We start from the raw sequence: 54994 nt of genomic DNA, 5'->3' as shown, positions 1-54994 counted from the left end.
CGGTCAGGATCATCAGGAGCGCCCAGAGCAGGGTGGGTGGCAGCGGCTCGCCCAGCACCAGCGCGCCCAGAAGTACCGACCAGATCGGCACCTGGTAGTTGGTCAGGCTCATGAAGACCGGACCGGCGGTGCGGGCGACGATGATCCGGAGCAGGTTCGCCGCCGCTGTCGGCACCAGGCCAAGGAGCGCGATCAGCATCAGCCCCTTGCCCCCGGGGTTTGGCGGCAGGCCATGGTTCAGCAATGCCAGCGGGATCACCACCGCCGAGCCGATCAGCAGCGTCGCCGCCGAGAGGCCCACCGGGTCGAGCGGCGGCAGCCGCCGCATCAGCACCGAGCTGGTGGCATAGCAACCCGCCGCCGACAGGCAGGCGAGCCGCCCCAGAGGCTCCATCCCCGCGCCGCTGCTGGCGAAGGCGCCGGGGCCGATGAGCAGCACGATCCCGGCAAAGCCGATGCCAAAGCCCAGGGTCTTGCGCCATGTCATCCGCTCGCCCGGCAGCAGGAAATGCGCCAGAGGCAGCACGATCAGCGCCACCGCCGCCATCGACACGCCGGTAAAGGAGGAGGTCACGTATTGCTGACCCCAGGCGATCAGCATGAAGGGCGCGGCGGCGGAGAGGCCCGCCACCAGGGTCAGCGTCGGCCAGTCGGTGTCCTCGGTGGTGAACATCCGCCCGCCGCGCACCCGCCAGACCAGGGCGGTGAGCAGGGCGGCAAAGCCGATGCGCCCGGCGGCAACCCAGAAGGGCGGCGCTGTTTCCAGCGCCATCGCCTGGACCAGAAAGGTGCCGCCCCAGACAAAGCCGAGCGTGGCGATCATGGCCCAGCTCTTGCCGGTAATGTCTGGGGTCTGGGTCACTTGTGCGCTTTCGTTCAGGCCGCGCCAGATGACCCCGGCGCGGTGCCGGGGTCAATGGGCGACGGTTCGGTTTGGGTCGAAGATTAACCCCGCAGCTTGTGGTGCAGCAGGATCGGCACCGCCAGATCCTCTTCGTCGGCCAGATGCCGGTCGAGCAGCTGCTCGATCGCGGTGGCGGCGGCCAGCACTTCGGGGGCCTCGCCATTGGTCTGGGCCGGGTCCAGGTATTGCAGCTGGATCAGCCGGTTGGAGGCTGTTTTTAACCTTTCCAGCTGGGCGTCCAGCAAGACATGGTCGGATTCCAGCACGTCCAGCCCCTCGGCAAAGCGACGGTCTGCGGCCCGAAGTTCAGGAAAGAACTTTCGGTCTTCCCACGTATGATGGCCATGCAGGTTGCCGATCAGCAGATTGCCGAAGCGGCCCAGGCGTTCTGCGTGAACATCTTCGTCCAACTCCTTGTCCAGCAAGCGTTCCATGTCATGGCGGACGAGCCGCGACAGGTCGCGAAACATGATGTGAGCGCCCATCCAGTTTTCGATCGACGCGGCGAAGTTCGGGTGCCCCGGCCATGTGTCGCGCGGGTAATCCCGAAGGAGAGCCTGCATTTCGGTCGGCAGTCTCTCTCTGGTGACAGTGATATTTTGGGTCATGGCGGCAATATGTGTGTGCATATTAGCCACTCAATGGGTCCCGATTGCACAGGCCGGGTGCACAAATGCAAAGAGGCGCACCAGCGGCGCGCCTCTTGTATCTCCGGATCTCCGGTGATCAGTTCTTGGACTTGTCGACCATCTTGCCGGCCGAGATCCAGGGCATCATGGCGCGCAGTTTCTCGCCCACCTGCTCGATCTGGTGTTCGTCGTTCAGGCGGCGGGTGCCCTTGAAGAAGGGCTGGCCGACGGCGTTTTCCTGCATGAAGTCACGCACGAACTTGCCGGTCTGGATGTCCTTCAGGATCGCTTTCATCTCGGCCTTGGTGCGCTCGTAGGGCAGAACCCGCGGACCCGAGACATACTCGCCATATTCGGCGGTGTTCGAGATCGAGTAGTTCATGTTGGCGATGCCGCCCTCGTAGATCAGGTCGACGATCAGCTTCACTTCGTGCAGGCACTCGAAATAGGCCATCTCGGGGGCATAACCGGCCTCGACCAGGGTCTCGAAACCCATGCGGATCAGTTCGACCAGGCCACCGCACAGAACCGCCTGCTCGCCGAACAGGTCGGTTTCGCATTCCTCGCGGAAGTTGGTCTCGATGATGCCCGAGCGGCCGCCGCCGATGGCCGAGCAGTAGCTGAGGCCGATTTCCAGCGCCTTGCCGGTGGCGTCGGTGTGAACCGCCACCAGGCAGGGCACGCCGCCGCCCTTGGTGTATTCGCCGCGCACGGTGTGGCCGGGGCCCTTGGGCGCCATCATGATGACGTCGACGCCTTCTTTCGGCTCGATCAGGCCGAAATGCACGTTCAGGCCGTGGGCAAATGCGATGGCCGCGCCGGGACGGATGTTGTCATGCACGTATTTCTTGTAGGTCTCGGCCTGCAATTCGTCCGGCATGGTGAACATGATCACGTCGCACCAGGCAGCCGCTTCGGCGATGCCCATGACCTTGAGCCCTTCGCCTTCGGCTTTCTTGGCCGAGGCCGAACCTTCGCGCAGGGCGACGACCAGGTTCTTGGCGCCCGAGTCGCGCAGGTTCAGCGCATGGGCATGGCCCTGGGAGCCGTAGCCCAGAATGGCCACTTTCTTGTCCTTGATCAGGTTGATGTCGCAGTCACGATCGTAATAGACGCGCATGATGCCGGTCCTTTCTGTTTCGATTGCCGCGTTTCTAGCGGGTGTCGCGGTGGGTTGCGAGAGGATCGGGGTTGAGATTTTCATAGATTGGTGAAAGATAATTCGTCACATAAGAGAAATCTGAAAAATTCATGCTTGACGATACCGACCGTCGCATCCTGCGCCATTATCAGGCCGACCCCAGCCTCAGCGCCGCCGAACTGGCCGAGCGCTGCCGGATCAGCTCGGGCGTCTGCTGGCGGCGGATCGAGAAGATGCAGGCTGCGGGCATCATCCGGGGCCAAGAGGCGGTGATCGACTGGGCGGCGTTGGGCTTTGCGGTCGAGGTCAGTTTGCGCGTCACGCTCGACAAGACGCAGCCGCGCGCCTTTGACGATTTCATCGCGGCCGCCCGCAAGGTGCCCGAGGTGATCGAGATTCAAACCTTTCTGGGCCGGGTCGATGTGCGCCTGTCGGTGATTGCCCGCGACATGGCCCATTACCAGCAGCTTTATCGCGACCGCATCCTGACCCTGCCGCATATAGCCGATATCGAGGCGCTGATGCATATCGCGCGGGTCAAGCGCGACGAGGTGCTGCCGGTATGACCGAGTTGGACGAGATCGACCGCAAGCTGCTGCGCGCGCTTATCCAGGACGCCAGCCAGAGCGCGGGGGCGCTGGGTCGCCGGTTCGGCCTGTCGCAGCCTGCCACCTGGCGGCGCGTCCGACGGCTGGAGGAGGCGGGGGTGATCAAGGGCCGCCGCCTGCGCCTGAACGCCGAGGCGCTTGGATTTGGCGTGACCGTGTTCCTGGGGGTCAAGCTGGCGCGCAAGGGGCGCGTCAGCCTTGAGGATTTCGAACGCGCCGTCAGCGCCATCCCCGAGGTGCAGACGGTCGAGCATGTGCTGGGCCTCTACGACTATCGCCTGCGCGTGGTGGCGCGGGATCTGAGCGATTTCGAACGGGTGCTGCGGCGGCGCATCATGACCCTGCCCGGCGCGGGCGAGGTCGAGGCCAACGTGCTGCTGAGCGAGGAGCGCCTTCCGGGGCCGATCGGCTGATCCCTAGCTTGCCATCGGGACCGCAACCGCGGACAGCGCGTCGCGAATCCGGTCCCGCAGCAGATGCGCGAAATCGCGGTCCTTGTAGTATTCCGTCTGGACGAACAGCTCGGGGTCGAACTGCGGATCGAGCATCAGAAGATCGTGTGCGGATTTCTTGACCAGGTCGGGCTGGTTCAACTGCGTCGCCGCGGCGGATCGATAGGCAGCTGCGCGCCGGGTCAGGCGCGCGAACTCTCCCACTACGCGGAAACATGTCTCGAAATCGCCGAGAACGTAGTGGGCCACGGCTTCCAGTTCGCGGCAATATTCCGGCAGAAACGGATCGAGCATCTTGGCCCGGTCCAGATAGGTCAACGCCGCCTTCCCGTCGCCCAAGAAGTTGTACAGCTCACCCGTACGCCCGACCACGTAGGCGTGGCTGGGGTTGAGGTCCAGCGCGCGGTCGAAATGGTATCTGGCAAGCTCGAAATCCGATTGGTAGAAGGCGAGCGACCCGGCGATGCGATGGCTTTCGGCATCGGTTTCGTCCAGTTCGATCGCACGCTTGCCGGCGCGCACCAACTCGTCCCAGACGTCTTCGCCGGTCCATTCGGCAACCGTGGCCAGCGCGCAGGCGCGCCAGGCATGCGCCCGACCGAACTCGGGGTCGCGCTTGAGCGCCTCGTCGAACCAGCGCAGCGCCTGTTGCGTGTTTTCCAAGGTGACGCCGCCGAGACGATAATAGGACAATCCACGGATAAGGCATTCATATGCTTCCAGATCCATGGGACGTTTGCGGCGCGCCCGTGCTTCGGCCTGTCGCTCGATCTGACCGGCCACGCGGGAGACGATCTTGGCCACCAGATCGTCCTGAACATCGAACAGCTCTTCCATGCTGCAATCGGCACGTTCCGCCCAGACCTGTTCGTTTGTTACAGTGTCGGTCAGGTGGGCACTGATCCGGATGCGAGATCCCAGCCTGCGAACCCCACCTTCGAGGCAGAATCGTGCGGCAAGGCTGCGCCCGATGTCAGGAGCCCGGGCGTCGATGCCCTTCAGGCCGAAACTGGCGTTTCGCGAGATGACCGTCACATCCGGAAAGCGCGCCAACTCGGTGATCAGGTCGTCCGTCAGACCCTCGGCGAAATATTCCTGATCGGGGTCGCTGCTGAGATTCCTGAAGGGAACGACGGCAATTGAATTGGCCTGACGCTCTCCCCCTGCCGGTTCTGGCAGCCGGGGTTCTTCGATCACCGCCGTGCCCAGGCTCTGCATGCCAAGCTCACCGATCACCGAATAGAGCGTGACCGGGTGTTCGATATTCTTGAGTGTTCTTTCGCCAAGTTTCTCGAACCTGAGTTGCGCGCCCCGCTTTGCGTATTCGAACACCGCGCCGCTGATCACGACGGCGCCGGGCTCGGCCTCGCCTTCGATCCGGCTGGCGATGTTGACACCGTCGCCGAAAAGATCCTCGCCTTGCACGATCACATCCGCCAGATGCATCCCGATCCTCAGGTCAAGCCCGATATCCTGGCGCGACGCGGGTTGTGCCAGATGCAACTGGATGCCGTAGGCGCATCGCACCGCGGCCACGGGACTTGAGAACTCCAGGAAGAAGCCGTCTCCGGCACGGTTGAAGATACGCCCGTTGTGCTTGTCGGCACTATCCCGGAGAAGCGATGTCAGCCGTGCCATCCGCTCGATGGTCTCTGTCTCGTCACGTTGCATCCGGGCCGAGTAGCCGACAACATCGGCGGCCATGATGGTGGAAAGGCGTCTTTTCAAAACTTCTCTCCATTGCGCAGGTGGGCAAATACCTGCGGGTATTCTCGTTCAAAGCTTGGAGAAATTCAAACCTTGTCGGGCCGAGGCCTGACGCGAGAATTGTGCGGGCTCAGTATTCCGAGCGCACCCGGTAGCCCGGATGGTGGGTCATCCGGACAAAGGTCACCGGCTGGCCCTTGAGCCAGGTGGTCCGTTCCAGCAGCATGACCGGGGTGCCCGGCGTTGTGGCCAGGAAATCGGCCAGCCGGTTGTCGGCGGCCACGGCGGAAAAGGCGATCTCGGCGTCCGTAAAGGGAATGGCGTTCAGCAGCCATTCATTGGGGCCGATCTTTGTCAGGTCTGCCTGTTCAATGGCCGGCACCGCGCGCAGGTTGACCCAGCGCTCCTCGAACTGGAAGGGGCGGTTGTTGGCGTAGTGCATGCACATCAGGTGCAGCACCCGCGTGCCGCTTTCCAGGCCCAACTGCGAGGCGAGCCAGGCCGGTGCCTCGGCCAGGTTGCGCTCGACCAGGGCATAGCGGTACTCGGCATTCTGTTCCTCGACGATGCGGCGCACCACGGCGATCTCGAACCGGGCCTGCTTGACCGGCGCTGTCTTGACGCGGGTGCCGCTTTTGCGGCGGCGTTCGACAAAACCCTGATCGGCCAACTCGCGCAGGGCGCGATTGACCGTAGCACGGGCACAGCCGAATTCCTCGGCCAGCTCGGCCTCGGTCGGCAGCAACGCACCCTGAGGCCAGATGCGGGCTTCGATCCGGCGTTTGACTTCGTCCCGGACCGCGTGAAAACTGGTGCGCATCTGTTTTTTCAACAGCAACGGCCTTCCGCTGGTAAAAACGTCGTTGGTTATTGCCCAGATTTTGATCCGAGAGTAAAGCGCATTTGACGCTAATCAGTGTCAAATGCGCGTCAGAAGTGCCCGAAGCCGGGTCTGATAGGTCCGAACGATCAGATCGTGCTCAACATGTCTGCCGGACCTGACCCGGTGCCGTCCGGCCGACCACAGGTCGGTGACGATCCTGTCGGGTGCCGAAAAACAGAGCCCGTCCAGCACCGCGTCGCCGTCAAGCGGGCATAGCGCCGGGCAACTGGTGTCGATGGCGACCAGATCCGCCAGCGCGCCGGGCACGATTCGGCCTGAGTTCCGGCCCAGTGCCCGCGCCCCGCCAGAGGCCGCGCGCAGGTAGAGCGCAGCGCCGACCGAGCCTTCTCCGGCGATCATCACATTGCGTTGCAAGTGATGCAGGCGCTGTGAATATTCGAGCATGCGCAGCTCTTCGCCCAGAGCGATGCGGACGTTGGAATCCGATCCGACCCCAAAGGCGCCGCCGTTTTGCAGGTAGAGCGGCCCGTTGAACGGGCCGTCGCCCAGGTTCGCCTCGGTGATCGGGCAGAGGCCAGCGACCGCGCCGGACCGCGCCATTGCCACGGTTTCGGTCTCGGTCATATGGGTGGCGTGAATCAGGCACCATTGCGCGTCGACCTCGGCATGGGCAAGCAGCCAGTCGACCGGGCGCGCGCTGAGCCAGGCGGTGATCTCTTCGACCTCGCGGGGCTGTTCGGCGATATGGATATGGATCGGATTGCCCTCGGCCAGTGCGACGGCCTCGTCCAGATCAGCCGGGCGGATCGCGCGCAGCGAGTGCGGCGCGACGCCGACGCGGGCATCGGAGGGCAGGGCGCGGGCGGCGTGCGCCCGAGCCTGGGTGACAAGGGTGGCAAACCGTTCGATATCGTTGCCAAAGCGGAGCTGGCCACCGGCCAGCGGCTGTTCGCCCGCGCCGCCGCAGCTGTAGAGCACCGGCAGATGGGTGAGCCCGATGCCGGTTCCGGCGGCGGCGGCAAAGACCCGGTCGCTCAGCTCGGTCAGGCGCCCATATGGGGTGCCGCCCGATGTGTGGTGGACATAGTGGAACTCGCCGACCGAGGCATATCCTGCCTCCATCATCTCCATGAAGGTGAGCGCCGCGATCGCCTCGTAATCCTCGGGCGTCAGTTGATCGACAAAACGGTACATCAGGCTGCGCCAGGTCCAGAAACTGTCCTGTCCGGCGGCGCGATGCTCGGTCATGCCGGCCATCGCCCGTTGGAATGTGTGGGAATGCAGGTTGCCCAGGGCGGGCAACAACGTGTCGACCTGGACGTCGCCGGACAGCGGGCTTTGCCCCTCTGTGACAGCAGTGATCCGGCCGTCTTCGACGGTGACGGCGACATCTGTTTGCCAGCCTTCGGCGGTGCGGGCGCGGCGCGCGAAAATCCTCTGCATGTGCTCCTCTAATGTCTAGACATAATAGTATTACTCACATACGTTACCCGCCAGCAAGAGGAGATGTGACGCGGATGGGCGACAGGATGGATTATCTACTGAGCAACGCCCATTTGGCGACAATGACCGAAGGATCAGCGGGTTACGGTCTGCGGCGCGGGGCGCTGGCGGTGCGCGGAGGACGAATCGCCGAGGTCCTGGAGCAGGGGGCTGCTCTGCCTGCCGATCTGCCTCGGCGTGACCTCGGCGGGCGGCTGGTGACACCGGCGCTGATCGACTGCCACACCCATCTGGTGTTCGGCGGTAACCGTGCCGCCGAGTTCGAGATGCGGCTGAACGGTGCCACTTATGAAGAGGTCGCGCGCGCCGGGGGCGGTATCGTTTCGACCGTGCGCGCCACCCGCGCGGCCAGCGCCGAAGCGCTGATGACCGGGGCGCTGCCGCGTCTGGATACGCTGATTGCCGAAGGGGCAGGGACCGTCGAGATCAAGTCGGGTTACGGGCTGGATCAGGAAACCGAACTGGCCATGCTGCGCGCGGCCCGCGCGTTGGGCCAGCAGCGCCGGGTGACGGTGCGCACCACCTTTCTGGGCGCCCATGCGACACCGCCCGAATACAAGGGCCGCGATGACGCCTATATCGACGAGGTCTGCATTCCCGCCCTCCGCGCGGCTCATGCCGAGGGGCTGGTCGATGCGGTGGACGGGTTCTGTGAGGGCATCGCCTTTTCGCCGGCGCAGATCGAGCGCGTGTTCCGGGTGGCTGCCGAACTGGGCCTGCCGGTCAAGCTGCATGCCGAACAGCTGAGCCATCTGGGCGGCACGCAGCTGGCCGCGCGCTATGGCGCGCTGTCGGTCGATCACGTGGAATACGCCACCGAAGAGGACGCCCAAGCGCTGGCTGCAAGCGGCTCGGTCGCGGTGATCCTGCCCGGTGCCTTTTACACGATCCGGGAAACGCAACAGCCGCCCATCGCGCAGTTCCGTGCCCATGGCCTGCCGATGGCGCTGGCGACCGATTGCAATCCCGGCTCGTCGCCGCTGACCTCGCTGCTCTTGACCATGAACATGGGCTGCACCCTGTTCCGCATGTCCCCGGCCGAGGCGCTGGCGGGCGTGACCTGTCACGCCGCCCAGGCGCTGGGCCTGGACGACCGGGGCAGGATCGCGCCGGGCCTGCGCGCCGATCTTGCCATCTGGGATGTCGAGACCCCGGCCGAACTGGCCTATCGCATCGGCTTCAACCCCCTGAACGAACGACTTATCGGAGAGCTCTGAATGATCTCGCTTAGCCCCGGGTCCACCGACCTGGCCACGCTCCGCACCATCTATCGTACCGGCGCGCCCGTCCGGCTGGATCCGTCTGCGCGCGCGGGCGTCGATGCCGCCGCCGCCATGGTGGCCAAGGCCGCTGCGGGAGAGGCGGCCGTCTATGGCATCAACACCGGTTTCGGAAAGCTCGCCTCGACCAAGATCGCGGCCAAGGATACCGCCACCCTGCAACGCAACCTGATCCTCAGCCATTGCTGCGGCGTCGGCCAGCCGCTTTCCGAAGCGCGCACCCGTCTGATGATGGTGCTGAAGCTGCTGTCGCTGGGCCGGGGCGCCTCGGGCGTGCGCTGGCAGGTGATCGAGCTGATCGAGGCGATGCTGGAGCGCGGCGTGATCCCGGTGGTGCCGGAACAGGGCTCGGTCGGGGCCTCGGGCGATCTGGCGCCGCTGGCGCATATGACGGCGGCGATGATCGGTGCCGGAGAGGCGATGTTCCAGGGCCGCCGCATGCCTGCGGACAAGGCGCTGGCCGAGGCCGGGCTGACCCCGGTCGTGCTGGGCCCGAAAGAGGGATTGGGCCTGATCAACGGCACCCAGTTTTCCACCGCCAACGCGCTGGCGGGCCTGTTCGACGCCTGGCGCATGGCTGAGGCGTCGATGGTCATCGCCGCGCTGTCGACCGATGCAATCATGGGCTCGACCGCGCCTTTGGTGCCTGAGATCCATTCGCTCCGTGGTCATGCGGGCCAGATCGACGTGGCGCGCGGGATGCGCAAGCTGATGAAAGGTTCGGAAATCCGCGAAAGCCATCGCGAGGGCGACACCCGCGTGCAGGATCCCTATTGCATCCGCTGCCAGCCGCAGGTCGTGGGCGCGGCGCTGGACGTGCTGCGCATGGCGGCGCGCACGCTGGAGATCGAGGCCAATGCCGTCACCGATAACCCGCTGGTTCTGGTCGAGCGGGGCGAGATCGTCTCGGGCGGCAATTTCCACGCCGAATACGTGGGCTTTGCCGCCGACCAGATCGCTTTGGCCGTGGCCGAGATCGGCGCCATTGCGCAGCGCCGGGTGGCGCTGATGGTCGACCCGACGCTGAGCCATGACCTGCCGCCATTCCTGACGCCCGATCCGGGCCTGAACTCGGGCTTCATGATCGCCGAGGTGACGACGGCTGCGCTGATGAGCGAGAACAAGCACCTGGCCAATCCTTGCGTGACCGATTCGACCCCGACCTCAGCCAACCAGGAGGATCACGTCAGCATGGCCGCCCATGGTGCGCTGCGGCTGCGGCGGATGACCGACAACCTGTCGGTGATCCTGGGGGTGGAGCTGCTGTGCGCTGCGCAGGGGATCGAAGCGCGCGCGCCGCTGGTCACGTCGGAGCGGTTGCAGGCAGTGATCGCCCATCTGCGCGCCCATGTGCCGACGCTGGCCGAGGACCGCTACCTTGCCCCCGATATCGAGGCCGCCGCCGCCATGGTGCGGGACGGCGATATCGCCCGCGTGGCCGGGATGGAGGTGGCGGCATGATCGAGGTTAGCCGCGCCGACAGCCCGCTGGTGCTGGGCCTGCCGCATACCGGCACCGATCTGCCCGACGGCATTGCCGGACGGCTGAACGAGACCGGCCGCGCGCTGGCCGATACCGATTGGCACATTCACGACCTCTACACGGGGTTGGTCCCGGCAACGATGGTGCGCACCACCGTGCATCGCTATGTGATCGACGTGAACCGCGACCCTGAGGGGGTCAGCCTCTATCCTGGGCAGAACACCACCACGCTTTGCCCGCTGACCGATTTCGATGGACACCCGATCTGGCGCGCGGGACAGGAACCCGACGCCGCCGAGATCGCCCACCGCCGCGACACCTGGCACGCGCCCTACCATGCGGCGCTGGCGACCGAGATGGAGCGGGCGCGCGCGATTCACGGATTTGCGGTGCTCTACGACTGCCACTCGATCCGCAGCCGTATCCCGTTCCTGTTCGAGGACACCTTGCCCGACTTCAACATCGGTACGAATGAGGGCACAACCTGCGCTGCGGAGATCGAAGGCGGCGTTCTGGAAATCTGCTCTAGTGCAGAGGGTTACACCCATATCCTCAACGGCCGCTTCAAGGGCGGCTGGACCACCCGCCACTATGGCCGTCCGGCCGAGGGGCAACACGCCATTCAGATGGAGCTGGCGCAATCCACCTATATGACCGAGGCCGCGCCCTGGACCTATCTGCCCGATCGCGCAGACCGCCTGCGCACCCACCTTTCCCAGATCCTGACCCTGCTCACAGAATGGAGGCCGGCATGACCGATCCCCGCAAGAACACCCGCGACATCTATCCCGCCACCGGCACCGAGATCACGGCCAAAAGCTGGCTGACCGAGGCGCCGCTGCGGATGCTGATGAACAACCTGCATCCCGACGTGGCCGAAAACCCGCATGAACTGGTGGTGTATGGCGGCATTGGCCGTGCCGCCCGTACCTGGGACGATTTCGACCGCATCGTCGCCAGCCTGCGCGAGCTGGACGAGGACCAGACCCTGCTGGTGCAGTCGGGCAAGCCGGTGGGCATCTTTCGCACCCACAAGGACGCACCTCGTGTGCTGATCGCCAACTCGAACCTGGTGCCGCATTGGGCGACCTGGGACCATTTCAACGAGTTGGACAAGAAAGGCCTGGCCATGTATGGCCAGATGACCGCCGGATCGTGGATTTATATTGGAACCCAAGGCATTGTGCAGGGCACTTACGAGACCTTTGCCGAGGCCGGGCGCCAGCATTACAATGGTGACCTGACCGGCAAATGGATCCTGACCGGTGGCCTGGGCGGCATGGGCGGGGCGCAGCCGCTGGCCGCGGTTTTCGCCGGGGCCTGCTGTCTGGCGGTCGAATGCAACCCGGATTCGATCGACTTCCGCCTGCGCACCAAATACCTCGACGAAAAGGCCGAGACGCTGGACGAGGCGCTCGCCATGATCGACCGCTGGACCAAGGCGGGCGAGGCGAAATCGGTGGGCCTGTTGGGCAATGCCGCCGATATCTTCCCCGAAATATATGCCCGGATGATGGCAGGCGGCATGCGCCCTGACATCGTCACCGACCAGACCAGCGCCCATGACCCGCTGAACGGCTATCTGCCGCAGGGCTGGAGCATGGCGGAATGGCGCGCCGCCCGAGAAAGCGACCCGAAACGGGTCGAGGCCGCCGCACGCGCCAGCATGCGCACCCATGTCGAGGCGATGGTGAATTTCTGGAACGCGGGCGTGCCGACGCTGGATTATGGCAACAATATCCGCCAGGTGGCGCTCGACGAAGGGTTCGAGAATGCCTTTGCCTTTCCGGGTTTTGTGCCCGCCTATATCCGCCCGCTGTTCTGCAAGGGCATCGGCCCGTTCCGCTGGTGCGCCCTGTCGGGCGACCCCGAGGATATCCTGAAAACCGATGCCAAGATGAAGGAACTCTTCCCCGAGAACGAGCATCTGCATCGCTGGCTTGACATGGCGCAGGAACGGATCGCGTTCCAGGGATTGCCCGCGCGGATCTGCTGGATTGGTCTCGGCGACCGGCACCGGGCGGGGCTTGCCTTTAACGAGATGGTGCGCAACGGCGAGCTGAAAGCCCCCATCGTGATCGGCCGTGACCATCTGGACAGCGGCTCGGTCGCCAGCCCGAACCGCGAGACCGAGGCAATGATGGACGGCTCGGACGCGGTCAGCGACTGGCCGCTGCTGAACGCGCTGTTGAACACCGCGTCAGGCGCGACCTGGGTGTCGCTGCATCACGGGGGCGGCGTCGGGATGGGCTTTTCCCAGCATTCCGGCATGGTGATCTGCTGCGACGGGACCGAGGACGCCGACCGCCGCATCGGTAACGTGTTGTGGAACGACCCTGCGACCGGCGTCATGCGGCATGCGGATGCGGGCTATGACATCGCGCGCGACTGTGCCCGCGAACATGGGCTGGACCTTCCGGCGATCCTGTAACGGGGGAGGGGCTCTGCCCCTCTTGGCCTGCGGCCAATTCACCCCGGAGTACTTGCCGCGGAATGAAGGTGAATTGGCCCCTTTACCTTGGGGCCGGGGCGGGTAGTCTTTGGGCAAACCTCAGAAGGATATGCCCATGCCCGCCCTGCTTGATACCGTCGATCCCGACGGGCTCGAAGAGTTCTCGGTCGTTTTTACCGACCGCTCGCTCAACCATATGTCGGCCAGTTTTCAGCAGGTGATGCGTGACATCTCGGAGATGTTGCGCGGGGTCTACAATGCCGATGGCGTCGCCATCATCCCGGGTGGTGGTACCTATGCGATGGAGGCGGTCGCGCGCCAGTTCGCGCGCGGTGCCCGCGTGCTGGTGGTGCGCAACGGCTGGTTCTCCTATCGCTGGAGCCAGATCATCGAAACCGGCGGATTGACCGCCGAGACAACGGTGATGAAGGCCCGCCGCAGCGGTAATGAAAGCACCGCGCCGTTCGCACCCGCCCCGATCGAGGATGTGGTGGCGGCCATCCGCGAGCAGAAACCCGATGTGGTCTTTGCCCCGCATGTGGAAACCGCCGCCGGGGTGATCCTGCCCGATGACTACATCACCGCCATGGCGACCGCCGCGCATGAGGTGGGCGCGCTGATGGTGCTCGATTGTATCGCCTCGGGCTGCGTCTGGGTCGACATGAAGGCGACCGGTGTCGACGTGCTGATCTCGGCCCCGCAAAAGGGCTGGAGCGCTTCGCCCTGCGCCGGATTGGTGATGCTGTCCGAGCGGGGCGAGGCGCGGCTGGCCGAGACGCAGTCGGACAGTTTCGCCATCGACCTGAAGAAATGGCGCGACATCATGAAGGCCTATGAAGGTGGCGGCCACGCCTATCACGCCACCATGCCCACCGACGCGCTGCGCGCCTTCCGCGATACCATGGCCGAGACCCGCGACTATGGCTTCGACAAACTGCGCGAGGCGCAGTGGGCGCTGGGCAACGGGGTGCGCGCGCTGCTCAAGGCCAAGGGCATCGTTTCGGTCGCCGCCGAAGGCTTTGGCGCACCGGGCGTGGTGGTGAGCTATACCAGCGACCCCGATATCCAGAACGGCAAGAAATTCGCAGCCTTGGGCATGCAGATCGCCGCCGGGGTACCGTTGCAATGCGACGAACCGGCCGATTTCCGCACCTTCCGGCTGGGTCTTTTTGGTCTCGACAAGCTTTACGATGTCGAGGGCACCATTGCCCGGCTGAAACGCGTACTCGACCAGGTGCTCTGAGCCTGGTTTCTTTCTGGTCGGAAATACTCTGGGGTCCGGGGCAGCGCCCCGGGGCTCACCTCACGCCCAGACCCATCTGCATCAGGGTCCGGCGTACTGGTGCCAGCGAGTAGAGCGCGTTCAGCCCCATCGCGCGCGCGTCCCGCAAGGGGCGCACCTCGACCATCGAAGCGCGATTGAGCAGGTCTATCCCCTTCACGCGCAGCTCGATCTCGGCATGACGCGCCTTGTGATAGGCGGCCAGCATCTGCGCATCGCCCAAGTCCTCGGGTCGGGCCTGCGCCAGTTCCAGCAATGTGCGCAGGTCACCCAGCGACATGTTCAACCCTTGGGCGCCGATCGGCGGCACCACATGCGCGGCCTCGGCCATCAGCGCGATGCGCTCACCCGCCAGGCGCTCGGCCCGCTGGCTGATGATCGGCCAGATAGTACGTCGCGAGGCCAGTTTCAGTGGCCCGAAGAGGCCGCAGGACCGTTCCGTCATTGCCGCCTCAAACGTTTCGGGCGCCATCTCCAGCAGTTCCAGCGCCTTTGGCCCGCGTTCCATCCACACCACGGCGGACGAGGGCTGCCCCTGCCAGTCGGGCAAGGGTACCAGCGTGAAGGGCCCGCCGGACCGGTGGATCTCGGTCGAGACATTCTGATGCGCAATCGGGTGGGTGACGGCAAAGGCCAGCGCCTTTTGCCCATAGCGGGTGGTTTTGACCCCTATTCCCGCCGCCTCGCGCATGGGCGAGTTGCGCCCGTCGGCGGCCAGCACCAGCTTGCAGGTCACACGGGATCCGTCGCTCAGTCCTACCCGTGCCTCGGCGGTGCGGGTGAAAAGGCTGGTGGTGGCGGTGCCAGGGCGGAAATCCACATTGGGCAGTTCGGCCAGCCGCGCCACCATCTCGCGCCGCAGCAGCCAGTTGGGCAGGTTCCAGCCAAAGGGCTTGTCGCTCAGGTCGGCGGCATTGAAATCGCGCACCACGCGGGGTTCGGGCACCTCGCCGCCCGCATCGACGATGCGCATGATCTGCAAGGGGGCGGCATGATCGGCCAGCCGGGCCCAGAGGCCGCAATTGTCCAGCAGCACCTGCGCCGGTTGCAGAAAGGCGGTGGTGCGCAGGTCCGATCCGTCCACGTCGCGCTCGGTCACCGGCGGGGCCGGATCGACGCAGATCACCCGGAACCCGGCGCTGCCAAAAGCCGCCGCAGCGGTCAGCCCGGCGATGCCGCCGCCGGAAATCAGGATGTCGCAGCTCTCGTGCATGGGCAGGCTCCGTCTGTTGCGCGGCACCCTATGCCGGATCGCGGCAGGTTGCCAAGCGACATCCTGTCCGTGGGCTCAGCCGCGGCTGATCAGGATCAAGAGCGTCCAGATCACCGGCACCATTGCCAGCGCGGGGATGTAAAGGCCCGGAATACCAAACAGCAGAATCGCGATACCCCACAGGCTGAGCCCGGCGGCAATGGAGTAGTAGATGTTGTCGCTGTCGCCATAGGTCACTTCCTTGGCGATGCGGCCCAGCAGGGGGATGGCAAACAGCACACGCTGGCCCAGGGGCAGGTTGCGGGGCAGATCGATGGCGCTCATGTCAGGTCCTTTGCGATATCTGTCAAAGGGCAGATAGGTGTCGAAATCTGAGTCCAAAGGTCACCTTTTGCCGCAGTGCAACGCGATGCCGCAGCCCCTGCGGCGCGGTGCCGCTGATGGCGTATCTGGAACCAGGGGGCGCGGCGAATCCGCTTTTGTGCTATCATCCGGGAATTGTATTAAAGACGGAGATTTCCCATGACGCTGAAATATGCGCGCGGTCCGGTCAGCTACCTTTACCGCGATGTTGAAAAGAACGGCAAAACTAGCCGCCGCAAGGTCAAACAGGTGCTTTGGGGCGACTGGATCGACATGCGCGACCCGGTCGATGCCACCTGGACCCATGTCCGTTACGGCAAGAAACCCTATCTGATGAAACGCGCCGAGTTGCAGGACGAGCGTGTGCTGGAGCTGATCTTTCTTGATATCGGCCAGGGCGATGCCTGTATCCTGACCGAACCGGGCCATCATCACCCGCCGCGCGTGATGGTGATCGACGCCGGGATCGGGCGTAACACCAACGGGTTTCTGAACTGGCGATTCCGCGATTTCGACAATTCGGGCCAGATTCATGCCGCCATCGTGACACACCCCGATGCCGATCATTATCGCGGCTTTCAGCCGATCTTCGAGAACCGCCGCCTGCGGATCGAGCATGTCTATCACAGCGGGTTGGTCGAACGGGTGGGAGACGATCTGCTGGGGCCGGAACAGGGCGGATACCTGACCGATATCGTTGAGACCGACGCACAGATGCGGACGCTGCTCTCCGATCCGGCCCGGCGCGGGCGCAAGCTCTATCCCAAACTGATGCAGACCGCGCTGGAGGCGGACCGGATCGGCCCCGTCACCGCGCTCACCACCGCCCAAGCGGTGCAGGAGGATGGGCGTGCCTGGCTGCCGGGCTTTGCCCCGGGTGATGGCGGGCTGATAACCATCGAGGCACTGGGTCCGGTCGTCGAGCCCGATGCAACAGGCCAGCCGCGCCTGCGCGCCTTTGGTGACAAACCCACCTCGCGGTCAATGGATGACGGCAAAACCAAGAACGGCCATTCGGTCCTTTTGCGGCTGGATTTCAACGGGTTCCGCGTGTTGTTCGGAGGCGATCTCAACACCTCGGCCGAGTGCTTTCTGATGCAGCACTATGGTGGGGTGCCGGTCTCGACGCCGTTGGCAGCGACAGAGGCCGAGCTTGCGGCCATCGCCCGACCCGAGATCATCGCCGCTGCTGCCGAGCGGTTTGGAGACGATCTGATGAAAACCTGCCATCACGGGTCATCGGACGTGACCGAGGAGTTTTTGCAGGCCGCCCATCCGGCCGCCTATGTGGTGTCCTCGGGCGATGAAGAGGGGCACGTTCATCCGCGCCCCGACCTGTTGGGTCTGTTGGGCAAGACGGGCGCCGGGGCGCGGCCGTTGATCCTGTCCACCGAACTCCTGCGCTCCACCCGGGAGCGCGAGCGGGACGACCTGCGCCCGGCGCTCGACCGGCTGAACGGGCGGATCGAGACCGAGCTGGCCAAGGGCGCGGCGGCGGATGCGGCGGCGCTGAAAGAGATGCGGGCGGCCAAGCGCAAGCTGCTGGACGAGATGTTCCGCCGCAACGTGGGCGTTTATGGCGCCATCAACCTGCGCACCGACGGGCGCGACGCGGTGATCGCCTTTCGCAAGGAAAAGGCGCCCGCACACAGGCGCTGGTTCTATTACGAGATGCGGCGCGACCCCGAGAGCGGCGGCTTCCGGCCCGTGCTGGGCGACGGGCACTGAATGCCCTCAGGTCAGCCGGGACAGAAACGCGGTCAGATCGTCGGTATGGTGGTGGATATGCTCGGCCGGGTGCGGATCGGGGGCCACATGTACCGTGCGCATCCCCATCTGGTGCGGGGCGGTCAGGTTGCGGGGGTCGTCCTCGAACATGGCGGCACGCTCGGGGATCACCCCGTCGCGGGTGAACACCTCTTCGAATGCAGCGCGCTCGGGCTTGGGCCGGTAGCCCGCGTGTTCCACACCATAGATGGCATCGAATAACCCGCTCAACCCGCGCGCGGCCAGCACCCTCTCGGCATAAGGCGCCGAGCCGTTGGTATAGACGATACGGCGCCCGGGCAGGGCGCGGATATGGCTGGCCAGGGCCGCGTCCGGGGTCATGTGGCTCATGTCCACCTCATGCACCGCCACCAGATAGGGATCGGGGTCTAGCCCGTGTTCGCGCATCAGCCCGGCCAGCGTGGTGCCGTATTGCCTCCAGTAGTGTGCGCGCAGGCGGTCGGCCTCGGCCCGGGTGACGCCGAGCGCCTCCATCACATAGGCGGTCATCCGCACTTCGATCTGGTCGAAGAGCCGCATCGCGGGCGGATAAAGGGTGTTGTCCAGATCGAACACCCAGGTTGTCACATGAGAGAAGGCTTCGCGCACCATAACCCGGATCTAGGGCAGATAGCGCGCTTGCGCAATGGCAGGGTTGATCCGGGCGGGTCCCCGCGGATACACAAGTCCGAACAGGGAGAAGAAAACAGCAATGACCCAGGGCCGCCCGGCGCAGAAAGACGCCTATCACCTGATCCTCGAAGCCATCGACAGCGGCATATACAAACCCGGCGACCGGCTGGTGGAGAGCGAGTTGGCCGAGCGGTTCGGCGTGTCGCGCACGCCCATCCGCGAGGCGCTGCAACGGCTCGAGACCCAGTCGCTGCTGGAACGCGACGGGCGGTCGATGATCGTCGCCTCGCTGGATCACAATCAGATGGCCGAGCTCTATCAGGTGCGGCGCGAGTTGGAGGGGCTGGCGGCGCGGCTGGCGGCGCGCCACGCCACCGCCGAAGAGATCGCGGTATTGCGCGACATGGTCGAAGCCGACGACAAGCTGGTGGGCGACCCGCAGGCGCTGAGCCGGGCCAACCGCCGGTTTCACGAACAGATCCACCTCGCCTCGCATAACCGGTACCTGGTGCAGCAGCTTGACCTTGTTCATCGGACCATGGCCCTGATGGCGACGACCTCGCTGGCCGCCGAGGGGCGGGGCCAGATCGCCCAGGGCGAACACAAGGGTATTGTCGAGGCGATCGCCGCCCGTAACGAAGAAGGCGCGGCGGAGGCGCTCAAGGATCACATCTCGATCGCCTTCATGACGCGGCTCAAGCTGGACGCCGATCGCCGCGAACGACGTTGAGGCTGGGTGCTGAACAGGATTTCGCGGAAATCCTGTCCACAAGGTTTTTTCAAAACCTTGTCGCGACTTGGTCGCGATACCGCGCCCATGTCAGCCAGAGGCCTCTTCGTCCGCCTGACCATGCTGCGTCTTGTCCCAGAAGAACGGTTTCACGATCATTTCGTACAGCGCCTTGTAGGCCGCGACCACGCCGAGCGGGAAGTAAAGCGGCATGCTGATCACCCAGGGCAGCAGAAACCGCCTTTCCCGTCCGGAGACGGCGATCAGACCGGCAACGAGGGCCAGCATCTCGGTCGCCAGGAACACGGAGGTGCAGGCGGTGAGGGTCGCGGGTGTCAGCACCGCCGTCAGCGGGTGCGGCAGGCCCAGAAGCAACAGCCAGAACGACCACAGCACCGGCGCCAGCAGGAATTGCGCCAGGGTGCCCAGAAAGAACGCCTGTACCCCCAGGAAACGTGCCGGGCCCAGATCGGCCCACAGTCGTCGGGGCGACCGCATATGCACAAGATAGGTTACCATGAACCCCTTGAGCCAGCGCGAGCGCTGTTTGACCCAGGGCCAGGACCGGAAATTTGCCTCTTCATAGGTGACCGTGTCGATCAGCTCGGTCCGGTACCCGGCGCGGCAGAGCCGCACGCCCAGATCGGCATCCTCGGTCACGTTATGCGCGTCCCAGCCACCCAATTGTTCAAGCGCCGCGCGCCGGAAGAAAAGAGTGGTGCCGCCCAGCGGTACCACCAGCCCAAGCCGGGCGATTCCAGGCAGGATGATGCGGAACCAGCTGGCATATTCGATGGTGAAACAGCGCGCGCGCCAGCTGCTGCGCGGGTTGTAATAGTCCAGTATCCCTTGCAGGCAGACCACGTCGCGGGGGGCGCGGGCAAAGCGTTCGGCGACATGTTCCAACTGGTCAGCGACGGGCGCGTCCTCGGCATCCCAGACGCCGATGATCTCTCCCCGGCAGAAATCCAGCGCGTAGTTCATCGCACGCGGCTTGGTGGTCAGGCCGGAATGACCCGGCACCTCGATCACCCGCATCCAGTGCGGCAGAACGCAGTTTGCCAGTGTTTCGCGCGTTAGCTGGTCCTTCTCTTCCAGCACCAGGATCACATCCAGCAGCGCCTTGGGATAGGTCAGTCGGCTCAACCGTGCGACCAGGGCGCCAGCGATCTCGCGTTCCTTGTAGAGCGGCACAAGCACCGAGATCTTGGGCAGTCGCACCCCTTGCACCCGGGTCCCACTCTCGGGCTGGGTGGGCGCGGTCAGATGGGCCTGGTTCAACAAATGCGCGACCAGCGCCGCCGCCTTCAGTCCGGTGAACAGAAGCAGGGACAGAACCGCCGCCAGAAAGAGAACCGCAAATCCATGCAGGGGCGCCAGACAGAAGGTCGCCACCAGCAAGGCAAGGGCCAGGAGCGCGGGCAGTCGGGCCGCAATCTGCCAATCGCGGCAGCTGTAGAGCCCATCGACCCGGGATTCAGCCAGCCTTGCCAGGGTCGCCGAGTAACATCGTGCCAGCGCCGCGTCGATCTGGTCACGGCTGGCCAGCGCCGGCATCAAGAGAACGCCGGTTCCGGCCATGTCGGCGCGCACCTCGTCGAACCGGTCGGGGCGCGATGTTGCAACGATGACCATCGGACCCAGACGCATCCAGGGGATCACACCATGCCGGAGCCAGAACGTGTGGGGCTTCAACCCGCACAGATCGGCACGCGGCGGTTCCAGTGCGAGATCCGCCCATTGCACCCCGTTTTGCAGGGCCAAGGCACGCAGGATATCGGTCGGTTCGGCCCAGCCTTCGGCCACAAGAATCTCGCCGATCGGGGCGTTCAGGCGCAGCTGCAATTGCAGCGCCGCGAGCAGCTGTTCCTGCGTGATGACGCCGCTGCGCACCAGGTAGCGGCCCAGCGGCAGATGCCCGGCGTAGACGGGCCACGCCTCGACCGGAGCACTCAGCCTGAATTGAAGCTCGCTCATAATGCAAAACCCCGACATCCAATGCGAATGTCAGGGTTGCGTGTTTCAGGTTAATAGACCGTTAAGATCAGTCAAAACGGCGCGAACCGCCGTATTAGTGATCAGACGGTTGCCTTGCGCGTGTCCATCGCCTCGGAAAACCGCTCGAACAGATAGAAACTGTCTTGTGGCCCAGGGCTCGCCTCGGGGTGATATTGCACAGAAAATACAGGCCTGTCGGTCATCCGGATACCGCAGTTCGACCCGTCGAAAAGCGAGCGGTGGGTTTCAACCACGCCCTTGGGCAGGGTTTGGGCATCCACGGCAAAGCCGTGGTTCATCGAGGTGATCTCGACCTTGCCGGTTTCCAGATCCTTGACCGGGTGGTTGGCGCCGTGATGGCCGTGGTTCATCTTCACCGTGCGTCCGCCCAGCGCCAGGGCCAGCATCTGGTGCCCCAGGCAAATGCCGAACACCGGCAGGTCCGTGGTATCCAGGATCTCGCGGATCATCGGCACCGCATAGGTGCCGGTTGCCGCCGGATCGCCCGGACCGTTGGACAGGAACACCCCGTCGGGGGCATGGGCCAGCACCTCGGCGGCGGTGGCGGTGGCAGGCAGAACGGTAACGTCGCAACCGGTCGAGGCCAGGCAGCGCAGGATGTTGCGCTTGGCGCCGAAATCGAGTGCGACCACCTTGTGTTTCGGGGTCTCTTGCCGGGTGTAACCCTGGGGCCAGGCCCAGCGCATCTCGTCCCAGCGATAGCTTTGGGCACAGGTCACGTCCTTGGCCAGGTCCATGCCTTCGAGGCCGGGCCAGGCCCGCGCGGCGGCGACCAGGGCCCCAATATCGAAGTTGCCCTCGGGGTCATGGGCCAGCGCCACATGTGGCGCGCCCTGCTGGCGGATCGCGCGGGTCAGGCGGCGGGTGTCGATACCCCCGATGGCGATACGGCCCCGCTTGGCCAGCCAGCCCTTCAGCTCTTCGGTCGCGCGCCAGTTCGATGGTTGCGTCGGATCCCATTTGACGACCATGCCCGCGGCCACCGGATCGGCGGTCTCGTCATCTTCCGGCGTCACGCCGACATTGCCGATATGGGGGAAGGTGAAGGTCACGATCTGGCCCGCATAGGAGGGGTCTGTCATGATCTCCTGATATCCGGTCATCGCGGTGTTGAAACACAGTTCCGCCACGGTCTGGCCGGTGGCGCCAAAGCCTGTGCCGTAGAATATCGTCCCATCGGCGAGTGCCAGGCATGCGGTGGGCTTGGACGTGGCGTTCTGGGCCATGACGCGACTCTCCTGTCTGGGTAAACGGTCGCATACCTAAGGGGGTTGCGGGGCAGGGTCAAGCCCGATCAATTTTTAGGCTACTGTTATTTTTCAATAACTTAACACGTGCCCCCCCCCGTTGTGCCGGGCATTTTCTTTCGTTATGTTGCGGAACTTGAGCAATCTCATGGGGATGGGAACAGCATATGGACATGCGCACCCGGGTGAATGCCGCGTTGAAACAGGCGATGAAGGACAAGGAAGCCGCCCGCCTGTCGACGCTGCGCCTGATCAATGCGGCGATCAAGGACCGCGATATCGCCGTGCGCGGTGCCGGCGGCGAGGACGGGGCCTGTTGCGGCGATGCCGAAGTGCTGGCGATCCTTGGCAAGATGACCAAACAGCGTCAGGAAAGCGCCCGCGCCTATGAGGAAGGCGGGCGGCTCGACCTGGCCGAGCGCGAGCGCGAGGAAATCTCGGTGATCGAGGAGTTCCTGCCCAAGCAGTTGGACGAGGACGAAGTTGAAAAAGCGGTGCGCGAGGCAATCACCGCCACCGGTGCCGGGTCGATCCGCGACATGGGCAAGGTGATGGGCGAGTTGAAGTCGCGCTATACCGGCCAGATGGATTTTGGCAAGGTCGGCCCGATGGTCAAGGATCAGCTCTGCGCCAGCGGCAACTGCTGATCCAGCCTTTTCCGGCAAGATGGGAAGGCCCGTCGGGCAGGGTTCAGCGCCCTGACAAACCCCGTCGTTTTGGCGGGGTTTTGTCTTGAGGAAAGAGGGTGTGAGATGGCTCAGGCCGCCCGATGCGGGGCAATCCATACAGCCATCGCAATTCTTTGATGTTCCGGGCAGCGGCGGCGAGGAGGGCTTGGCTCCCGACCTCGGCGCGGGACCGGACGCGGGCGTGGCGGTGGCCGAAGAGCTGCTTGGCAAACTCCAGCAGCCCTGGCTTCGGTTTGATGATCTAGTCCTGAATGCGCGTCATTGATCGGCGGCTGGCGATCCCTTGGCTTGAGAGGCTTTTTGCCATGGGCCGCGCGAGATTTGGCGACCATCGCCTTGTCAAAGCGCCCCTTGTTGGCATTGGCCTTGAGATGCGTGCTGTCGTTGTAGGGCACCTCAGCGCCAACAAGGCCTTTTGACATGGCCTGTTCCACGATGTGATCGAAGATGCGCTGTGCCGCATCCGACCCGTCAAACCGGCGCCTGCGGTTCAGGCCGAAGGTCGGGGCGTCGACCTTGCGCAAAAGATGATCGCTGGGCGCCAACCGCTCCAGCGTCGCCATCTCAAGCGCGGTTTGCTGTGGCGAAGGCTTTCTCAACAGACCCCATTGAATCAAAAGCCCCCGCACAACGCGAGGGCTTTGTAAGCAGTTTGAACCCTGCCCGTCGGGCAGGGTTTCGACATGTTCAGTCAAGACGGATCACTTGTTCGGCAGCGGGCCGATCATCATGACCATCTGGCGGCCTTCCATCTTGGGCATGTTTTCGATCTTGCCCAGTTCCTTGATGTCCTCGGCTACCCGTTCCAGCAAGTCCCGGCCAAGGTTCTGGTGGGCCATCTCACGGCCACGGAACCGCAATGTGATCTTCACCTTGTCACCGTTTTCCAAGAATTTGGCGACGCTTTTCATCTTCACGTCGTAATCATGCGAATCGGTGCCGGGACGGAACTTGATCTCCTTCACCTCGATGATCTTCTGCTTCTTGCGGGCTTCGCTTTCGCGTTTCTGCTGTTCGTACTTGTATTTGCCGTAGTCCATGATCTTGCAGACCGGCGGCGTCGCGTTCGGCGAGATCTCGACAAGGTCGAGACCGGCTTCTTCGGCCATGGTCATGGCTTTGGCGGGGTGTACCACCCCCACATTTTCTCCATCCGCGCCGATCAGACGAATTTCGGGGGCGCGGATCTTGTCGTTGATGCGCGGGCCGGTGTCGCGTTGCGGCGGCGCATTATGCGGTCTGCGGGCTATGGGAACATTCCTTTGTTGTTAGCAGAAATTCGAGGCTGGAAAATAGACTGGCCTGCACAGTCTTTCAAGCGGCTTCCACCCGGGAATCCGGTAAATCAAACCATCCAACGGAACCGGGCCCGTGGCCCGGCCCCCGGGGTCACCCGACAAAGGCTTTTTCGATCACGAACTCGCGCGGGTCGGAATTGGCGCCTTCGGTCAGGCCGAACTCTTCGAGGATCGCCTTGATGTCGTGGTTGAAGGCCAGGCTGCCGCAGACCATCGCCCGGTCGGTTTCCGGCTTGATCCCACCCTCGATCCCCAGATCGGCGAATACGGTGCCGTCTTTCAGCAGCTCGGTGATGCGGCCCATGCGCGGGCTCTCTTCGCGGGTGGTGGTGGGGTAATAGCGGATCTTGTCGGCAAAGCCCTCGCCCATCAGCTCGGCCAGGAGCTCGTCCCGGCGGACTTCTTCGATCAGCTGGCGGCCATACTCCAGTTCCGCCACCTCGCGGCAGGTATGGGTGATGATGACCTCGTCGTAATCCTCGTAGGTCTGCGGCTCGCGCAGCAGCGAGGCAAAGGGGGCAAAGCCGGTGCCGGTGGCAAAGAACCAGATGCGCTTGCCGGGCAGCAGCGCGTCATGCACCAGCGTACCAACCGGCTTTGGCCGCAGGATGATCTGGTCGCCGGGCTGGATATGCTGAAGCTTCGAGGTCAGCGGCCCGTCCTGCACCTTGATCGAGTAGAATTCCAGTTCTTCGTCCCAGGCGGGCGAGGCGATGGAATAGGCGCGCAGAAGCGGTTTGCCATTGTCCCCCAACAGCCCGATCATCACGAACTCGCCCGAGCGGAAGCGCAGGCTGGCGGGGCGCGTGACACGGAACGAGAACAGCCGGTCGGTCCAGTGTTTCACTTGCGTCACGGTCTGGGCGTCGGGCAGCGTGGGGGCCTTGATGGCGGCGGCTTCGGTCACGGGTCTCATCTCGGTCATTGTTACGTCACCGGTGCGGTAGTCCGGCGCCTCTCTCTCGTCTTTGACATACATCATGAAAAGGGGATTGTCTCCCCTTTTTGTTAGTATACGAATGATATTAAGTGTTCAGCCGCGCAGCCGGGCCTGATAGTCATGCGCCTGCCAGTCGGCGCGGGCCTGCCACTGTTCCTCGGGCTGGCGCGCGGCAAGGGCCGCGTCGATCTCGACCTCGTCGAAACCGGCACGCCGCGCCATGGCATATTGATCGGCCAGCACATGGCCCTTGGCCCGCAGTCGCCCGGTGTAGCCGTGCAGGCGCAGGGTGCGCGCGATGGTAAAGCCGCGCCCGTCGGCGAAAGAGGGGAAGTCCACCCGCACCATGCGCACCCGTGCCAGCCGCGCGGCCAGCGTGTCGGGGTCGGCATCGGCGGGCACGTCCAGCGCCACCACATCATTGGCTACATCGCCCAGGGCGGTGAAACCGTCGGTCCAGTCGTCGGGCTGAAAGCCCTGGTCGGTCACGAGTACAGTCATGTCTTTTCTCCGCTGCGGACCATTTTTCCGTCGATGAAATGGATGCCGCATTCTTCCTTGGTCTGGTTGCGCCAGCGTCCGGCGCGCGGGTCTTCTCCGGGCGCCACCGGCGAGGTGCAAGGCGCGCAGCCGATCGAAGGATATCCCTGTGCCACCAGCGGATGCCGGGGCAGGCGGTTTTCCTCCATATAGGCGCGCACGTCCTCGGGGGCCCAATGGGCCAGCGGGTTGACCTTGATCCGGCCGGTGCCGTCCTCGACCTCGAAGAAGTCGAGTGCAGCGCGGGTGCCGGCCTGGAACCGCTTGCGCCCGGTGATCCAGCCGTCATAGCCCGTCAGCGCCCGTTGCAGCGGGATCGTCTTGCGCAGGGTGCAGCAGGCATCGGTGTCGCGCAGGCGCAGCGCGCCATAGGGGTCGTCGCGGGCCACGTCATCGGCATCGGCGCGGATTACATGGACATTGCGCAGCCCCAGCCGTTCGCTGACTTCCTGTTGATAAACAAGGGTTTCCGCAAACAGCATCTGGGTGTCGATGAACAGAACCGGCACCTGCCGGTCGATCACCGCCGCCATGTGCAACAGCACCACCGATTCCGCGCCAAAGCTCGACACCAGCGCGATATTGCCTGCCTCGCGCAGCGCCCCGTGCATGACATCGGTGGCGCTGTGATGCTTGTAGCGGGCGTTGAGCGCCGCGACCTTCTGCGTCAGAACGCTCCGGTCGCGGCCTAGTTCGGTCTGGATCTCGTCAAGCGGCATCGGCGCGGGCCTCGGGATAGAGCGCCGCCTTGAACGGCGCCATGCCAACCCGGCGATAGGTGTCGATAAAGCTCTCCTCGCGGTCAAGCCTTTGATCCAGATAGGTTTCCACGATCCGCTCGATGGCGGGAACGATCTGGTCATAGGCAAAGCCGGGGCCGGTCCGCTCGCCGATGGCGGCGGTTTCGGTGGCGTCGCCGCCGAGCGTGATCTGGTAGTTCTCGACGCCGGCACGGTCCAGGCCCAGGATGCCGATATGGCCCACATGGTGGTGGCCGCAGGCGTTGATGCAGCCCGAGATCTTGATCTTCAGCGCGCCGATCTCGTGCTCCAGCTTCAGCTCTTCGAACCGGGTCGCAATCTCCTGCGCCACGGGGATCGAGCGGGCGGTGGCCAGGGCGCAGTAATCCATGCCCGGGCAGGCGATGATATCGCTGATAAGGCCGATATTTGCTGTACTTAGACCGTTTTCCTGAAGTGTCTTGAAGATCGCGTGCAGATGCGCGCGCGGCACATGCGGCAGGATCACGTTCTGCTCGTGGCTGATGCGCAGCTCGTCATAGGCATAGCGCTCGGCCAGATCCGCCATCACCCGCATCTGCTCCGCCGTGGCGTCGCCCGGCGTGGCGCCATGCGCCTTGAGCGAGATGGTGACGATGGCATGATCGTCCCGCTTGTGCGCGGCGATGTTGGTATCGACCCAGGAGCGGAAGATATTGTCCGTTTTGTACGCCTCTTCGAACCCGGATTGACCGTTTTGTACAAATTCCGGCGGCGCGAAATGCGCCTTGATCTCATCCAGCAGGGCCATGTCGGCACCCTTGAACTGGCCGCGCACCTGGATGAACCTCTCGTTCACCTTGGCCCGGATCGCGTCGATGCCGTGTTCGAAAACGGTGATCTTGATGCGCGCCTTGTACTTGTTGTCGCGCCGCCCGATCTGGTTCCAGACCGAGACCGTTGCTTCGAGATAGGCGAGCAGGTCGTCAAAGGCGACAAAGGGGCTCAGTTCCTGTCCGATCATCGGCGTGCGGCCCAGGCCGCCACCGACGATGACGCGGGCGCCCAGCACGCCGTCGCGCGTCACCAGTTGCAGGCCGATGTCATGCGCCTTGATCACCGCGCGGTCATTGGCGGACCCGGTGATGGCGATCTTGAACTTGCGCGGCATGAACTGGAATTCGGGATGGTCGGTCGACCACTGGCGCAGCAGCTCGGCATAGGGGCGGGGGTCGGCCACCTCGTCGGCGGCGGCACCGGCGAAATGGTCGGCGGTCACGTTGCGGATGGTATTGCCGCTGGTCTGGATCGCATGCAGCCCCACCTCGGCCAGCGCGTCCAGCATGTCGGGCACGTCGCTCAGCTTGGGCCAGTTGTACTGGATGTTCTGGCGGGTGGTGAAATGGCCGTATCCCTTGTCCCAGGTCTCGGCCAGATAGGCCAGTTTGCGCATCTGGGCGCTGTTCAGCGTGCCATAGGGGATCGCCACCCGCAGCATATAGGCGTGCAGTTGCAGATAAAGCCCGTTCATCAGGCGCAGCGGCTTGAACTCGTCCTCGGTCAGCGAACCGTCTATGCGGCGCTCGACCTGGGCGCGGAACTGGGCATTGCGTGCGGCAAGAAAGGCGGTGTCGAACTCGGAGTAGCGATACATGTCTGGCTGTCCTTGGTGCAGCCCCGGACCTGGGGCCTTTTGAGGGGAGAGGGGGGCCTTGGATCAGGCCCGGGGCTGCGGAGAGGTTTCCTGTTTGCCATGGGCGTAGTTCGATGGCCCGGTGCGGCGGAAATCCTCTCGGAAATGAACCGGCTCGGGCCCGTTCGGGCCGGGCCGGACGTCGGCCAGGTAGGCGCCGACCACCCTGGATGCTTGCCGGGCGGCATCGAGCAGGCGCAGCTGGGCATGCGCCTCGTCGGTGATCAGCTCGGCCTCGGCCAGATCGCGCGACCAGCGGTCATCTGCGGTCTGATAGATCACGTCGCCTTCGATCAGGTCATTGGCGGTGACCACCTTGGGGGTGAATGCGCGGGCCATCGGTTTCGCTCCTGTTTGACTTGGATCTCAATATAGGGAATATTTCCCAATCAAAGCCAGATGGTGGAGTAAATAAGGAAACTTGTTCCTCCATGTGGGCGAAATAGAACATATGTTTCGAACTGGAAGGAAAACAGGAATGTCGGTGCGCATTGATGAAACCGATCGGAAAATTCTGGTGGAGCTGCAACGCGACGCCAGCCAGTCGCTGGACGATATCGCCAGCCGGGTGGGCAGCTCCAAGACGCCGGTTTGGAATCGCATCCGCAAGCTGAAATCGGCCGGGGTGATCGGCCAGCAGACGGTGATCCTGGACCCCGAGGCGCTGGGGTTCGAGGCCTGTTTCTTTGTGCTGATCCGCACGTCGGAACACGAGGCGGAATGGCAGCGCGATTTCCTCAAGGCGTTGCAGGGCCGGCCCGAGGTACAGGAGGCGCACCGGCTGGCGGGCGATATCGACTATATCCTCAAGGTACGGGTGAAGAACGCGCGCGCCTACGATGCCTTCTATCAGGCGCTGATTTCAGAGGTACGGGTGCATAACGTGACAGCCCTGTTGTCGATGGAAGAGATCAAGTCGACCACCATGCTGCCACTATAGGCGTGTTGGGGGGCGCTGCCCCCCGTCGCCTGCGGCGCCTCCCCCCGGAGTATTTCAGGCGAAATGAAGGGGCAGGTCAGGCGGGATGGACGCGGAGCGCGCCGAGCCCGTGGAAGTGGTAACTGTTCGAGAAGGCGGGCGGTTCGGCCAGGCGCAGATGCGGGCAGCGGTCGAACAGGATCGGCAGGGCGAGGCGCATTTCCAACCGCGCGAGCGGCGCGCCGACGCAGAAATGCAGCCCGCCGCCAAAGCTGGTGTTGGTCTGGATCGGGCGGGCCGGGTCGAACCGGTCGGGATCGGGCCAGAGCGCCGGGTCACGGTTGGCGGCCCCCAGCAGCAGCGCCACTTGGTCGCCGCGGCGAAAGCTATGGCCCGCGATCTCGGCCTCGGTATAGGCGTAGCGGGTGAACATGTGCAGGGGCGGATCGAAGCGCAAGAGCTCCTCGATGGTGGTGTCGATACGGGCGGGGGTGAGCCATTCGGGCCCGGTGCCGGTGTCAAGCAGCGTGCGAATGCCGTTGCCGAGCGCATGCACCGTGGCCTCGTGCCCGGCGTTCAGGAGCAGGATGCAGGTGGCGATCAGTTCGTCGGGCGACAGCCGGTCGCCCTGTTCCTCGGCCGCGATCAACTGGGTGATCAGATCGTCGCCCGGGGCGCGGCGGCGGCTGTCTATATAGCCGCGCAGGAAGGCCGAGAAATCGGCGCTGGCGCGGGCGGCGGCCTCTTCCGTGATGCGCGAGCGGCCCGCCTGGTACATCGCCACCATCGCGTGCGACCAGTCCAGAAGCTGCGGCGCCATCGTCTCGGGCACCCCCAGCAGGCGGCAGATGGTGATCACCGGCACCTGGGTGCAATAGGCGCTGAGCAGGTCGACCTCGCCCGCTGGGAAATCGTCGATCAGGCGGTGGCAGAGCGCCTCGATCCCCGGGGCCAGATCGGCGATGGCGCGCGAGGTGAAGGCGCGCATCACCAGCGCGCGCAGCCTTGTGTGGCGGGGCGGTTCGGCCTCGAGCAGCGAGTGGCGTTCGACCATCAGCCAGGGGGCGAGGTGATCGGGGCCGGTGATCGGGGTCAGCGGCTCGCGCCCGAAGCGGCGGTCGCGCAGGAGGGCCGCCACACTGGCGTGGTCAAAGGCCGCGACCATGCCGTATTCGGCCCACAGATGCAGCGGCCCCGCCGCGCGGGCGCGGGCGTAGAACCGATAGGGGTTCTGGACAAAATCCGGGTCGGTGGGGGACTGGTTCAGGGTCTTCATGGCACTGCACCCTTGCCTTGGCGGCGCGCGGATGCAAGACCCTAGGATATGCGGCGCTGGTGGATCATCCTCGGCTTTCTGGCGGCGGTCGGCCTGATGGCGACCGGCGTCTGGTCCTATGGGCTACGCCAGGCGCTGGGGCAGCTGTCGCAGCGGGCCGAGGCCGATCTGGAGCTGGCCACCGACCGGCTGACCGCGCAGTTGCAGCGGTACCAGGAAACCGCCGTTCTCCTGGCCGATCACCCGGCGCTGGACGATCTGGGCACCAGAGAGGGGCAGCGGCGGGCACAGGCGCTGTTTCTGGATATCGCGGACAAGACATCGGCGTTGGAGGTCCTCTATGCCGATACCCGCGGGGCGGTGCGGGTCTCGGCGCGCGGCACGTCGTTTGGGGATGTGTCGCAGACAGGCTATTTCCGGCGCGCGCTGCATGGGGCGCTGGGCAGCGAACATGGCGTCCAGCATCCGCTGGACCAGCGCGCCTTTTACTATGCCGCGCCCGCATTCGGCCCCGATGGCAAGGTGCGCGGCGCAATGATCGTGGCGGTGGATATCGCGCATCTGGAATGGGATTGGCGCGGCAATACGCCAGCCGTGTTCTTTACCGATGCCTCGGGCGTGGTCTTTATCTCGAACCGGAGCGAGCTGTTGTGGTGGACCCGCCCGGCGGGTCAGCCGGGGCTGGTCCCTGCCAAGGGGCCGTCGCGGCCGTTCCAGGCGCGCTGGGTGGCCGGGCACGAGATCTGGCATCTGGACTGGGGGCCGTACCTGCCCAGGCGGGCGCTGCATCTGTCACGGGCGCTGCCGGTGATCGGCATGACCGGCGAGGTCGTGGTCGATATCGCCCCGGCGCAGCGGATCGCCTGGTTGCAGGCGGCGGCGGTGGCGGCGATCTGCCTGGCCTTTGGCGCCATGCTCTATCTCGCGACCGAGCGGCGCCGCACCCTGGCCGAGGCCAATCAGGTACTGGAAAGCCGGGTGGCGCAGCGGACACGGGCGCTGACGGCGGCCAACAGCGCACTGCGCCGCGAGGTGGCCGAGCGGCAGGAGGCCGAGGCGGCGCTGAAACGGGCGCAGGCCGAGCTGGTGCAGGCCGGCAAGCTGAGCGCGCTGGGCCAGATGTCGGCGGGGATCAGTCACGAGCTGAACCAGCCGCTGATGGCGATCCGGCAGTTCGCCGACAATGGCGCGGCCTTCCTGACGCGCGGGCGTCAGGACAAGGCGGGCGAGAACCTGACCCGGATCTCGGACATGGCGGCACGGATGGCGCGGATCATCAAGAACCTGCGCGCCTTTGCCCGCAACGAAAGCGAACCGATGAACCGGGTCGACCTGGCCCAGGTGATCGCCACCGCGATCGAGCTGACCGAAACCCGGATCGCGGCGGACGGGATCACCATGGACTGGCAACCGCCCGAAAGCCCGGCGCTGGCCTGGGGCGGCGAGGTGCGGCTGGTACAGGTATTCGTCAACCTGATCACCAATGCCGCCGACGCCATGTCAGCAACCCGGGACCGGCGCATCCGCATCCGGGTGGTCGAGGGCGCGCGGCTGATGGTCACCGTATCCGATAGCGGGCCGGGCATCGCCGACCCCGAGAAGATTTTCGAGCCCTTCTATTCCACCAAGGCGGTGGGCAGTTCCGAGGGGATGGGGCTGGGCCTGTCGATCTCTTACGGGCTGGTGCAGAGCTTTGGCGGCAATATCCGGGGCGAGAACTCGGGCGAGGGCGCGACCTTCACCGTGGAACTGGAACGTTACAGAGAGGATGAGGCGGCATGATCCGCAAGGTTCTGTTGGTCGATGACGATGCCGCCGTGCGCGAGGCGCTGAGCCAGACGCTGGAACTGGCCGAGTACGAGGCGGTGACGGCAGGGTCCTTCGTGGCGGCCAAGGACCATATCACGCCCCGGTTCGAAGGCGTCATCGTGTCCGACATCCGGATGCCGGGGCGGGACGGTTTTCACCTCTTGAACTACGCGCGCGAGACCGATCCGGAACTGCCGGTGATCCTGCTGACCGGCGAGGGCGATATCCCGATGGCGGTCAAGGCGATGGGCGAGGGCGCGTTTGATTTCCTGGAAAAACCCTGTGCCGCCGCCGATCTGCTGGCGGTGATCGGGCGCGGCATCGGGGCGCGGGCGCAGGTGCTGGAGACCCGCGCGCTGAAACGGCAGCTCGAACGCGGCGATCCGGCGGCGCGGCTGCTCTTCGGCAGCTCGCCGCAATCCGAGGCGCTGCGCGAGCGGGTGCGTACGGTGGCCCCGACGCTGGCCGAGGTGCTGGTGACCGGGCCTGCGGGCAGCGGCATCTCCAAGGTGGCAGAGGTCATTCACCTGATGTCGCCGCGCGCACAGGGGCCGTTCCTGAAACGGCCCGCTGCGGGGTTGGACGCGGCCGAGTTCACCCGGCTCTGCAAGGACGCGGCCGAGGGATCGGTGTTCCTGGACGAGGTCTCGGCCCTGTCGCAGGCCAGCCAGTACGCGGCGCTGGAACAGATCGAACAGGGCAGGGGCGCGCGGCTCTTGGCGGGCACCACCGCCGATCTGGCCGCGCTGGTAGAGCAGGAGCGGTTCAACGCCGATCTGTTCTATCGCCTCGAAGGGATGCGGGTGCGCATCCCCTCGCTGGCCGAGCGGCCCGAGGATATCCCGGTGATCTTCCGCCACTATGTGGTGCAGGCGGCGGAGCAGGCGGGCATCCCGGTGCCCGAAGTCACGCCCGATTTCCTGGCGGCGCTGATGGCGCAAAGCTGGCCGGGCAATGCGCGGTCACTGATGTCGGCGGCGATGCGGTTCGTTCTGGGCATGCCCGAGGAGGTGGCCGAGGCTGCCGAACTGGGGCTGAGCGAGCAGATGGCGCGGGTCGAACGCTCGCTTTTGATCGCGGCGCTGGGGCGGCATAACGGCCATGCCTCGGAGGCGGCGCAGGCGCTGAAACTGCCGCGCAAGACCTTCTACGACAAGCTTGCCCGCTATGGCATCAAGCCCGAGACTTACCGGCGCTGACGGATCGGGCTGGGGCGCGCGGAAGAAAACTCGACGAGTTTTCTTCCGCGCCCGACTCACCGGGTCCAGGCGATTCGCCCTGCTTGTGCGGAAATCCGCACAGGGCCGGATCAGGCTGTGCGGATTTCCGCACAGACGCGTGAACGGAGTTGATGAGTCCCTCACTGATCTTTCCTCAACCATCTGAAATCAGGTCATAAAACACCACCCTTGGCCCTGATGCGACTATTTGTTGAGCGTAACGTGACGAATCGCTTCACTGCCCGCCATGCGGTGCCTTGAGGAAGGCGCCCAGAGGAGCACAACCAAGAATTTCGGGAGGAGACCGAATATGAAATTCCTGACCACCGCTGCAACCGCGCTGGCGCTGAGTGTGACCGCAGGGGCCGCCCTGGCCAGCTGCGAAGAGGGCGAGATCGTCGTCAAGTTCGCGCATGTGACCAACACCGACAAGCACCCCAAGGGCATTGCTGCCTCGCTGCTGGCCGAGCGGGTGAATGCCGAGATGAACGGCACGATGTGCATGGAGATCTATCCGAACTCCACGCTCTACAACGATGACCAGGTGCTTGAGGCGATGTTGCAGGGCAACGTCCAGTTGGCCGCGCCGTCGCTGTCGAAATTCGAGACCTTCACCAAGCAGTTCCAGATTTTCGACCTGCCCTTCATGTTCAAGGACATCGCGGCTGTCGACGCGTTCCAGAAGTCGGAAACCGGCCAGGCGATGAAGGAATCGATGGTGCGCCGTGGCCTCTTGGGCCTCGAATTCTGGCACAACGGCATGAAGCAGATGTCGGCCAAAAAGCCGCTGATGACGCCGGATGATGCCAAGGGTCTGAAATTCCGCGTGCAGCCGTCCGACGTGATCGTGGCACAGATGGAAGCACTGGGCGCCAGCCCGCAGCCGATGGCCTTCTCCGAGGTCTATGGCGCGCTCCAGACCGGCGTTGTCGACGGGCAGGAGAACACCTGGTCCAACATCTACGGCCAGAAGTTCTTTGAGGTGCAGGACGGCATCACCGAGACCAACCATGGCATCATCGACTATCTCGTGGTGACCTCGGTCGACTGGATGGACAGCCTGGATCCGGCGGTGCGCGAGCAGTTCACCACCATCCTGAGCGAGGTGACCGACGCGCGGAACGCCGCCGTGGGCGACGTCGACGCCGCCGCCCGCCAGTCGGTGCTGGATGCTGGTGGTGTGATCCGCGAACTGACGCCCGAACAGCGCCAGATGTGGGTCGATGCGATGAAACCGGTCTGGGACAAGTTCGAGGACGGTATCGGCGCCGACAACATCGCCAAGGCGCAAGAGTTCAACAACGCCAGCTGATAAGCCTGGCAGGGCGGCCCGGATCCCGGGCCGCCCGTTCCCTGTCCACACGGACATCATCCCATCTTTCGGAGAATGATCATGTCTCGTCCGTCGCATGACGTGACCGGCCAGTCGGAGTCCGCCTTCGGTCGCGTGATTAACAATTTCGAGGAGACCGCCATCGCCGTCATCCTCGGCCTGATGACCCTGCTCACCTTCATCAACGTGGTTCTGCGCTATGTCTTCAACAGCTCGCTGATCTGGGGGCTCGAAGTGGTGCTGATCCTGTTCGCCTGGCTGGTGATCTTCGGCGTCAGCTACTGCGTCAAGGTGACGGCCCATCTGGGGGTCGACGTGGTCATCAACCTGCTCAATCCCAGCGGCCGCAAGGTGATGGCGCTGCTGTCGGGCCTGTGCTGCATCCTCTATGGCATCATGCTGTTCAAGGGGTCGTGGGACTATTGGGCGCCCTTCGCCGCGCTGCAACCGACCGAGGGCCGCTGGTTCCCGCTGGGCTTTACCGAAGGGGTGCGCGACCGGGCGTTCTATGTCACCGACCAAGTGCCGATGCTCGAAATCTTCCGCTGGCTGGAACCGCTGATCAACTACGGCGAGGAATACGAGAAACTGCCGCGGGTGATCCCCTATTTCATCCTGCCCTTCGGCACGGCGCTGCTGCTGTTCCGCTTTGTGCAGGCCACGCTGGGCGTGCTGCGCGGGTCCCGCGAAAGCCTGATCGTGAGCCACGAGGCCGAAGACGCGGTGGCCGAAGCTGCCGCCCTGAACAAGGACTGATCCGATGGATGTCGTCATTCTTTTCACGATGGTCGTGGGCTTTCTGCTGATCGGCGTGCCGATTGCGGTGTCGCTGGGCCTCAGCTCGATCATCTTCCTCTTGGCCTTCTCGGACACTTCGCTGGCCTCGATCGCACAGAGCTTTTACCAGGCGATGGCAGGCCACTACACGCTCCTGGCCATTCCCTTCTTCATCCTGGCCTCCAGCTTCATGTCCACCGGTGGCGTGGCCAAGCGGATCATCCGCTTCTCCATCGCCTGCGTCGGCCACCTGCGCGGCGGCCTGGCGATTGCGGGCGTCTTTGCCTGCATGCTGTTCGCGGCGCTGTCGGGCTCGTCGCCCGCGACCGTGGTCGCCATCGGCACCATCGTCATCGCGGCGATGCGGCAGGCGGGTTATACCCGTGACTTCGCCGCTGGCGTGATCTGTAACGCCGGTACGCTTGGCATCCTGATCCCGCCGTCCATCGTGATGGTGGTCTATGCCTCGGCCACCGATGTCAGCGTCGGCCGGATGTTCCTGGCGGGCGTCATTCCGGGTATCCTGGCGGGCCTCATGCTGATGATCACCATCTATGTGATGGCGGTGATGCGCGGCATGCCCAAGGGCGAATGGCAGGGCTGGGGTGAAGTTGGCGCCTCGTTCCGCGACGCGTTCTGGGGGCTGATGCTGATCGTGATCATCATGGTCGGGATCTATGGCATCCCGGGGATCACGGGGGCGATCTTTACCCCCACCGAAGCGGCGGCGGTGGCGTCGATCTATGCCTTCATCATCGCAATGTTCGTCTATCGCGACATCGGTCCGCTGCGTCCCCGCGAGGCGCGCAGCCTTTCGGCGGCCGCCGTCACCGACGGCTCGGTCGAGCCACGGCCGCTGTCGCTGTTGGACAAGCCGCAGGCGCTGATCACCGCCTTCTTTCACCGCGACACCCGTGACACGCTGTTCGATGCGGGCAAGCTGACCATCACGCTGATGTTCATCATCGCCAACGCGCTGATCCTCAAGCATGTGCTGACCGACGAGCAGATCCCGCAGCATATCGCTGGCGCGATGCTGGATGCCGGTTTCGGCCCGGTGATGTTCCTGGTGATCGTGAACGTGATCCTGCTGATCGGCGGTCAGTTCATGGAACCCTCGGGCCTCATCGTGATCGTGGCGCCGCTGGTGTTCCCGATCGCCATCGAGCTGGGCATTGACCCGATCCACCTGGGCATCATCATGGTGGTGAACATGGAGATCGGCATGATCACGCCGCCGGTCGGTCTGAACCTGTTCGTCACCTCGGGTGTGGCCGGTATGCCGATGATGTCGGTGGTGCGCGCGGCGCTGCCCTTCCTTGCGGTCCTGTTCGTCTTCCTGATCATGGTGACCTATATTCCGCCGCTCTCGACCTTCCTGCCCAATTCGCTGATGGGGCCGGAGATCATCATCAAGTAGCGGCCGGATCAGACAACAGAGAACGCCGGGCAGGGGAACCTGCCCGGCGTTTTGCGTTGTGATTCAATCGGCTGACTTTTCGAAGTGGCTACAGAAGGTTCGTTCCTGGCTTGAAAGAGGGCCATGGGCGTGACGCGCTGAATATGCTCCGCCGGATCGCGTGCGATCCGGTTCGCGCCCGACCCGCCCCCAAGGCGGGCGCGAACCTCTGTTGCGCACAATATCCACCCAAGGTCACAACCTGACCAGCAGCTTGGTTGTTCGGGCTGATGGATCGAAAGCGCCCCTGCTCCAAGTCCTCGAAAGACGTCTCCGCTGGCTCAGGCTTGTTCCAGCGCGCGGATGATCGGCGAGAAATCGGCCGCATTCAGGCTGGCACCGCCCACCAGCGCACCGTCGACATTGGACACGGCAAAGATCTCGGCCGCGTTTCCAGGTTTCACCGAGCCGCCATAGAGCAGGCGGATGGCGGACCCGGTCTCGGCGCCAAAGCGGCCAAGAAGCTGGCCGCGCAGCGCGTCATGCACCTCGGCGATCTGTTCCAGCGTCGGCACCTTGCCGGTGCCGATGGCCCAGACCGGTTCATAGGCGACCACCACCCGGGCACCGTCGATCCCGTCAGGCAGGGACGCGGCCAACTGGCCGCAGACCACGTCCAGCGTCTGGCCCGCTTCGCGTTGCTCAAGCGTCTCGCCGATGCAGACCACCGCCATCAGCCCGGCCTCGAGCGCGGCGCGGGTCTTGGCGCAGACCTGCGCGTCGGTCTCGGCGTGATCGGCGCGGCGTTCGGAATGGCCCAGGATCACGGCGCGGGCGCCCGCGTCGGCCAGCATCGCGGCGCTGATGTCGCCGGTATGCGCGCCCGAGGTTTCGGCATGGCAATCCTGCCCGCCAAGGTCAACGGCGCTGTCCGCCAGCGCGTGCGCCGCGCGCGACAGGAGCGTGGCGGGCGGGCAGATCAGGATATCGACAGACGGGGCGGGATGGGCGGCGGCGATGGCCTCAAGCGCGCCCAGAGCCGCGCCGGTGCCGTTCATCTTCCAGTTGCCTGCCGCCAGTTTCCGCCGCATGTCCTGCCTCCTGCCCATCCATTGTTCAAACGTCGCAACCGGATAACACCGGCAGGCGGACAAGACAATCTGGCAGGGGCAAAAGGGATCAGGCCTTGCCGAGGCTTTCGTCGAACTTGATCGATTCGCCGCAACCGCAGGCGTCGACCACATTGGGGTTCTTGAACTTGAACCCCGCCTCGAGCAGCGAGACCTCGTAGTCGATCTCGGTGCCAAAGAGGAACATCTGCGCCATCGGCGCGATCAGCACCCGGGCGCCGTCCTGTTCGACCACCTCGTCATGCGGGTCGGCCTGGTCGACATAGTCCATGGTGTATTCCATGCCGGCGCAGCCGCCTTTCTTGACGCCGATGCGCAGGCCGGAATGGCCGCCCTTGGTCATCAGGCGGGCGATCTGGGCGGCTGCCCTGGGGGTCATCGTCACGGCCTGTTTGCCGGGAATGCCGAACATGAGGGTCTCCGTTGTCGCGCGTTGTCTTTAATCTAGGGCCGGGGTGGGGTTGGCTCAAGGGGGTTGGTCGGGAAAGGGCCGTTCCTGCAAAGGAACGGCCCGGCCGGAAGGATCGGGGCTTGGGGTCAGCGGCGATCCGGGCCGGGTGTTTGGGGATGGGGAACAGGCACCGGCCGGCACGCGCAGGCTGGCCCAGGCTTGTAACGGGGGCATGACGGGGGCGCGAAGCTTTTCCAACTCTCCCGCCCGGGACCGTCACATGAAGCCCAGTTCCAGCCGCGCCTCGTCCGACATCATCTCCATGCCCCAGGGCGGATCCCAGGTCATTTCGACATCAACCGATTTGACACCGGGAACGGATTCGACCGCTGCGACCACCCAGCCCGGCATCTCGCCCGCCACCGGACAGCCCGGCGCGGTCAGCGTCATGATGATGCGCACGTCGCTTTCGGGCGAGATCTCGACGGTATAGATCAGGCCGAGCTCAAAGATATTCACAGGGATTTCCGGATCATAGACCGTGCGGCAGGCCTCGACCACCGGGTCATAGAGCGGGTGGTTGACGGTCGAGGGCGCAATCAGCGGCGCGCCTTCCATGGGTTCTGTCGCGTGGGTCATCAGTCTCTCTCGCCGTTTCCTGAGTGTTTATATAGGAAAACCGAAGGGGGCGTCCAGTGGGGCAGGCGCGGTATCAGCGCCACAGATGGGCATAGGTGGCAAACAGCCCCTGAAGCTTGCTCAACAGCCGGTTGGCGGCGCCGGGGTGGCGGATATCGCCCGAAGACAGCCGCTCGACCGCCAGTTCGACCGGGCAGGGGCGCCCGGTGCGCGGGTCCCAGTAGCGGGGATAGTCGATCAGCGCCGCATGCACCAATCCGGCCAGATCGGGGCGCGCCTGGCGGCGGGCGGGCACCGGGCCCAGATCGCGGCTCAGGCCCCAGCCCGCGTAGAACGGCGCGCCCAGCGTGGTCACCGGCACGCCGCGCAACAGCGCCTCGAACCCCAGAAGCGAGGTCATCGTCCAGACCTCGTTCACATGCGCAAGGAGCGCGGCCGGATCGGCCGCGCGCGCCACCACATCGGCCAGCCCCTCGGCCTCGATTTCACCGCTGCGCAATCCGGCCTCCACATCGGGGTGCGGCTTGTAGACGATCACCGCCTGCGGATTTGCGGCGCGCACCGCACGCAGCAGATCAAGGTTGGTGCGCACCTCGCCCGCGCCGGCGCGGATCGAGGCATCGTCCTCCACCTGTCCCGGCACCAGGATGCGGTGCCCGGACGGCAGCTCGGGCAGGGCGCCGCCCAGGTTGTACTTGCTGACCCCCGCCCGCGTCAGGCGGTCGATCAGCTGTTCGGCGCGGCGGCGCTGGTCGGTGCGCAGGGTCGCGCGCGCGGCGATCAGGTGCTCCATCCGGCTGGGCCGGGTCGGATCGTAATAGATGCCCAGATCGTCGGTCACCAGCGACAGCGGCGGCACCAGTTCCGCGCCCAGCCCGCGCGAGCGCAGGAACCCGTCCTCGACCCGCACGGCGGGGGCGTCGGGATCGGCCTTGGCCGCCCAGACCATATGCGGGCGCGGATCGTCCGGGGCGGGGGTGTCGGTGAAGCTCACCTTGCCGTACCGCCCGAACATCCGCCGGAGCGGCTTGCGCTTCCACAGCCGCATGCCGCCCGCCGTCCAGCCGGCGCGGTCCTGCCGCCAGGCCCGCACCTCCGCCTCAAGCGTGTCGAGCACGGTTTCCAGCTCGCAGAGCCGGTCGCGGTGCGGATCGTACCAGGTGGGATAGAGGATCATCGCGGCGGCAAACAGCTGCGCCCGCGTCAGGCGGCGTTGCCGGCGCGGCACCAGGTGTTCGTCCAGGCTCAGCCCCCAGCCCGCGTAGAACGGCTGGCCAAAGACACGCGGCTTGTGCCCGGCCAGGATCGCCTCGAACCCCAGTTGCGAGGACAGCGTATAGACCCCCACCGCGCCGTCGAGCAGCGCCCAGGGGCTGACAGGCGCATCATAAAGGCTGACCCGCGCGCTGACATCACCCGCGCCGTAATAGCCGGGGCGGAACCCGGCGGCGGTTTCAGGATGGGTCTTGATCAGCACCCGCGCGCCGGGGTGCTCCTCTTGCGCAAAGACCAGCATCTCGCGAAACAGCGCATCGGTGCCCTTGCTGGCGGTGACCGAGGCGTCGCCGCGGGTCTGGTCGACCACCAGAACATAGCCCGGCTCGGGTGGCGTCAGGCCGGGGTCGGTGGCGGAGTATTTGCTCAGGTGGCTGTCGCGGATGCGCGCCATGGCATCGCGCGCCCGGTTCAGCAGCGCGGTATCGTCCAGCGGGTGGCGCGCCAGCAGCTGCTCCAGATCACTGGGCGTCGTGGGGTCGAAATGCACGCCCGCCCGGTCGAGCAGCAGGCCCAGCGGCGGTTCGCCCGCCCGGCCGGGAAAGAGTGAGCGCAGGAACGCGTCCTCGACCCGGAGCAGGGGCGCCGCGCGTCGCGCGGCGACCGCCAGGCCCCGATGGGCGGTGGGGCTCATGCCCCAGACGCCGACCAGATCGCCCTCGACGGGCAGGCCCAGCCGGATGTCGTATCCGGCCAGCGACAGGATACGCCGCATCCGTGACTGGGTCAGGAAACCGCCGTTATAAACGAACAGCCGGGAGCGGTCGCCCCCGGCTGCCCGGTTCGTGCCATCGGGCGACATGCGTCAGCCGCCGGCGATCGTTTGCAGGTTGGCCAGCGGCGTCAGGCCGCCGGAGATGAGCGAGATGGTCTTGGTCCACTGGGCATAGGGCGCCTCGGTGACATAGAGCGTATCCTCGTCCCGGATCACGAAATCGCGGGCGATGAACAGCCCGTTGGGCTCGGTCAGGTTCAGCACATAGACCATGCGCTGCGCGCCCTGCAGGTCGTCGCGGCCCAGCACCTGGCCCGCGATCTCGGCCGGTTCGTTGCGGAACACAAAGACGCCGGTCGGGTCCGAGGCCGCCGAAATCAGGCCGCCCACCTGCGCGATGGCCTCAAGCGCCGACAGATCCTGGGTCTCGAAGGGGACGCGGGCCTGGGTGCTGGTCGCCCCCAGCGCGGTGAACGAGCGGGTGTCCTCCTCGACAAGGATGCGGTCGCCGCCGCGCAGGGCGATGTCCAGTTCCGGGTAATTGAACAGGTCCTGATACCAGACCTTGCCCTGCTGGTTGCCGCGGATCACGGTAACCTCGGCAATCTCGGGCTGGATGGTGACGCCGCCCGCCTGCGCCAGCATGGCCGTCAGCGTGCGGGTCGGACGTTCGATCGGATAGACGCCCTGACCGCCCACCGCGCCGGTCAGCGACACGGTCGAGCCGTCGCCCGCCAGCCGGCGCACCTGCACCTGCGGGTCCGGCGTCTGTTCCTCGAGCTTGGCCGTGATCGCCTCGCGCAGCTGGTCGGGCGTGTTGCCCGAGGCGCGCAGGCGTCCGGCATAGGGCACAAAGATGAAACCGGCACTGTCGACCTGCACCTCTTCGAGGATGGTGGCATTGGTGCCTTCGCTGGCCAGCAGCCCGTCATCGACGTTTTCCCAGACCGTCAGGCCCAGCACATCACCGGGCCGGATCGTGTCCGAGGTCAGGGCGGAGGCGTTCTTGAATGCGTCCGAGAACCCCAGTGCAGGAACCACGGCGGTGGCGCGGGTCACCCGGTCGTTGACGGCGACGATAAACGCATCGCCTTCCTTCTGCACCGAACCGGCAAAGATTTCCCGCTTGTTGGGGCCGACTTTCGGCAAGGAACAAGAGGCCGCGACAGACATCGCAGCCAGCACGGCGACAGGCTTCGCCCAGCGGACGGGGTTAAGTTTCACTGCTCGGTCTCCTCGACCTTGTATGTTTCTGCCTCGGTTTTTTTCACAAGCTATCGGAATCCGGATGAAAAATCCAGTACCAGGAGTTGTGTCGTTCAGTTGACCAATCGCAACTGTTGCCTTGGTGCCGCTTTTCCCGATTTGAGCGCATCATAGGGGTCTTCGCGTGACAACATCATGTCGACCACCTGTCGCAAAAGCTGCCGGCGCCCCTTGCGGGAATAGAAACCGCCGGGCAGCTGGCTGGTCTCCAGCAGATAGCGGCGGTACTCCTTGTAGGCGCGGCCGTCGGGGCGGTCGGCGGCGGCAAAAAAGTCGGCCACCGGCTGGGTCGAGACAAATTCCGGCTTGTCGTAGACCGCGCGGCCAAACACCTTGAGCGGGATGCCGCGCCACAGCACCTGCTGACCGGCGGTCGAGTTCACGGTGACGGCACTGCGCGCATCGTTCAAAAGCTGCGCCAGCTTGCCGCCGCGCACGTAATGCACCCGGCCTTTCAACCCGTGCTGGCGGGCCAGCCGCCGCACCTCGCGCCGGAGCGGCACGCGGCCATCCTCCAGCGGATGCGCCTTGACCACCAGGTGGTGATGCCGTGGCGCGCCCTTGGCAAAGCCGTCGAAGATCTCGGCCAGGAAATCGGTCATCGAGGCAAAGGGCGAATGCATCCGGAACGAGCTGTCATGTTCCAGCTGCAACAGCGCCAGGTGATAGGGAAACCCCCCATTGCGGATGCGCGCGGTGGCCAGCATCCGCTCCACCGCCAGCACCGGCATCAGCAAGAGCCGTTGCAGGTAGAGCAGGAACTCCTTGGTCACCGGCAGGTCGCGATGCGGCCTGAACCGGCGATAGCCCTGATTGGTGAACATGACGAACCAGTGATAGAGCGCGCCGTAAAAGATGTGCTGGCGCATGTCGCCCCAATGGGCGGGCGGCAGCGGCGTTTCCATGTCCGACAGCGCCAGCGCCTCGCGCATGTCCGCGATCGACATGTCCATCAGCCGCGAGTTGCCGTTCGAGCCGCCGCGTTCATAGGTGACCCAATAGGGCCGCAGATAACCTTCCTCGAACACATGGATGCCCAGACCCCGCGCCCGCGCGGTGGTCACAGCGGCGGCATGGATGGGGCGGGTATCGCCATAAAGCACGATATCGGTCACGCCCTTGGCCTCCAGCAGATCGGCCAGCGCCGCGGGCCAATCCTCATGCGCGCCCTTGTAGGGAATATAGCTTCGCGTATGGAACCAGAAGGCCCGGTCGCCCGAGTTGAAGCCGACGCGCCAGACCTCGGCCCCCGCCGCGCGCAGCATGCGGCCGAGCGCGTCAAAGAACGGTCCATGAGGCCCCTGCAGAAACAGGAACACCCGCCTGGTCTGGGTCTGGTTCGGCATCTGCGGTCCTTCTCCGTCTGCGCCTGCCCAAATTCGCGGCATTCCCGTCATCCTGCATGATCATTCGGGCCAAACTATGACCCGGACGGGGCAGGCGGGCAAGCATCGGGGCTTGTCCGCCGCGAAACACAGCGTTACGTCAGGGGCGGGCATACAAGCGCGGAGTAAGGAACATGTTCACCGGCATCGTGACCGACATCGGCACCGTGGTCGAGCTGGAGCAGCGCGGCGACCTGCGGGCGCGCATCCGCACCGCCTATGATACCGGGCGCATCGACATCGGCGCCTCGATCGCCAGCGACGGTGTCTGCCTGACGGTGATCGCGCTGGGCGCCGACTGGTACGATGTCGAGGTCAGCGCCGAGACCGTGTCCAAGACCAACCTCGGGAAGTGGACCGTCGGCAAGCGGCTGAACCTCGAACGCGCGCTCAAGGTGGGCGACGAGTTGGGCGGCCATATCGTGTCGGGCCATGTCGATGGCGTGGCCGAGGTGGTTTCGGTCACACAAGAGGGCGACAGCACGCGGGTCCGCTTCCGCGCCCCGCATGCGCTGGCGCGGTTCATCGCGCCCAAGGGCTCGGTGGCGCTGAACGGCACCTCGCTGACGGTGAACGAGGTCGAGGGCGACGAATTCGGCATCAACCTGATCCCGCACACCAAAGAGGCGACCACCTGGGGTGATGTCCGCGCGGGCGACCTCGTGAACCTCGAGATCGACACTCTCGCTCGCTATGTGGCGCGCCTCGCCGAGGCGGGCTAGGACCATGGCGGGGCTCGGGCACAATGGCGGGCCGTCGATGGAGCCGGGACAGGTCTGGCGCACCCATGCCTGGCGGCAGGCGCAAAAGGCGCTGATGCCCAATGCCATCCCGATGCTGGTGCTGAAAATGCGCATGAGCCGCGCCGCCGAACTGGGCATGGACTATCGCACCTACGCAAAGGTGCGCCAGTATTCCGGTCAGGATATCATGGGCCTCCTGTTTTCGTCGAACGCGCTGCGCATCTTCGGCTCGGGCGGCGAGATGCCCGAGGCCGAGGCACGAACGCTGGCGCAGGTCCGCAATGCCCGCCGGCTGGCGCTGGTGCATCCGCCCGCCGCCCCGTCCAGCGTGCTGGCCGCCACAAGGGCGCTGGAGGATGCCGCCCGCGCGCCGCGTCTGGTCGACAGCTGGTCCGAGATGCGCGCCCGCGTGCAGGGGTTGATCCAGACGCAGCGCTTGCCGGGCTCGGCGGTGCTGGTGATCGGCGACACGCCGCTCGAGACCGAATGGGTCGCCGCAGGCCGTGCCGCGGGCTATCTGCCCTCGGCCGAATACTTCCGCCACCAGGCCGTCTAGAGCTCCTGTCCCGCCCCTTCATTTCGCCCAAAATACTCCGGGGGAGTCGCGCAAGGCGCGGCGGGGGCAGCGCCCCCTTTGACTTGCCTACCGGATCAGGCGGCGCTCCCGCCCCCTGGCGCCGCATCGCAGATGCGCCCCCAGGCGTTGGGCTGGGCGCGGGGCGGTCCCGGGCGCCAGAGGCGCCCGCGCGACACCCGCGCGCGCGACACAACGTTCGCCCCTGTCTGCCTATGGCGTCCCGGCATTGACACATCCGGTGCACTAAACGCGCAAGGCCGGGGAGATTATTGCGAGGCCTCGACCACACCGCCAGTCGAAACGAAACGACCGGTTTCCGACCAGACATAGGCGGCATAGCAGGGCTCGGCGGTGACGTCACAATTTGCGCCATGTTGCGGCAGCAGCAGGACCGGCCGGTCCGGGCGGCTCTGCGGGGTGACGATCATCGCGGCATAGGCAAGAAATTCAAACCGGCTATAGCCGCCATCGGGCTGTGAGACGAAGAGGTGGACATAGCTCCCGCCCGTGCCGCCGCTGAACATCGTGGCAGAGCTGGAGCAGGAAAATCGCCATTCCTCGACAATCGGGTCGGTGATGCCGTCGCCGTTGAAATCGGCGGTGCGGCTGACGGCCTCCGCCGGGGCGTCGAAGGCGCCGTTCTCAAACCCGGTGCAGCGGACGCGCAGCGTTTCGACGAAATCCGCATAGGTGTCGGAGAATGTCGCCGGGGTCTGGGCTGAAACTGGCGCTGAAACCGGGGTGGTGGCGAAGCCAGCCAAAAGCAATACCGGAAAAAGACGTTTCTTCATGGAACCTGCCTTTCGAACGCAGTTTTGACAGGAGAGTGATGAGGCGGTCGTCGCGCGGTGTTGCGGCTTGCCGTGCGCATCTGTTTCAACGCGCCTGCTACGACAGTTCCCAATACCACAACGCATCCGGTGTCGTCTTCAACAACTTCGCAGAGGCGCCAAGCGCCTCGGGCTCTGCGTCGTCCCGTTCCATGAGCAGATCGGAGGTTACGCCCTGTCCGTCGACGATACGGGGGATGGGCAGGGCCACGTCACCTGCCTTCGACCGGGAGACAAGGTTCCTCTGGCCGCCGTATGCTTGCTCTCAAGAACGCGCCGCCGCCTTCCCGCTTCCTTCTGGTGGAACGTGCTCGCGTAAAGCCCGACGGGGGCAGCGCCCCCTCTGACCCGCCCACGAGATCAAGGTGGCGCTCCCGCCCCCTGGCGCCGCATCGCAGATGCGCCCCCAGGCGTTGGGCCGGGCGCGGGGCCGTCCCGGGCGCCAGAGGCGCCCGCGCGACACCCGCGCAACGCCGCGTCCCGCCCCCTGCTTGCCGTTTGTGTACTGGCATTCGCGCGCCGGGTGGTCTATCTGCGCAAACAGACCAAGACAGCTGAAAGGCCGCCCCATGAGCTTTGAAACGCCCGGACCCGTCGAGGCCCGCCTGCGCGACGCGATCAGTCCGATCGAGGAGATCATCGAGGAGGCGCGCAAGGGCCGGATGTATATCCTGGTCGATCACGAGGATCGCGAGAACGAGGGCGACCTGTGCATCGCCGCCGAGTTTGCCGATGCCGCCGCGATCAACTTCATGGCCACCCATGGGCGCGGGCTGATCTGCCTGCCGATGACCGCCGAGCGGATCGACCGTCTGGGCCTGCCGATGATGGCGGTGAACAACTCGTCGCGGCACGAGACCGCCTTTACCGTCTCGATCGAGGCGCGCGAGGGCGTGTCGACCGGTATTTCCGCCGCCGACCGGGCGCTGACCGTGGCTACCGCGATCAACGAGCAGAATACCATGGCAAGCCTGGCCACGCCGGGCCATGTCTTTCCGCTGCGCGCCAAGCGGGGCGGGGTGCTGGTGCGTGCCGGCCATACCGAGGCGGTGGTGGATATCTCGCGTCTGGCCGGGCTGAACCCCGCGGGCGTGATCTGCGAGATCATGAAGGAAGACGGCACCATGGCCCGCCTGCCGGACCTGGTCGATTTCGCCGAGCGGCACGGGATGAAGATCGGCACCATCAGCGACCTGATCTCCTATCGCGCCCGCAACGACAACCTGGTGGACGAGACCGCCCGCAGCACCGTCACCTCGGAATATGGCGGCGCGTGGGAGATGCGCATCTTTACCGACCAGACCCACGGCATCGAACATGTGGTGCTGGTCAAGGGCGACATCTCGACCCCCGAACCGGTGCTGACCCGCACCCATGCGCTGCACGAGGCCTCGGACGTGCTGGGCCTTGGCCCCAAGCCGACCCAGGAACTGCCCCGCGCGATGGAGAAGATCGCCGCCGAAGGGCGCGGCGTCGTCTGTCTGTTCCGGCAGCCGCGCAACGCGCTTTATGCCAGCGACGAGGATGGCGTGCGCACCATCAAGCAGACCGGTCTGGGCGCCCAGATCCTGTCCAAGATGGGCCTGCACGAGCTGATCCTGCTCACCGACTCGCCGCAAACCAAATATCTCGGGCTCGACGCCTATGGCCTCTCCATCGTCGGCACCCGCCCCATTCTGAAGGACGCCTGATATGGCCGGACATGAAACCCATTACATCCTGCCGCGCCCCGAATTCGACAAGCCGGTGAAACTGCTGATCGTGGTGGCGCCCTATTACAAGGACATCGCCGACAATCTGGTCGCCGGCGCCAAGGCCGAGATCGAGGCCGTCGGCGGCAGCTGGGAGCTGGTCGAGGTGCCCGGTGCGCTCGAGGTGCCCACCGCCATCGCCATGGCCGACCGGATGTGCAATTTCGACGGCTACGTGGCGCTGGGCTGCGTGATCCGGGGCGAGACGACGCATTACGATACCGTCTGCAACGACAGCTCCCGCGCGATCCAGCTGATGGGGCTTCAGGGCGCCTGCATCGGCAACGGCATCCTGACGGTCGAGAACCGCCCCCAGGCCGAGGTGCGCGCCGATCCGGCGGCGATGAACAAGGGCGGCGGCGCCGCCGCCGCGGCCTTGCATCTGATCGCGCTCAGCCGTAAATGGGGCGCTTCGACCAAGGGCGTGGGGTTCAAGCCGCTGTCCGAGTCGATCCTCCTGGCAGACAAAGGCAACGGAACCGCGTCCGCATGACCAAGAAACGGCAGATGAAATCGGCGGCCCGGCTCTATGCGGTGCAGGCCCTGTTCCAGATGGAGCATTCCAGCCAGACCGTCGAGACGGTGGTGAACGAGTTTCTCGATCACCGCTTCGGCGCGGTCTATGACGGCGACGAGATGGCCGAGGGCGACACCGACCTGTTCCGTAAGCTGGTCGATGGCGCGGTCAACAACCAGGCACTGATCGACCAGATGACCGACCGGGCGCTGGTGGCGAAATGGCCGATCTCACGCATCGACCCGACGCTGCGCGCGCTGTTCCGCGCCGCCGGTTCGGAACTGACGCAAAGCGACACGCCCCCCAAGGTGGTGATCACCGAATTTGTGGATATCGCCCGCGCATTCTTCCCCGAAGGGCGCGAGACCAGCTTTGTCAACGCCGTGCTCGACCATATGGCACGCGAGGCCCGGCCCGAGGCGTTCTGAACGCAACCGCAGGATTTCCCATAAAAAGACGCGGCGCCATCCCCAGATTGCGCCGCGCCTTGAACAGGAAATTTCTCGATGAAAAGTCCGGGCGCCACCACTCACTGTAGAAACCCGGCCCCCTGACGCTAGCGGATCGTGGCCGGCCGCGAAACCTATCACTTCCGATAGGTGGGCTCGCTCAGCAGCCCCATTTTCACCGCCCGCACCAGCGCCGCCTCGCGGGTCGGAGCGCGTAGCTTGTCGCGCGCCGATTTCAGATGCGTGCGCACGGTGATCTCGCTGATCCCCAGCGTCTCCGAAATCTGCTCGTTGCGCAGACCGTTGGCCAGCAGGTGCAGCACCTCGCGCTCGCGGCGCGACAGCGGCGCGGTGGTGCCCAGGATCGGCGCCAGATCGTGACCCGCGGTCTGGCTTTCTTCGACCCCGGGGCCAAGATTGGTGGCCAGAACGGTGGCCAGGATGCGCATGCCGCTTTCCTGTTCGGTCATCCAGCTTTCGGCCTCGGCATGATCGGTGAACAGCGCCACCAGCATTGCGGTATTGCCGGGGCAGGGGACCACCAGGCTGAACACATGCTGATAGCCGTGCTCGACCAGCCCGGAATAAAGCGCCGTCGCCGTGGCCGAGTTGGATTGCAACAGACGCCGGCCCGAATCGATATACAGGCTGTCGGGCCCCTGTACCGTCTGCGCCAGAACCAGATCGGCATCGGAATAACCACCCTCGGCATAGATCTTCAGCCATTGCGGCGTCATCGAGCTGCGCGCCCAGTGCAGGATGCCCGTCTTTGGCGTGAACTGCCCCATGTTCACGGCGCGAAAGCCGAATGCGCCCAGCCGCTCGACCGCGTGATCCCAGCGTTCGGCATCGTCGAACAGGTAAGACAGGCTCTCAAGCAGATCGAGGGCAAATTTGCTGATGTTTTGCATTCAGACTCCGGCATACATTGTCGCAGTCTTTACGATCTGCCCTGTATTCTGGATCATTCTGCGCTAGAATCCTTGTGGAAAACAGGGAGTTTGGCCATGCCACAGCTGATCCGTCTCTACGTCACCCAGGTTCTTGTCGGGTTTGCGCTTGCCGCTGTGTTTGTCGCCGGGCTGATCTGGCTCGATATCGCCGGGCTCAAGGGACTGATCGCGCGCTCCGATTTGGCGCTTCTAGCGGTGTTCATGCTGTGGTTCATGAACGGCATCGTCTTTGCCGGGGTGCAATTCGCGTGGAAAGTCATGAGCCTGGCCGAAACCGACGAGGGGCCGCGCGGCGGCAGCGCCGTCTCCGATCTGCGTCCCGCACCCGTCCGGCAAGAGGCGGCGCGGCGCGGCTGATCGGTGGTGCGGCGGGAACCACCAAGTTTCGACCGTGCGGTTCGATTCCCGAGGACCTGTATGTACAGGTGGGCGCCAGGTAATCAGGCCAGGACCTGAACAGAGCCAGCCCCCTCGGAAATGTTTAAGGCCACCGGAATGCTACCTGTCACGAGAAGGGCAGAACCCGCCGCCGACATAAGTAGGGCCGCCACAAGGCACGTGCAAGAGGGATCGGAAGACAGGTGACCGCCTTGCCCGACAACCGGCGAGATGCCGCCCCGCCGGACGCTCGGTTTCGAGGGGGCGAAGGCGCCCTCCGGCGCCTCTCGGTCGCGTACAAAACGGTCAATTCCCCCTGGAAGCCGGGTACAAAACGGTCAGTTTGCCGTACAAACCTGCGGCTTGACCATGCCGGGCGCCTCGCCCACAACTCTCGTCAACGGTTTGACAGAACGGATACCCGACATGGCCTATGATCCCGACAATATCTTTGCCCGCATCCTGCGCGGCGAGATCCCCGCGACCCGCGTTTACGAAGATGAAGACACCCTTGCCTTCATGGACATCATGCCGCGGGCCGACGGGCATCTGCTGGTGATCCCCAAGACGCCCTGCCGCAACGTGCTGGACGCCAGTCCCGCGCAATTGGCTGCGGTGATGAATACGGTGCAGAAGCTCAGCCATGCGGTGATGAAAGCCTTTGATGCCCAGGGGGTTACCCTGCAACAGTTCAACGAGGCCGTGGGCGGGCAGGAGGTGTTTCACCTGCATTTCCACGTGCTGCCCCGGCACGAGGGCATCCGGCTGCGCCCGCCCGGACAGATGGGTGACATGGCGCTGATCGCCGAACAGGCCGAGAAGATTCGCGCCGCGCTGGATTAAGAAAATTGGGGCCCGCCCCTTGAACCTACAGCGGCTGTAGCCCCTAGCTGTGGATGCGAACCACAATTGGGACCGCATCCTCATGCCGCACGATCACCACCACCATCAGCACCATCACCACCACCACATCGACCCCGCCGCAGGCGACGCCCGCGTCGCCTGGGCCATTGCCGTGAACATGGCCCTGACCTTTGTACAAATCGCAGGCGGCCTGCTCTCCGGCTCCCTCGCCCTCATCGCCGACGCGCTCCATAACTTCTCGGATGCGGTGGCGCTGATCATTGCCTTCTTTGCCCGCAAGATCGCCCGCAGACCCGCCGATGACAGGATGAGTTTCGGCTATGGGCGGGTCGAGGTGGTGGCCGCCCTGGTCAATTACACGACCCTTGTGGTCCTTGCTTTTTACCTTATTTACGAAGGGGTTATGCGGTTTCTGGAGCCGCAGCCGATTGACGGTTGGCTGGTGGTCTGGGTTGCCGTCGTCGCCTTGGTCGTCGACCTGGTGACGGCGGCGCTGACCTGGTCGCTGTCGAAGAATTCGATGAACATCCGGGCCGCGTTCCTGCACAACGTGGCCGACGCGCTGGGCTCGGTCGCGGTGATCGTCGCGGGGGCCGCAGTCATCTGGTTCGGCTGGACCTGGGTCGATCCCCTGGTGACCCTGATGATCGCTTTGTACATTCTCTGGCATGTCCGCGCCGAAGCCGGCGCCGCAATTCAGGTCCTTATGCTCGGCACCCCCCCGGGCCTCGATCCCGAACGCGTGGCGAGCTATGTGGAGAGCGTCGAAGGGGTGCAGGCGGTACATTATGTACATGTGTGGAGCCTCCAGGAAAACACCGCCGCCTTGACCGCGCATCTGGTGATCGCACCGGGCGCCTGGTCGCGGGCGGATGCGATCAAGTCCCGGGTCAAGGCCGGTCTTGAACAAGAATTTTCCATTGGACAAACGACGTTAGAGGTGGAATGCGCGGCTCATGCCTGTGCCTGTCCGGCCCGGATAGGCAGCGGTTCCGCTTGAACGGTGCTCCAGAATTGCCGCCCCGTGTTACACGGGGCGGCTGACGGGAAAGAATGGCTGCCTGCCGCTCTTGGAGAAGGGCAGGCAAACGCGACTTGATGAAAACACCACTCACTCACTGAACGGTAAGTAACGTTCTGGCATGCGCTGGGCGCTTGCCGCATGACCCATTTGGGTTATTCTTATCATTAGTGTGTTAAAGGGGTTGTCCAAGCTGTCGCAAGGATGACCAATATGTCGAAACCGGTCCCCAATACCGTGTTTGGGAGGCTCATTATTCGCGACGATTTCGGAACCCATGCGACTCCGACCAGAGAGCAGGTGATCGCCGCGATCTACGAAATCGTATTGCGGCCCGATCACTATGAGCGTGTGGTATCGGTGTGGGACGATCACCTGTCATACCTCCTGCGGGACAGGGGAGATTTCTCCAATTCCGGCGAGCAGCGTTCGGCGGCCGAGGTGCGGGTTGATCCCGAGTTGCAAGACCATTTCCGCCGGGCCCATGTCATTCTCGAACAGCTGGGGCGCAAGGCGCCGCAATCCGAAATGGAACGCTGTATCAACGGCGCGCCGGGTTTCGTTTTGCTCATGGGCGTCGATGGTCGGGTCAGGGCCGCGGGACGATTGGTGCGGCAACTTCTTGATAATCCACGAGATATTTCTGCACTCAGGGCGCACCTGCCAGTGCAGAGCATGCAGATGCTCGACGAGCTGTTGCAGGCGGCGCGTGATGGGCGGGATCAGACGCAGGCCGTGGTCTTGAGCACGGATATGCGGCCCCGGCACCTGATCGCGCGCATGGGCCCATGCGACGATGGGTCGGGCCAAATCATGATCGAAAGCCTCGACTATCAATGGACGCCCGCCGCCGAGCGGATGCTGGTGACGTCGTTCGGGCTGTCCCCGGCCGAGGTGGATATCGTGCGCAACCTGATGGAGGGGCACAGCCTGCGCGAGATCGCCCAACGTTCAAACCGGTCCGAGCACACGGTGCGCAATCAGGCGAAATCGGTGCTGGCCAAGACCGGCGCCCCCGGGCAGGCGGATCTGATCCGTCTGGTTGCCTTTCTGATCGAGCGCGGGAATCAGCTGCGGACCAACGGGCATCCCGGTGCCGTCGAACTGAACAACGAAGTGCTGGAGATGCGTACCGGCCGCAAGATGCAGCTCTATCAGTGCGGTGACCCCAAGGGCCGACCGGTGATCTATCTGCATGGCATGATGGATGGCCTGGCGCCGTTGCAGTATCTCAAGGACCGGTTACACCGTCGCGGCTTGCGGATTCTGGCGCCGGTGCGTCCGGGATACGGGAGTTCGGAGCCGGTGACCGATCCCGGTGCCGCTCTGCGCGCCATGTCCGAACACATTGGCGAGTTGATGGACCGGTTCGATCTCGGGCGCGCGGCGATCCTGGGGCATATGGCCGGCGTCGTGCAGGGGCACACGATCTGCGCCGGCGGCGACCCGCGTATTCGCGGCATGGTCGCGGTGGCGGGCAGCGGACCGCTGTTGCGCCGCGAGCATTTCCGGGGCATGGCACGCAGGCAACGGGTCATGGGCTATACCGCGCGCTGGACACCAAGCCTGTTGCCGTTTTTCGTGCGGGCGGCCATTTCGCTGATCGACAGCGAAGAGGTGCAGACCTTTATGGACGCCCTATACCCACCCGGCACTCATGAACGCGACGTGGTGGCGCGTCTGAACCTGGCCGAACTGATGCATGCGGGCTATCGGTTTGCGGCGCAGGCCGGAACCGACGGCTTTGTCAGCGATGCGCGGGTCATGGTCTCGGACTGGGTGTCGCCCTTGTCCAGCAAGGCAAAGCCGGTGATCCATCTGCATGGCGCGCTGGATCCGGTGGTGCCCGTCGGGGTGGCAGAGGAGTTCGCCAAAACCCGGCCCAATGTCACATTCCGGGTGCTGGATGGGGTTGGTCAGTTCCTGATCTACGAGCGTCCGGATATCGTTCTCGACGCGCTCGACGAGCTGCCAGCCTGATCGTCAATCCGGTTGAGTGCCTTCGAACACCTGATCGAAACTGCGCCGCAGGGCAACATCGACATCCGCCATGGTAACCGGCAGGCCCAGATCGACCAGCGAGGTGACCCCGTATTCGGTTATGCCACAGGGCACGATCCCCGAAAAATGGCTCAGATCCGGTTCCACGTTGATCGAAATGCCGTGGAAGCTGACCCATTTGCGGATCCGGATGCCGATCGCCGCGATCTTGTCCTCGGCCGGTTTGCCGGTGATGGTCCGGGGCTTGTCGTCGCGTCGCACCCAGACGCCGACGCGGCCCTCGCGGATTTCGCCGCGAATGTTGAACTCGGCCAGCGCCGCGATCACCCATTCCTCGAGCTGCTGGACAAAGCGGCGCACATCATGGCCGCGTCGGCCGACGTCGAGCATGACATAGACCACCCGCTGGCCAGGCCCGTGATAGGTGTACTGGCCGCCCCGCTTGCTGTCGTAGACCGGAAACCGGTCGGGGTCGGTCAGGTCCTCGCGCCGGGCCGAGGTGCCGGCGGTGTAAAGCGGCGGGTGTTCCAGCAGCCAGACACATTCCTCGGCCTCGCCCGCCGCGATGGCGGCGGCGCGCGCCTCCATAAAGGCCACGGCCTCGTCATAATCGGTCAGCCCGTCTGTGATCTTCCATTCCATGGCGCTGTCTTATCGCGGCGGCCGGGGCAGGGGAAGGGGGCTAGGCCGCCTCGGCCAGACAGCGCTGGATCACCTGGGCGTAGGTCTCGGCCCCCTGGGCGCCGGTCAGCAGGTACTTGCCACCGAACACCATCGAAGGAACACCGGAAATGCCATGCTGCGCCCAGAACTTCTGTTTCTCACGCACCGGTGCCTGATGCGCGCCCGAAGCCAGCGCCGCTTGCGCGGCCTCGCGGTCCAGCCCCGCCGTGGCAACTGCATCAAGCAAGACCGCCGGGTCCGACACGTCGCGGCCTTCGGTGAAATAGGCCGCAAACAGCGCCAGTTTCAGAGGATGCTGGCGGCCCTGGCCCTCGGCCCAGTCGAGCAGCTGATGCGCGGCAAAGGTATTCACGATGCGGCTGTCATCGTTGAAGTTGAAGGCGAAGCCCAGTTCCGCACCGATCGTGGTCAACCGCATGCGCGCCTCTGCGCTCTGCGCGGGAGTAGAGCCGTATTTCTCCATGATATGCTCGCGCAGGTTCTGGCCCTCGGGGGCCATCTGCGGGTTCAATTCGAACGGGTGCCAGCGCAGTTTCGCCAATACGCCGGTCTGTGCA

54 protein-coding genes and 1 pseudogene (2 of these 55 cut by a window edge) are annotated in these 54994 nt (G+C 64.9%); 25 read left to right on the top strand and 30 right to left on the bottom strand.

Annotated elements, in window-relative coordinates; translation table 11 throughout:
- From OE747_RS01960 to ilvC, 3 genes are all read right to left on the bottom strand, one after another.
- Window positions 1–862 carry the 5' portion of a DMT family transporter gene (locus OE747_RS01960; protein WP_263826922.1) on the bottom strand. 53 nt of this gene lie to the left of the window's left edge, so only the first 862 of its 915 coding nucleotides appear in the window; it begins with the start codon at window positions 860–862; the stop codon falls past the left edge of the window.
- Window positions 863–945: 83 nt separating this feature from the next.
- Window positions 946–1467: a hemerythrin domain-containing protein gene (locus tag OE747_RS01955; protein WP_263826921.1), complete on the bottom strand. Its 522-nt coding sequence runs from the start codon at window positions 1465–1467 to the stop codon at window positions 946–948.
- Between the two features lie 163 nt (window positions 1468–1630).
- Window positions 1631–2653: a ketol-acid reductoisomerase gene (gene ilvC / locus OE747_RS01950; protein ID WP_263826920.1), complete on the bottom strand. Its 1023-nt coding sequence runs from the start codon at window positions 2651–2653 to the stop codon at window positions 1631–1633.
- Window positions 2654–2784: 131 nt separating this feature from the next.
- Between ilvC and OE747_RS01945 the strand changes: the two genes are divergently transcribed.
- Entirely contained in the window at window positions 2785–3240 is a 456-nt protein-coding gene (locus OE747_RS01945) for an Lrp/AsnC family transcriptional regulator (protein WP_263826919.1), read from the top strand.
- Window positions 3237–3695: an Lrp/AsnC family transcriptional regulator gene (locus tag OE747_RS01940; protein WP_263826918.1), complete on the top strand. Its 459-nt coding sequence runs from the start codon at window positions 3237–3239 to the stop codon at window positions 3693–3695. Before OE747_RS01945 ends, OE747_RS01940 begins: the two co-directional genes overlap by 4 nt.
- A 3-nt stretch (window positions 3696–3698) precedes the next feature.
- On the opposite strand, the gene OE747_RS01935 is transcribed toward OE747_RS01940, so the two are convergent.
- The 3 genes from OE747_RS01935 to OE747_RS01925 all read right to left on the bottom strand — a co-directional run bounded on the left by OE747_RS01935 (window position 3699) and on the right by OE747_RS01925 (window position 7728).
- Window positions 3699–5462, bottom strand: a complete 1764-nt coding sequence (locus OE747_RS01935) for an adenylate/guanylate cyclase domain-containing protein (RefSeq protein ID WP_263826917.1) — start codon at window positions 5460–5462, stop codon at window positions 3699–3701.
- Window positions 5463–5571: 109 nt separating this feature from the next.
- The gene (locus OE747_RS01930; protein ID WP_263826916.1) at window positions 5572–6261 is read right to left on the bottom strand and encodes a GntR family transcriptional regulator; all 690 of its coding nucleotides are present in this window, start codon (window positions 6259–6261) and stop codon (window positions 5572–5574) included.
- A 99-nt stretch (window positions 6262–6360) separates the two neighbouring features.
- Window positions 6361–7728, bottom strand: a complete 1368-nt coding sequence (locus OE747_RS01925; protein WP_263826915.1) for a formimidoylglutamate deiminase — start codon at window positions 7726–7728, stop codon at window positions 6361–6363.
- A gap of 74 nt (window positions 7729–7802) precedes the next feature.
- Here OE747_RS01925 and hutI point away from each other — a divergent pair, with 74 nt between their 5' ends.
- The 5 genes from hutI (at window position 7803) to OE747_RS01900 (ending at window position 14245) form a co-directional block, all read left to right on the top strand.
- On the top strand, window positions 7803–9005 hold the full coding sequence (gene hutI / locus OE747_RS01920) for an imidazolonepropionase (RefSeq protein ID WP_263826914.1): 1203 nt from the start codon (window positions 7803–7805) through the stop codon (window positions 9003–9005).
- Complete coding sequence (gene hutH / locus OE747_RS01915) at window positions 9006–10529, top strand: histidine ammonia-lyase (RefSeq protein WP_263826913.1); 1524 nt, start codon at window positions 9006–9008, stop codon at window positions 10527–10529.
- A complete protein-coding gene (gene hutG, locus OE747_RS01910) occupies window positions 10526–11305 on the top strand; it encodes an N-formylglutamate deformylase (protein ID WP_263826912.1) in 780 nt (259 codons plus the stop codon). The genes hutH and hutG overlap by 4 nt, the downstream gene beginning before the upstream one ends.
- Window positions 11302–12981, top strand: coding sequence for a urocanate hydratase (gene hutU / locus OE747_RS01905; RefSeq protein WP_263826911.1), 1680 nt, complete (start codon window positions 11302–11304; stop codon window positions 12979–12981). Before hutG ends, hutU begins: the two co-directional genes overlap by 4 nt.
- Before the next feature lie 136 nt (window positions 12982–13117).
- The gene (locus tag OE747_RS01900; protein WP_263826910.1) at window positions 13118–14245 is read left to right on the top strand and encodes an aminotransferase class V-fold PLP-dependent enzyme; all 1128 of its coding nucleotides are present in this window, start codon (window positions 13118–13120) and stop codon (window positions 14243–14245) included.
- A 55-nt stretch (window positions 14246–14300) separates the two neighbouring features.
- Here OE747_RS01900 and OE747_RS01895 read toward each other — a convergent pair whose 3' ends face one another.
- The gene (locus OE747_RS01895; RefSeq protein WP_263826909.1) at window positions 14301–15497 is read right to left on the bottom strand and encodes a UbiH/UbiF family hydroxylase; all 1197 of its coding nucleotides are present in this window, start codon (window positions 15495–15497) and stop codon (window positions 14301–14303) included.
- 75 nt (window positions 15498–15572) lie between these two features.
- Window positions 15573–15821, bottom strand: a complete 249-nt coding sequence (locus OE747_RS01890) for a hypothetical protein (RefSeq protein ID WP_263826908.1) — start codon at window positions 15819–15821, stop codon at window positions 15573–15575.
- A gap of 198 nt (window positions 15822–16019) precedes the next feature.
- Between OE747_RS01890 and OE747_RS01885 the strand changes: the two genes are divergently transcribed.
- The gene (locus tag OE747_RS01885; RefSeq protein WP_263826907.1) at window positions 16020–17588 is read left to right on the top strand and encodes a ComEC/Rec2 family competence protein; all 1569 of its coding nucleotides are present in this window, start codon (window positions 16020–16022) and stop codon (window positions 17586–17588) included.
- 6 nt (window positions 17589–17594) lie between these two features.
- Here OE747_RS01885 and OE747_RS01880 read toward each other — a convergent pair whose 3' ends face one another.
- A complete protein-coding gene (locus tag OE747_RS01880) occupies window positions 17595–18239 on the bottom strand; it encodes a pyrimidine 5'-nucleotidase (RefSeq protein WP_263826906.1) in 645 nt (214 codons plus the stop codon).
- Window positions 18240–18339: 100 nt separating this feature from the next.
- Between OE747_RS01880 and OE747_RS01875 the strand changes: the two genes are divergently transcribed.
- Window positions 18340–18990 (top strand): GntR family transcriptional regulator, encoded by a 651-nt coding sequence (locus OE747_RS01875; protein ID WP_263826905.1) that lies wholly within the window; start codon window positions 18340–18342, stop codon window positions 18988–18990.
- A gap of 90 nt (window positions 18991–19080) precedes the next feature.
- Here OE747_RS01875 and OE747_RS01870 read toward each other — a convergent pair whose 3' ends face one another.
- Together OE747_RS01870 and carA are read right to left on the bottom strand one after the other, a co-directional pair.
- The gene (locus tag OE747_RS01870) at window positions 19081–20967 is read right to left on the bottom strand and encodes a glycosyltransferase family 2 protein (protein ID WP_263826904.1); all 1887 of its coding nucleotides are present in this window, start codon (window positions 20965–20967) and stop codon (window positions 19081–19083) included.
- A 101-nt stretch (window positions 20968–21068) separates the two neighbouring features.
- Entirely contained in the window at window positions 21069–22235 is a 1167-nt protein-coding gene (gene carA, locus OE747_RS01865) for a glutamine-hydrolyzing carbamoyl-phosphate synthase small subunit (protein WP_263826903.1), read from the bottom strand.
- 188 nt (window positions 22236–22423) lie between these two features.
- Between carA and OE747_RS01860 the strand changes: the two genes are divergently transcribed.
- On the top strand, window positions 22424–22903 hold the full coding sequence (locus OE747_RS01860; protein WP_263826902.1) for a GatB/YqeY domain-containing protein: 480 nt from the start codon (window positions 22424–22426) through the stop codon (window positions 22901–22903).
- A 308-nt stretch (window positions 22904–23211) separates the two neighbouring features.
- On the opposite strand, the pseudogene OE747_RS01855 reads toward OE747_RS01860, so the two are convergent.
- The 7 genes and pseudogenes from OE747_RS01855 to OE747_RS01825 form a co-directional block, all read right to left on the bottom strand.
- Window positions 23212–23547 (bottom strand): annotated as a pseudogene (locus OE747_RS01855) (hypothetical protein); the annotation flags it as partial.
- A 99-nt stretch (window positions 23548–23646) separates the two neighbouring features.
- Window positions 23647–24108 (bottom strand): translation initiation factor IF-3, encoded by a 462-nt coding sequence (gene infC / locus OE747_RS01850; RefSeq protein WP_263827088.1) that lies wholly within the window; start codon window positions 24106–24108, stop codon window positions 23647–23649.
- 226 nt (window positions 24109–24334) lie between these two features.
- Window positions 24335–25168, bottom strand: a complete 834-nt coding sequence (locus tag OE747_RS01845; RefSeq protein WP_263827087.1) for a ferredoxin--NADP reductase — start codon at window positions 25166–25168, stop codon at window positions 24335–24337.
- A 108-nt stretch (window positions 25169–25276) separates the two neighbouring features.
- Window positions 25277–25684 carry a DUF934 domain-containing protein gene (locus tag OE747_RS01840; RefSeq protein WP_263826901.1) on the bottom strand — a complete coding sequence of 136 codons (408 nt, stop codon included), beginning with the start codon at window positions 25682–25684 and terminating at the stop codon, window positions 25277–25279.
- Window positions 25681–26442 carry a phosphoadenylyl-sulfate reductase gene (locus OE747_RS01835; RefSeq protein WP_263826900.1) on the bottom strand — a complete coding sequence of 254 codons (762 nt, stop codon included), beginning with the start codon at window positions 26440–26442 and terminating at the stop codon, window positions 25681–25683. Before OE747_RS01835 ends, OE747_RS01840 begins: the two co-directional genes overlap by 4 nt.
- A complete protein-coding gene (locus OE747_RS01830) occupies window positions 26432–28096 on the bottom strand; it encodes a nitrite/sulfite reductase (RefSeq protein WP_263826899.1) in 1665 nt (554 codons plus the stop codon). The genes OE747_RS01835 and OE747_RS01830 overlap by 11 nt, the downstream gene beginning before the upstream one ends.
- 63 nt (window positions 28097–28159) lie before the next feature.
- Window positions 28160–28474: a DUF2849 domain-containing protein gene (locus OE747_RS01825; RefSeq protein ID WP_263826898.1), complete on the bottom strand. Its 315-nt coding sequence runs from the start codon at window positions 28472–28474 to the stop codon at window positions 28160–28162.
- Between the two features lie 139 nt (window positions 28475–28613).
- On the opposite strand from OE747_RS01825, the gene OE747_RS01820 reads away from it, so the two are divergent.
- Window positions 28614–29075: an Lrp/AsnC family transcriptional regulator gene (locus OE747_RS01820; RefSeq protein WP_164130145.1), complete on the top strand. Its 462-nt coding sequence runs from the start codon at window positions 28614–28616 to the stop codon at window positions 29073–29075.
- A 76-nt stretch (window positions 29076–29151) separates the two neighbouring features.
- On the opposite strand, the gene OE747_RS01815 is transcribed toward OE747_RS01820, so the two are convergent.
- A complete protein-coding gene (locus OE747_RS01815) occupies window positions 29152–30330 on the bottom strand; it encodes a cytochrome P450 (RefSeq protein ID WP_263826897.1) in 1179 nt (392 codons plus the stop codon).
- Between the two features lie 48 nt (window positions 30331–30378).
- Between OE747_RS01815 and OE747_RS01810 the strand changes: the two genes are divergently transcribed.
- The 5 genes from OE747_RS01810 to OE747_RS01790 all read left to right on the top strand — a co-directional run bounded on the left by OE747_RS01810 (window position 30379) and on the right by OE747_RS01790 (window position 36889).
- Window positions 30379–32112: a sensor histidine kinase gene (locus OE747_RS01810; protein WP_263826896.1), complete on the top strand. Its 1734-nt coding sequence runs from the start codon at window positions 30379–30381 to the stop codon at window positions 32110–32112.
- Window positions 32109–33338 carry a sigma-54-dependent transcriptional regulator gene (locus tag OE747_RS01805; protein WP_263826895.1) on the top strand — a complete coding sequence of 410 codons (1230 nt, stop codon included), beginning with the start codon at window positions 32109–32111 and terminating at the stop codon, window positions 33336–33338. Before OE747_RS01810 ends, OE747_RS01805 begins: the two co-directional genes overlap by 4 nt.
- Before the next feature lie 331 nt (window positions 33339–33669).
- Window positions 33670–34671 (top strand): DctP family TRAP transporter solute-binding subunit, encoded by a 1002-nt coding sequence (locus OE747_RS01800; RefSeq protein WP_263826894.1) that lies wholly within the window; start codon window positions 33670–33672, stop codon window positions 34669–34671.
- Window positions 34672–34752: 81 nt separating this feature from the next.
- Window positions 34753–35448: a TRAP transporter small permease gene (locus OE747_RS01795; RefSeq protein WP_263826893.1), complete on the top strand. Its 696-nt coding sequence runs from the start codon at window positions 34753–34755 to the stop codon at window positions 35446–35448.
- 4 nt (window positions 35449–35452) lie between these two features.
- Window positions 35453–36889: a TRAP transporter large permease gene (locus tag OE747_RS01790; RefSeq protein ID WP_164130133.1), complete on the top strand. Its 1437-nt coding sequence runs from the start codon at window positions 35453–35455 to the stop codon at window positions 36887–36889.
- A 320-nt stretch (window positions 36890–37209) separates the two neighbouring features.
- Here OE747_RS01790 and tpiA read toward each other — a convergent pair whose 3' ends face one another.
- The 6 genes from tpiA to OE747_RS01760 form a co-directional block, all read right to left on the bottom strand.
- Window positions 37210–37959: a triose-phosphate isomerase gene (gene tpiA / locus OE747_RS01785; protein WP_263826892.1), complete on the bottom strand. Its 750-nt coding sequence runs from the start codon at window positions 37957–37959 to the stop codon at window positions 37210–37212.
- 88 nt (window positions 37960–38047) lie between these two features.
- Entirely contained in the window at window positions 38048–38410 is a 363-nt protein-coding gene (locus OE747_RS01780; protein WP_263826891.1) for a HesB/IscA family protein, read from the bottom strand.
- A 255-nt stretch (window positions 38411–38665) separates the two neighbouring features.
- Entirely contained in the window at window positions 38666–39028 is a 363-nt protein-coding gene (locus OE747_RS01775; RefSeq protein ID WP_263826890.1) for an SUF system Fe-S cluster assembly protein, read from the bottom strand.
- A gap of 73 nt (window positions 39029–39101) precedes the next feature.
- Window positions 39102–41105, bottom strand: coding sequence for a capsular polysaccharide biosynthesis protein (locus OE747_RS01770; protein WP_263826889.1), 2004 nt, complete (start codon window positions 41103–41105; stop codon window positions 39102–39104).
- A 3-nt stretch (window positions 41106–41108) separates the two neighbouring features.
- Window positions 41109–42191, bottom strand: coding sequence for a polysaccharide biosynthesis/export family protein (locus tag OE747_RS01765; RefSeq protein ID WP_404818286.1), 1083 nt, complete (start codon window positions 42189–42191; stop codon window positions 41109–41111).
- 146 nt (window positions 42192–42337) lie between these two features.
- Entirely contained in the window at window positions 42338–43630 is a 1293-nt protein-coding gene (locus OE747_RS01760; RefSeq protein ID WP_263826887.1) for a capsule biosynthesis protein, read from the bottom strand.
- A 173-nt stretch (window positions 43631–43803) separates the two neighbouring features.
- Here OE747_RS01760 and OE747_RS01755 point away from each other — a divergent pair, with 173 nt between their 5' ends.
- Entirely contained in the window at window positions 43804–44391 is a 588-nt protein-coding gene (locus tag OE747_RS01755; RefSeq protein WP_263826886.1) for a riboflavin synthase, read from the top strand.
- Between the two features lie 4 nt (window positions 44392–44395).
- Window positions 44396–44968: a hypothetical protein gene (locus OE747_RS01750; protein WP_263826885.1), complete on the top strand. Its 573-nt coding sequence runs from the start codon at window positions 44396–44398 to the stop codon at window positions 44966–44968.
- 287 nt (window positions 44969–45255) lie between these two features.
- On the opposite strand, the gene OE747_RS01745 is transcribed toward OE747_RS01750, so the two are convergent.
- Both OE747_RS01745 and OE747_RS01740 read right to left on the bottom strand, forming a co-directional pair.
- Window positions 45256–45780 (bottom strand): hypothetical protein, encoded by a 525-nt coding sequence (locus OE747_RS01745; protein WP_263826884.1) that lies wholly within the window; start codon window positions 45778–45780, stop codon window positions 45256–45258.
- 97 nt (window positions 45781–45877) lie between these two features.
- Window positions 45878–46030 (bottom strand): hypothetical protein, encoded by a 153-nt coding sequence (locus tag OE747_RS01740; protein WP_263826883.1) that lies wholly within the window; start codon window positions 46028–46030, stop codon window positions 45878–45880.
- 358 nt (window positions 46031–46388) lie between these two features.
- Here OE747_RS01740 and ribB point away from each other — a divergent pair, with 358 nt between their 5' ends.
- The 3 genes from ribB to nusB are packed head-to-tail and all read left to right on the top strand — an operon-like array spanning window position 46389 to window position 48515.
- A complete protein-coding gene (gene ribB, locus OE747_RS01735) occupies window positions 46389–47510 on the top strand; it encodes a 3,4-dihydroxy-2-butanone-4-phosphate synthase (RefSeq protein WP_263826882.1) in 1122 nt (373 codons plus the stop codon).
- Between the two features lies 1 nt (window position 47511).
- Entirely contained in the window at window positions 47512–48063 is a 552-nt protein-coding gene (locus OE747_RS01730) for a 6,7-dimethyl-8-ribityllumazine synthase (protein WP_263826881.1), read from the top strand.
- Window positions 48060–48515 carry a transcription antitermination factor NusB gene (nusB, locus tag OE747_RS01725; RefSeq protein ID WP_263826880.1) on the top strand — a complete coding sequence of 152 codons (456 nt, stop codon included), beginning with the start codon at window positions 48060–48062 and terminating at the stop codon, window positions 48513–48515. Before OE747_RS01730 ends, nusB begins: the two co-directional genes overlap by 4 nt.
- Before the next feature lie 158 nt (window positions 48516–48673).
- On the opposite strand, the gene OE747_RS01720 is transcribed toward nusB, so the two are convergent.
- Window positions 48674–49447 carry a response regulator transcription factor gene (locus tag OE747_RS01720; protein ID WP_263826879.1) on the bottom strand — a complete coding sequence of 258 codons (774 nt, stop codon included), beginning with the start codon at window positions 49445–49447 and terminating at the stop codon, window positions 48674–48676.
- A 96-nt stretch (window positions 49448–49543) separates the two neighbouring features.
- Between OE747_RS01720 and OE747_RS01715 the strand changes: the two genes are divergently transcribed.
- The 4 genes from OE747_RS01715 to OE747_RS01700 all read left to right on the top strand — a co-directional run bounded on the left by OE747_RS01715 (window position 49544) and on the right by OE747_RS01700 (window position 53732).
- Window positions 49544–49846 (top strand): hypothetical protein, encoded by a 303-nt coding sequence (locus OE747_RS01715; protein WP_263826878.1) that lies wholly within the window; start codon window positions 49544–49546, stop codon window positions 49844–49846.
- 447 nt (window positions 49847–50293) lie between these two features.
- The gene (locus OE747_RS01710) at window positions 50294–50710 is read left to right on the top strand and encodes an HIT family protein (RefSeq protein WP_263826877.1); all 417 of its coding nucleotides are present in this window, start codon (window positions 50294–50296) and stop codon (window positions 50708–50710) included.
- Between the two features lie 82 nt (window positions 50711–50792).
- Window positions 50793–51731: a cation diffusion facilitator family transporter gene (locus OE747_RS01705; RefSeq protein WP_263826876.1), complete on the top strand. Its 939-nt coding sequence runs from the start codon at window positions 50793–50795 to the stop codon at window positions 51729–51731.
- A 234-nt stretch (window positions 51732–51965) separates the two neighbouring features.
- A complete protein-coding gene (locus OE747_RS01700) occupies window positions 51966–53732 on the top strand; it encodes an alpha/beta fold hydrolase (protein ID WP_263826875.1) in 1767 nt (588 codons plus the stop codon).
- Between the two features lie 3 nt (window positions 53733–53735).
- On the opposite strand, the gene lipB is transcribed toward OE747_RS01700, so the two are convergent.
- Both lipB and OE747_RS01690 read right to left on the bottom strand, forming a co-directional pair.
- Complete coding sequence (lipB, locus tag OE747_RS01695) at window positions 53736–54395, bottom strand: lipoyl(octanoyl) transferase LipB (protein ID WP_263826874.1); 660 nt, start codon at window positions 54393–54395, stop codon at window positions 53736–53738.
- A 40-nt stretch (window positions 54396–54435) separates the two neighbouring features.
- On the bottom strand, window positions 54436–54994 hold the 3' portion of the coding sequence (locus tag OE747_RS01690; RefSeq protein ID WP_263826873.1) for a DsbA family oxidoreductase. The gene runs 101 nt beyond the window's last position; the window shows 559 of its 660 coding nt (coding positions 102–660); the start codon falls outside the window, past its right edge — the gene reads right to left on this strand; the stop codon is at window positions 54436–54438.

It is taken from the genome of Ruegeria aquimaris (assembly GCF_025751555.1).
In the GTDB taxonomy this organism is placed as follows: Bacteria; Pseudomonadota; Alphaproteobacteria; order Rhodobacterales; family Rhodobacteraceae; genus Ruegeria_B; species Ruegeria_B aquimaris.
Note: the sequence above shows the minus strand (reverse complement) of the source record. Positions and strands in the feature narration are given on the sequence as shown.

Excerpts from the sequence above, each read along its gene's own strand:
- OE747_RS01955 (WP_263826921.1), bottom strand. The coding sequence starts at position 1,467 with ATGCAGGCTCTCCTTCGGGATTACCCGCGCGACACATGGCCGGGGCAC.
- ilvC (WP_263826920.1), bottom strand. The coding sequence starts at position 2,653 with ATGCGCGTCTATTACGATCGTGACTGCGACATCAACCTGATCAAGGAC.
- OE747_RS01945 (WP_263826919.1), top strand. The coding sequence starts at position 2,785 with ATGCTTGACGATACCGACCGTCGCATCCTGCGCCATTATCAGGCCGAC.
- OE747_RS01940 (WP_263826918.1), top strand. The coding sequence starts at position 3,237 with ATGACCGAGTTGGACGAGATCGACCGCAAGCTGCTGCGCGCGCTTATC.
- OE747_RS01930 (WP_263826916.1), bottom strand. The coding sequence starts at position 6,261 with ATGCGCACCAGTTTTCACGCGGTCCGGGACGAAGTCAAACGCCGGATC.
- OE747_RS01925 (WP_263826915.1), bottom strand. The coding sequence starts at position 7,728 with ATGCAGAGGATTTTCGCGCGCCGCGCCCGCACCGCCGAAGGCTGGCAA.
- hutI (WP_263826914.1), top strand. The coding sequence starts at position 7,803 with ATGGGCGACAGGATGGATTATCTACTGAGCAACGCCCATTTGGCGACA.
- hutH (WP_263826913.1), top strand. The coding sequence starts at position 9,006 with ATGATCTCGCTTAGCCCCGGGTCCACCGACCTGGCCACGCTCCGCACC.
- hutG (WP_263826912.1), top strand. The coding sequence starts at position 10,526 with ATGATCGAGGTTAGCCGCGCCGACAGCCCGCTGGTGCTGGGCCTGCCG.
- hutU (WP_263826911.1), top strand. The coding sequence starts at position 11,302 with ATGACCGATCCCCGCAAGAACACCCGCGACATCTATCCCGCCACCGGC.
- OE747_RS01900 (WP_263826910.1), top strand. The coding sequence starts at position 13,118 with ATGCCCGCCCTGCTTGATACCGTCGATCCCGACGGGCTCGAAGAGTTC.
- OE747_RS01895 (WP_263826909.1), bottom strand. The coding sequence starts at position 15,497 with ATGCACGAGAGCTGCGACATCCTGATTTCCGGCGGCGGCATCGCCGGG.
- OE747_RS01890 (WP_263826908.1), bottom strand. The coding sequence starts at position 15,821 with ATGAGCGCCATCGATCTGCCCCGCAACCTGCCCCTGGGCCAGCGTGTG.
- OE747_RS01885 (WP_263826907.1), top strand. The coding sequence starts at position 16,020 with ATGACGCTGAAATATGCGCGCGGTCCGGTCAGCTACCTTTACCGCGAT.
- OE747_RS01880 (WP_263826906.1), bottom strand. The coding sequence starts at position 18,239 with ATGGTGCGCGAAGCCTTCTCTCATGTGACAACCTGGGTGTTCGATCTG.
- OE747_RS01875 (WP_263826905.1), top strand. The coding sequence starts at position 18,340 with ATGACCCAGGGCCGCCCGGCGCAGAAAGACGCCTATCACCTGATCCTC.
- OE747_RS01870 (WP_263826904.1), bottom strand. The coding sequence starts at position 20,967 with ATGAGCGAGCTTCAATTCAGGCTGAGTGCTCCGGTCGAGGCGTGGCCC.
- carA (WP_263826903.1), bottom strand. The coding sequence starts at position 22,235 with ATGGCCCAGAACGCCACGTCCAAGCCCACCGCATGCCTGGCACTCGCC.
- OE747_RS01860 (WP_263826902.1), top strand. The coding sequence starts at position 22,424 with ATGGACATGCGCACCCGGGTGAATGCCGCGTTGAAACAGGCGATGAAG.
- OE747_RS01845 (WP_263827087.1), bottom strand. The coding sequence starts at position 25,168 with ATGACCGAGATGAGACCCGTGACCGAAGCCGCCGCCATCAAGGCCCCC.
- OE747_RS01840 (WP_263826901.1), bottom strand. The coding sequence starts at position 25,684 with ATGACTGTACTCGTGACCGACCAGGGCTTTCAGCCCGACGACTGGACC.
- OE747_RS01835 (WP_263826900.1), bottom strand. The coding sequence starts at position 26,442 with ATGCCGCTTGACGAGATCCAGACCGAACTAGGCCGCGACCGGAGCGTT.
- OE747_RS01830 (WP_263826899.1), bottom strand. The coding sequence starts at position 28,096 with ATGTATCGCTACTCCGAGTTCGACACCGCCTTTCTTGCCGCACGCAAT.
- OE747_RS01825 (WP_263826898.1), bottom strand. The coding sequence starts at position 28,474 with ATGGCCCGCGCATTCACCCCCAAGGTGGTCACCGCCAATGACCTGATC.
- OE747_RS01820 (WP_164130145.1), top strand. The coding sequence starts at position 28,614 with ATGTCGGTGCGCATTGATGAAACCGATCGGAAAATTCTGGTGGAGCTG.
- OE747_RS01815 (WP_263826897.1), bottom strand. The coding sequence starts at position 30,330 with ATGAAGACCCTGAACCAGTCCCCCACCGACCCGGATTTTGTCCAGAAC.
- OE747_RS01810 (WP_263826896.1), top strand. The coding sequence starts at position 30,379 with ATGCGGCGCTGGTGGATCATCCTCGGCTTTCTGGCGGCGGTCGGCCTG.
- OE747_RS01805 (WP_263826895.1), top strand. The coding sequence starts at position 32,109 with ATGATCCGCAAGGTTCTGTTGGTCGATGACGATGCCGCCGTGCGCGAG.
- OE747_RS01800 (WP_263826894.1), top strand. The coding sequence starts at position 33,670 with ATGAAATTCCTGACCACCGCTGCAACCGCGCTGGCGCTGAGTGTGACC.
- OE747_RS01795 (WP_263826893.1), top strand. The coding sequence starts at position 34,753 with ATGTCTCGTCCGTCGCATGACGTGACCGGCCAGTCGGAGTCCGCCTTC.
- OE747_RS01790 (WP_164130133.1), top strand. The coding sequence starts at position 35,453 with ATGGATGTCGTCATTCTTTTCACGATGGTCGTGGGCTTTCTGCTGATC.
- tpiA (WP_263826892.1), bottom strand. The coding sequence starts at position 37,959 with ATGCGGCGGAAACTGGCGGCAGGCAACTGGAAGATGAACGGCACCGGC.
- OE747_RS01780 (WP_263826891.1), bottom strand. The coding sequence starts at position 38,410 with ATGTTCGGCATTCCCGGCAAACAGGCCGTGACGATGACCCCCAGGGCA.
- OE747_RS01775 (WP_263826890.1), bottom strand. The coding sequence starts at position 39,028 with ATGACCCACGCGACAGAACCCATGGAAGGCGCGCCGCTGATTGCGCCC.
- OE747_RS01770 (WP_263826889.1), bottom strand. The coding sequence starts at position 41,105 with ATGTCGCCCGATGGCACGAACCGGGCAGCCGGGGGCGACCGCTCCCGG.
- OE747_RS01765 (WP_404818286.1), bottom strand. The coding sequence starts at position 42,191 with ATGTCTGTCGCGGCCTCTTGTTCCTTGCCGAAAGTCGGCCCCAACAAG.
- OE747_RS01760 (WP_263826887.1), bottom strand. The coding sequence starts at position 43,630 with ATGCCGAACCAGACCCAGACCAGGCGGGTGTTCCTGTTTCTGCAGGGG.
- OE747_RS01755 (WP_263826886.1), top strand. The coding sequence starts at position 43,804 with ATGTTCACCGGCATCGTGACCGACATCGGCACCGTGGTCGAGCTGGAG.
- OE747_RS01750 (WP_263826885.1), top strand. The coding sequence starts at position 44,396 with ATGGCGGGGCTCGGGCACAATGGCGGGCCGTCGATGGAGCCGGGACAG.
- OE747_RS01745 (WP_263826884.1), bottom strand. The coding sequence starts at position 45,780 with ATGAAGAAACGTCTTTTTCCGGTATTGCTTTTGGCTGGCTTCGCCACC.
- ribB (WP_263826882.1), top strand. The coding sequence starts at position 46,389 with ATGAGCTTTGAAACGCCCGGACCCGTCGAGGCCCGCCTGCGCGACGCG.
- OE747_RS01730 (WP_263826881.1), top strand. The coding sequence starts at position 47,512 with ATGGCCGGACATGAAACCCATTACATCCTGCCGCGCCCCGAATTCGAC.
- nusB (WP_263826880.1), top strand. The coding sequence starts at position 48,060 with ATGACCAAGAAACGGCAGATGAAATCGGCGGCCCGGCTCTATGCGGTG.
- OE747_RS01720 (WP_263826879.1), bottom strand. The coding sequence starts at position 49,447 with ATGCAAAACATCAGCAAATTTGCCCTCGATCTGCTTGAGAGCCTGTCT.
- OE747_RS01715 (WP_263826878.1), top strand. The coding sequence starts at position 49,544 with ATGCCACAGCTGATCCGTCTCTACGTCACCCAGGTTCTTGTCGGGTTT.
- OE747_RS01710 (WP_263826877.1), top strand. The coding sequence starts at position 50,294 with ATGGCCTATGATCCCGACAATATCTTTGCCCGCATCCTGCGCGGCGAG.
- OE747_RS01705 (WP_263826876.1), top strand. The coding sequence starts at position 50,793 with ATGCCGCACGATCACCACCACCATCAGCACCATCACCACCACCACATC.
- OE747_RS01700 (WP_263826875.1), top strand. The coding sequence starts at position 51,966 with ATGTCGAAACCGGTCCCCAATACCGTGTTTGGGAGGCTCATTATTCGC.
- lipB (WP_263826874.1), bottom strand. The coding sequence starts at position 54,395 with ATGGAATGGAAGATCACAGACGGGCTGACCGATTATGACGAGGCCGTG.